55 protein-coding genes and 2 other annotated features (1 of these 57 running past the window's edge) are annotated in these 57,671 nt (G+C 43.5%); of the genes, 4 read left to right on the top strand and 51 right to left on the bottom strand.

The window, feature by feature from the left end; translation table 11 throughout:
- The 4 genes from safA to nadB all read right to left on the bottom strand — a co-directional run.
- Positions 1-1,422: SafA/ExsA family spore coat assembly protein (safA, locus tag J7E32_RS08360; RefSeq protein ID WP_214906342.1), on the bottom strand; the 1,422-nt coding region annotated here is incomplete at its 3' end.
- Positions 1,423-1,589: 167 nt separating this feature from the next.
- Positions 1,590-2,696, bottom strand: a complete 1,107-nt coding sequence (nadA, locus tag J7E32_RS08365) for a quinolinate synthase NadA (RefSeq protein WP_214906345.1) — start codon at positions 2,694-2,696, stop codon at positions 1,590-1,592.
- Positions 2,668-3,549 carry a carboxylating nicotinate-nucleotide diphosphorylase gene (gene nadC, locus J7E32_RS08370; RefSeq protein WP_214906347.1) on the bottom strand — a complete coding sequence of 294 codons (882 nt, stop codon included), beginning with the start codon at positions 3,547-3,549 and terminating at the stop codon, positions 2,668-2,670. Before nadC ends, nadA begins: the two co-directional genes overlap by 29 nt.
- Positions 3,518-5,134, bottom strand: coding sequence for an L-aspartate oxidase (gene nadB, locus J7E32_RS08375; RefSeq protein ID WP_214906350.1), 1,617 nt, complete (start codon positions 5,132-5,134; stop codon positions 3,518-3,520). Before nadB ends, nadC begins: the two co-directional genes overlap by 32 nt.
- Before the next feature lie 609 nt (positions 5,135-5,743).
- On the opposite strand from nadB, the gene J7E32_RS08380 reads away from it, so the two are divergent.
- Both J7E32_RS08380 and J7E32_RS08385 read left to right on the top strand, forming a co-directional pair.
- On the top strand, positions 5,744-6,883 hold the full coding sequence (locus tag J7E32_RS08380) for an IscS subfamily cysteine desulfurase (RefSeq protein ID WP_214906353.1): 1,140 nt from the start codon (positions 5,744-5,746) through the stop codon (positions 6,881-6,883).
- Between the two features lie 59 nt (positions 6,884-6,942).
- Positions 6,943-7,482 (top strand): transcription repressor NadR, encoded by a 540-nt coding sequence (locus J7E32_RS08385; protein WP_214906356.1) that lies wholly within the window; start codon positions 6,943-6,945, stop codon positions 7,480-7,482.
- A gap of 36 nt (positions 7,483-7,518) precedes the next feature.
- Here J7E32_RS08385 and pheA read toward each other — a convergent pair whose 3' ends face one another.
- The 34 genes from pheA to J7E32_RS08555 form a co-directional block, all read right to left on the bottom strand.
- Entirely contained in the window at positions 7,519-8,361 is an 843-nt protein-coding gene (gene pheA / locus J7E32_RS08390; protein ID WP_214906359.1) for a prephenate dehydratase, read from the bottom strand.
- Positions 8,362-8,393: 32 nt separating this feature from the next.
- Positions 8,394-8,846, bottom strand: coding sequence for an ACT domain-containing protein (locus tag J7E32_RS08395; protein WP_214906362.1), 453 nt, complete (start codon positions 8,844-8,846; stop codon positions 8,394-8,396).
- Positions 8,847-8,981: 135 nt separating this feature from the next.
- Positions 8,982-10,274 (bottom strand): GTPase ObgE, encoded by a 1,293-nt coding sequence (gene obgE / locus J7E32_RS08400; protein ID WP_214906365.1) that lies wholly within the window; start codon positions 10,272-10,274, stop codon positions 8,982-8,984.
- A gap of 47 nt (positions 10,275-10,321) precedes the next feature.
- On the bottom strand, positions 10,322-10,861 hold the full coding sequence (locus J7E32_RS08405; RefSeq protein ID WP_214906368.1) for a sporulation initiation phosphotransferase B: 540 nt from the start codon (positions 10,859-10,861) through the stop codon (positions 10,322-10,324).
- A gap of 170 nt (positions 10,862-11,031) precedes the next feature.
- Positions 11,032-11,322 carry a 50S ribosomal protein L27 gene (gene rpmA / locus J7E32_RS08410; protein ID WP_023627149.1) on the bottom strand — a complete coding sequence of 97 codons (291 nt, stop codon included), beginning with the start codon at positions 11,320-11,322 and terminating at the stop codon, positions 11,032-11,034.
- Between the two features lie 13 nt (positions 11,323-11,335).
- Complete coding sequence (locus tag J7E32_RS08415; RefSeq protein WP_214906371.1) at positions 11,336-11,668, bottom strand: ribosomal-processing cysteine protease Prp; 333 nt, start codon at positions 11,666-11,668, stop codon at positions 11,336-11,338.
- Positions 11,669-11,683: 15 nt separating this feature from the next.
- Positions 11,684-11,992 carry a 50S ribosomal protein L21 gene (gene rplU / locus J7E32_RS08420; RefSeq protein ID WP_023627147.1) on the bottom strand — a complete coding sequence of 103 codons (309 nt, stop codon included), beginning with the start codon at positions 11,990-11,992 and terminating at the stop codon, positions 11,684-11,686.
- 15 nt (positions 11,993-12,007) lie between these two features.
- Positions 12,008-12,088 (bottom strand) — a sequence feature (ribosomal protein L21 leader region).
- An 89-nt stretch (positions 12,089-12,177) separates the two neighbouring features.
- Positions 12,178-13,632 carry an Rne/Rng family ribonuclease gene (locus J7E32_RS08425; protein ID WP_214906374.1) on the bottom strand — a complete coding sequence of 485 codons (1,455 nt, stop codon included), beginning with the start codon at positions 13,630-13,632 and terminating at the stop codon, positions 12,178-12,180.
- A 229-nt stretch (positions 13,633-13,861) separates the two neighbouring features.
- Positions 13,862-14,728 (bottom strand): M50 family metallopeptidase, encoded by an 867-nt coding sequence (locus tag J7E32_RS08430; RefSeq protein WP_214906377.1) that lies wholly within the window; start codon positions 14,726-14,728, stop codon positions 13,862-13,864.
- Positions 14,721-15,500 carry a M23 family metallopeptidase gene (locus J7E32_RS08435; RefSeq protein WP_214906380.1) on the bottom strand — a complete coding sequence of 260 codons (780 nt, stop codon included), beginning with the start codon at positions 15,498-15,500 and terminating at the stop codon, positions 14,721-14,723. Before J7E32_RS08435 ends, J7E32_RS08430 begins: the two co-directional genes overlap by 8 nt.
- A 147-nt stretch (positions 15,501-15,647) precedes the next feature.
- A complete protein-coding gene (gene minD / locus J7E32_RS08440; RefSeq protein ID WP_214906383.1) occupies positions 15,648-16,451 on the bottom strand; it encodes a septum site-determining protein MinD in 804 nt (267 codons plus the stop codon).
- Position 16,452: 1 nt separating this feature from the next.
- The gene (gene minC / locus J7E32_RS08445; protein ID WP_214906385.1) at positions 16,453-17,133 is read right to left on the bottom strand and encodes a septum site-determining protein MinC; all 681 of its coding nucleotides are present in this window, start codon (positions 17,131-17,133) and stop codon (positions 16,453-16,455) included.
- Positions 17,134-17,536: 403 nt separating this feature from the next.
- Complete coding sequence (mreD, locus tag J7E32_RS08450) at positions 17,537-18,052, bottom strand: rod shape-determining protein MreD (protein WP_214906388.1); 516 nt, start codon at positions 18,050-18,052, stop codon at positions 17,537-17,539.
- Positions 18,049-18,939 carry a rod shape-determining protein MreC gene (gene mreC / locus J7E32_RS08455; RefSeq protein WP_041964020.1) on the bottom strand — a complete coding sequence of 297 codons (891 nt, stop codon included), beginning with the start codon at positions 18,937-18,939 and terminating at the stop codon, positions 18,049-18,051. The genes mreD and mreC overlap by 4 nt, the downstream gene beginning before the upstream one ends.
- Before the next feature lie 74 nt (positions 18,940-19,013).
- Entirely contained in the window at positions 19,014-20,036 is a 1,023-nt protein-coding gene (locus J7E32_RS08460; RefSeq protein ID WP_214906391.1) for a rod shape-determining protein, read from the bottom strand.
- A 160-nt stretch (positions 20,037-20,196) separates the two neighbouring features.
- Complete coding sequence (gene radC, locus J7E32_RS08465) at positions 20,197-20,868, bottom strand: RadC family protein (protein ID WP_214906513.1); 672 nt, start codon at positions 20,866-20,868, stop codon at positions 20,197-20,199.
- A gap of 83 nt (positions 20,869-20,951) precedes the next feature.
- Entirely contained in the window at positions 20,952-21,524 is a 573-nt protein-coding gene (locus J7E32_RS08470) for a Maf family protein (protein WP_214906394.1), read from the bottom strand.
- A gap of 188 nt (positions 21,525-21,712) precedes the next feature.
- Positions 21,713-22,834 (bottom strand): SPOR domain-containing protein, encoded by a 1,122-nt coding sequence (locus J7E32_RS08475; protein ID WP_214906397.1) that lies wholly within the window; start codon positions 22,832-22,834, stop codon positions 21,713-21,715.
- A gap of 118 nt (positions 22,835-22,952) precedes the next feature.
- The gene (locus J7E32_RS08480) at positions 22,953-23,744 is read right to left on the bottom strand and encodes a hypothetical protein (RefSeq protein WP_214906399.1); all 792 of its coding nucleotides are present in this window, start codon (positions 23,742-23,744) and stop codon (positions 22,953-22,955) included.
- Complete coding sequence (locus tag J7E32_RS08485; protein ID WP_214906402.1) at positions 23,741-24,361, bottom strand: PilN domain-containing protein; 621 nt, start codon at positions 24,359-24,361, stop codon at positions 23,741-23,743. Before J7E32_RS08485 ends, J7E32_RS08480 begins: the two co-directional genes overlap by 4 nt.
- A 2-nt stretch (positions 24,362-24,363) precedes the next feature.
- Positions 24,364-25,347, bottom strand: coding sequence for a type IV pilus biogenesis protein PilM (gene pilM, locus J7E32_RS08490; RefSeq protein WP_214906406.1), 984 nt, complete (start codon positions 25,345-25,347; stop codon positions 24,364-24,366).
- 17 nt (positions 25,348-25,364) lie between these two features.
- The gene (locus J7E32_RS08495) at positions 25,365-26,114 is read right to left on the bottom strand and encodes a prepilin peptidase (RefSeq protein WP_214906409.1); all 750 of its coding nucleotides are present in this window, start codon (positions 26,112-26,114) and stop codon (positions 25,365-25,367) included.
- Entirely contained in the window at positions 26,115-26,549 is a 435-nt protein-coding gene (locus tag J7E32_RS08500; RefSeq protein WP_214906412.1) for a prepilin-type N-terminal cleavage/methylation domain-containing protein, read from the bottom strand.
- A gap of 123 nt (positions 26,550-26,672) precedes the next feature.
- Complete coding sequence (locus J7E32_RS08505; RefSeq protein ID WP_214906415.1) at positions 26,673-27,878, bottom strand: type II secretion system F family protein; 1,206 nt, start codon at positions 27,876-27,878, stop codon at positions 26,673-26,675.
- 3 nt (positions 27,879-27,881) lie between these two features.
- Positions 27,882-28,922, bottom strand: coding sequence for a type IV pilus twitching motility protein PilT (locus J7E32_RS08510; RefSeq protein ID WP_214906418.1), 1,041 nt, complete (start codon positions 28,920-28,922; stop codon positions 27,882-27,884).
- A 13-nt stretch (positions 28,923-28,935) separates the two neighbouring features.
- On the bottom strand, positions 28,936-30,597 hold the full coding sequence (locus J7E32_RS08515) for a GspE/PulE family protein (RefSeq protein WP_214906420.1): 1,662 nt from the start codon (positions 30,595-30,597) through the stop codon (positions 28,936-28,938).
- A 15-nt stretch (positions 30,598-30,612) separates the two neighbouring features.
- On the bottom strand, positions 30,613-31,983 hold the full coding sequence (locus J7E32_RS08520; protein WP_214906422.1) for a G5 domain-containing protein: 1,371 nt from the start codon (positions 31,981-31,983) through the stop codon (positions 30,613-30,615).
- A gap of 15 nt (positions 31,984-31,998) precedes the next feature.
- Complete coding sequence (locus J7E32_RS08525) at positions 31,999-32,550, bottom strand: hypothetical protein (RefSeq protein ID WP_214906424.1); 552 nt, start codon at positions 32,548-32,550, stop codon at positions 31,999-32,001.
- 19 nt (positions 32,551-32,569) lie between these two features.
- Positions 32,570-33,538, bottom strand: a complete 969-nt coding sequence (locus J7E32_RS08530) for a hypothetical protein (protein WP_214906425.1) — start codon at positions 33,536-33,538, stop codon at positions 32,570-32,572.
- Positions 33,531-33,947: a PulJ/GspJ family protein gene (locus J7E32_RS08535; protein ID WP_214906426.1), complete on the bottom strand. Its 417-nt coding sequence runs from the start codon at positions 33,945-33,947 to the stop codon at positions 33,531-33,533. The genes J7E32_RS08530 and J7E32_RS08535 overlap by 8 nt, the downstream gene beginning before the upstream one ends.
- 7 nt (positions 33,948-33,954) lie before the next feature.
- Complete coding sequence (locus J7E32_RS08540; protein WP_214906427.1) at positions 33,955-34,386, bottom strand: type IV pilus modification PilV family protein; 432 nt, start codon at positions 34,384-34,386, stop codon at positions 33,955-33,957.
- 148 nt (positions 34,387-34,534) lie between these two features.
- Entirely contained in the window at positions 34,535-36,250 is a 1,716-nt protein-coding gene (locus J7E32_RS08545; RefSeq protein ID WP_214906428.1) for a sensor domain-containing diguanylate cyclase, read from the bottom strand.
- An 81-nt stretch (positions 36,251-36,331) separates the two neighbouring features.
- Positions 36,332-37,645 (bottom strand): bifunctional folylpolyglutamate synthase/dihydrofolate synthase, encoded by a 1,314-nt coding sequence (locus tag J7E32_RS08550; RefSeq protein ID WP_214906430.1) that lies wholly within the window; start codon positions 37,643-37,645, stop codon positions 36,332-36,334.
- Positions 37,646-37,712: 67 nt separating this feature from the next.
- Positions 37,713-40,352 (bottom strand): valine--tRNA ligase, encoded by a 2,640-nt coding sequence (locus tag J7E32_RS08555; RefSeq protein WP_214906433.1) that lies wholly within the window; start codon positions 40,350-40,352, stop codon positions 37,713-37,715.
- Between the two features lie 211 nt (positions 40,353-40,563).
- Positions 40,564-40,808 (bottom strand) — a binding site (T-box leader).
- Positions 40,809-40,986: 178 nt separating this feature from the next.
- Here J7E32_RS08555 and J7E32_RS08560 point away from each other — a divergent pair.
- Positions 40,987-41,181, top strand: a complete 195-nt coding sequence (locus J7E32_RS08560; RefSeq protein WP_214906435.1) for a hypothetical protein — start codon at positions 40,987-40,989, stop codon at positions 41,179-41,181.
- 18 nt (positions 41,182-41,199) lie between these two features.
- Here the strand turns inward: J7E32_RS08560 and ysxE are convergent, their stop codons facing one another.
- The 8 genes from ysxE to hemA all read right to left on the bottom strand — a co-directional run bounded on the left by ysxE (position 41,200) and on the right by hemA (position 50,695).
- Positions 41,200-42,237: a spore coat protein YsxE gene (ysxE, locus tag J7E32_RS08565; RefSeq protein ID WP_214906437.1), complete on the bottom strand. Its 1,038-nt coding sequence runs from the start codon at positions 42,235-42,237 to the stop codon at positions 41,200-41,202.
- A 154-nt stretch (positions 42,238-42,391) separates the two neighbouring features.
- Positions 42,392-43,576 carry a stage VI sporulation protein D gene (gene spoVID / locus J7E32_RS08570; protein ID WP_214906439.1) on the bottom strand — a complete coding sequence of 395 codons (1,185 nt, stop codon included), beginning with the start codon at positions 43,574-43,576 and terminating at the stop codon, positions 42,392-42,394.
- A gap of 872 nt (positions 43,577-44,448) precedes the next feature.
- Positions 44,449-45,738: a glutamate-1-semialdehyde 2,1-aminomutase gene (hemL, locus tag J7E32_RS08575; protein WP_214906514.1), complete on the bottom strand. Its 1,290-nt coding sequence runs from the start codon at positions 45,736-45,738 to the stop codon at positions 44,449-44,451.
- Positions 45,739-45,795: 57 nt separating this feature from the next.
- On the bottom strand, positions 45,796-46,776 hold the full coding sequence (hemB, locus tag J7E32_RS08580) for a porphobilinogen synthase (protein ID WP_214906441.1): 981 nt from the start codon (positions 46,774-46,776) through the stop codon (positions 45,796-45,798).
- A 3-nt stretch (positions 46,777-46,779) separates the two neighbouring features.
- The gene (locus tag J7E32_RS08585; protein WP_214906443.1) at positions 46,780-47,556 is read right to left on the bottom strand and encodes a uroporphyrinogen-III synthase; all 777 of its coding nucleotides are present in this window, start codon (positions 47,554-47,556) and stop codon (positions 46,780-46,782) included.
- A complete protein-coding gene (gene hemC / locus J7E32_RS08590; protein WP_214906445.1) occupies positions 47,553-48,488 on the bottom strand; it encodes a hydroxymethylbilane synthase in 936 nt (311 codons plus the stop codon). Before hemC ends, J7E32_RS08585 begins: the two co-directional genes overlap by 4 nt.
- 12 nt (positions 48,489-48,500) lie before the next feature.
- Positions 48,501-49,334, bottom strand: coding sequence for a cytochrome C assembly family protein (locus J7E32_RS08595; RefSeq protein ID WP_214906447.1), 834 nt, complete (start codon positions 49,332-49,334; stop codon positions 48,501-48,503).
- 14 nt (positions 49,335-49,348) lie between these two features.
- Positions 49,349-50,695 (bottom strand): glutamyl-tRNA reductase, encoded by a 1,347-nt coding sequence (gene hemA / locus J7E32_RS08600; protein WP_214906449.1) that lies wholly within the window; start codon positions 50,693-50,695, stop codon positions 49,349-49,351.
- 258 nt (positions 50,696-50,953) lie between these two features.
- Between hemA and J7E32_RS08605 the strand changes: the two genes are divergently transcribed.
- Positions 50,954-51,439, top strand: coding sequence for a LiaI-LiaF-like domain-containing protein (locus J7E32_RS08605; RefSeq protein WP_214906450.1), 486 nt, complete (start codon positions 50,954-50,956; stop codon positions 51,437-51,439).
- Between the two features lie 117 nt (positions 51,440-51,556).
- Here J7E32_RS08605 and yihA read toward each other — a convergent pair whose 3' ends face one another.
- From yihA to clpX, 5 genes are all read right to left on the bottom strand, one after another.
- A complete protein-coding gene (gene yihA, locus J7E32_RS08610) occupies positions 51,557-52,141 on the bottom strand; it encodes a ribosome biogenesis GTP-binding protein YihA/YsxC (RefSeq protein WP_214906451.1) in 585 nt (194 codons plus the stop codon).
- A complete protein-coding gene (gene lon, locus J7E32_RS08615) occupies positions 52,138-54,465 on the bottom strand; it encodes an endopeptidase La (RefSeq protein WP_214906452.1) in 2,328 nt (775 codons plus the stop codon). The genes yihA and lon overlap by 4 nt, the downstream gene beginning before the upstream one ends.
- A gap of 358 nt (positions 54,466-54,823) precedes the next feature.
- Complete coding sequence (gene lonB, locus J7E32_RS08620) at positions 54,824-56,491, bottom strand: ATP-dependent protease LonB (RefSeq protein WP_214906453.1); 1,668 nt, start codon at positions 56,489-56,491, stop codon at positions 54,824-54,826.
- A 41-nt stretch (positions 56,492-56,532) separates the two neighbouring features.
- Positions 56,533-56,790 (bottom strand): hypothetical protein, encoded by a 258-nt coding sequence (locus J7E32_RS08625; RefSeq protein ID WP_214906454.1) that lies wholly within the window; start codon positions 56,788-56,790, stop codon positions 56,533-56,535.
- A gap of 205 nt (positions 56,791-56,995) precedes the next feature.
- A protein-coding gene (gene clpX, locus J7E32_RS08630; RefSeq protein WP_102263765.1) for an ATP-dependent protease ATP-binding subunit ClpX crosses the window boundary here: on the bottom strand, positions 56,996-57,671 show its 3' portion. It continues 587 nt past the right edge of the window; only the last 676 of its 1,263 coding nucleotides appear in the window; its start codon lies off the right edge, out of view — the gene reads right to left on this strand; it ends in the stop codon at positions 56,996-56,998.

Here is a 57,671-nt window from a genome sequence, read left to right on the forward strand (position 1 = left end):
ATCCATCATTCCACCGACCTGTGGCATCATCGGCATCTGACCCTGCATCATTCCTCCGACCTGAGGCATTTGATGCGGCATCTGGCCCTGCATCATTCCGCCCACCTGTGGCATCTGGTTATTCATCATCCCGCCAACTTGCGGCATCTGAGGCATTGGCATTTCAGAAGATTCATCATCCATCATACCTCCGACCTGAGGCATTTGCTGATTATCCATCATACCTCCGACTTGTGGCATTTGGTTATCCATCATTCCGCCAACCTGCGGCTGCATTGGCATCTGATCCATCGCACCAGCTACCTGAGGCATGTATGGCATCTGCTGCGGATATCCCTGCTCATACGGCGGGCAGTAGCCTGGTCCAGGCATGACCGGCGAAATCGGCATACCGTGGAAGACTGGACCTGTCATTTGCGGAGCTGCATGATGAGGCATATTTTCCATAGCCGGGCTCAACGGCATTTGCATATTCGCAAAAGATGAAGATTCCATATCTTCTGCCGGCATTGCCATGTTAGGCATCATTCCTGGATATTGTGAAACTCCCTGTACTTGTGGATAAGGCATTTGCTGGGTTCCTGGATAGCCATAAGCAGGGCCTGACATGGAAGGCGCCCCTGGATAACAGTTATAAGGGTAAGGGATCATTGGCTGCTGGTAACCTCCTTGAATGAACGGCATCATGGATGGCGATTCATCCATAAAATTATTCTTTTCAATTTTTATCTCGGGCTTAATTTCATGCTTCACATTTGGTTTCATCTCAGTTTTCGGCAGCTGAGGTTTTACCTCTTGCTTAACTTGTGGTTTGACCTGTTGCTTGACTGGAGCCTTTGCCTCTGGCTTCACTTCAGGCTTTACCTCTGGTTTTACTTCCGGGAAGATATTGTCTGGTTTAGGCGGCAACTTCGGCTGTGGTTTTGGCTGTGGTTTTGGCTGTGGTTTTGGCTGCGGTTTTGGCTGCGGCTGCGGCGGCATCTGCATATTAGCCATATTCATCATATAGTAATTGTTGATGTCAATCTCAGGCTTGATTTGTACCGGCATCTTCGGTTTATATGGTTTAACTGGCTCTTCCTTTGGAACAGGTTTAGGCATTTCCACCTTCGGCTGTTCCTTAACTGGAGCCTCTTTTGGAACTTCTTTCTTCACTTCTGGCATTGGCATTGGTTTCTCTTTGGCAATCGGCATTTCCTTTTTGCCACCCATATTGATTTTTGCTTGAGGCGTTCCACCTGCGATTGGAGCTTCTTTCTTTACTGTTCCTCCAGCGGTTGGAACTTTTATTTTCATACCGGGCATAATCATATCAGGGTTGCTGAGCTGCGCGTTCATCTTTTTCAGCTCTTCAAAGTTCACGCCGTACTTCTTGGCGATCTTCCAAAGAGTATCCCCTTTCTGTACGATATGGATTTTCACTCTGATTCCCTCCTATGGCATAAGTCCATATATTCTATGTTGGTGTGGGCAAATTGCTAACAATCTTCAGAAAAACTTATGCTTCTATGTAAATAAATATGTTTTTCAGCATAAGATTAAGCTTTTCCCATAAAAAAAATCCTCCCCGGCCCGGGAAGGATTCCATTTTATGATTGTTCAAGCATGCGGTTTAGGGCCAGCTTCGCATTAAATGCTGTTTCTTCATCCACTTTTATAAGATTAATTTCCTGCCCCTGGACAACCGAATCGAGACTCCAGGCAAGATGCTGCAAATCGATTCTATTCATTGTCAGGCACGGGCACATATGCGGGTTCAAAGAAATGATCTGCTTATCAGGGTGTTGAGAAATCAGGCGGTTCACCAGATTCATTTCTGTTCCGACCGCCCATGATGAGCCTGCAGGGGAAGCTTCTATTGCTTCAATAATGTAATTCGTCGATCCTGCCATGTCAGCTAGTGCCACAACCTCGTGGCGGCATTCTGGATGGACAATGACTTTCATATCAGGATATGTTGACCTGACATCCGCGATATTCTCCACTGTAAAATTCTCATGAACAGAGCAATGTCCCTTCCAGAGGATGACCTTTACTTTTTCGAGCGGGCCATCGTACTCGAGAATATTTTCAATCGGATTATAAACGGCCATTTCGTCCAGGCCGATTCCAATGTTAAAAGCTGTATTCCTCCCTAAATGCTGATCTGGAAGGAAAAGCAGGCGTTCTTTTTTTGAAAATGCCCAGCGCACCATCTTCTCGGCGTTAGAGGAAGTCACAGTCGCACCCCCATTGGCTCCGACAAAGGATTTAATCGCTGCTGTCGAATTCACGTACGTCAACGGCAAAATGGTGTCGCCAAACAACACCTGAAGGAACTCCCACGCTCTTTCGGTCTGGTATATATCAGCCATATCCGCCATGGAGCAGCCAGCCCTCATATCCGGCAAATGGACCTTCTGGCTTTCAGTTGTTAAAATATCTGCCGTCTCAGCCATGAAATGGACGCCGCAGAACACGATATGCTCCGCTTTCCTGTTATCTGCAGAAAGCTGCGCGAGCTTCAAAGAATCACCTGTCGCATCGGCAAATTGGATGACTTCATCTTTTTGATAGTGATGCCCCGGGATAAAGAGCTTCTCGCCCATCTTCTCCTTAATGCTTTTGATCATGTCTTCAAGTTCCTGGACAGACATGTTTTTGTACTTTTCAGGAAGCATCCTGGACTTAGCTTCGAGCGTCTCCAATATATTCATATTGTAAATCCCCTTTCTTATCTGCCATCACTTTTGCGCTGATATCCAAAGATTTTACGGAATGGGTAAGAAACCCAAGCGAAATATAGTCCACACCACAATCACTGTAGCTATGGAGGTTATCTAGTGTGATGCCTCCAGATGCCTCTGTTAAAATTCCTGCAGGCACATTATTAATCCAATCCTTGATCTGGTCAGGGTGCCTGTTGTCGAACATGATGCAGTCAACCTTTGAAGCAATTGCTTCCAGAAGCTGGTCCTTCGTTTCAATCTCAACCTCGACCTTCACCATATGCCCAAGATTTGACCTTACTGCTTCAACGGCATTGCTGATTGAGCCCGCGAATGAGATGTGGTTATCCTTGATCATCACAGCGTCATACAACCCATAACGATGGTTGAAGCCGCCGCCGCAACGGACTGCATATTTCTCAAGCATCCTGAGACCCGGGGTAGTTTTACGCGTATCACAGATTCTCGTTTTCGCGCTGTCTAATACTTTGACAGCCTCATTCGTTTTCGTCGCAATCCCGCTCATCCGCTGAACAAGGTTAAGGACGACTCTTTCTGCTTTTAGCAAACCGGAAACCCTGCCGTGGATCAAGGCAAGTTCCTGGCCCTTCACAACTTTCTCTCCATCTTTCACTTTCAGGGTAATCTGACTGCTCTCATCAAGCAGCCGGAAGCCTGTATGGATGATTTGCTCGCCACAGAAAATCCCTTCATCCTTAGCGATCAAAACGAGGTTTCCTCTATTTTTATTTCCGAAAATCAGTTCACTGGTGACATCTCGTTCACCAATATCTTCAATAAAAAATTGTTCAAGTAGCAAGCGCAGTTTGATTGAATTCATGCTTACCATCCTTTACGTGTTTTCGTTGATGGATGATTTGTTTCTTCATCCAATTGGCGTTATCTTCATGGGGAAAATCTTTCCGATAGTGCCCTCCCCTGCTCTCTGTTCTTTCCAAAGCTGACTGGGTGATTAAAGAGGCGGTGATATACATGAACAGCCTATTTAACTCAGATGGCTGCAAATGGTCCAGGCTAGACTTCAGCCATTGGTCCAGGTTGAACTGATCAAGCCATTCATTCTGTAAAGTCAGCAACTCCTTAGTACGGACAATTCCTGTCCGGTCCATCATTGTTTGTTTTAGTGAGTCGATGTCAGGAAGATCGCCTCCGGATACATTTTGATTCATGTTGACTTCTCTTTTGGCAGCTTGGTAATGAATTTCCGTAATTCTTCCTGCTTCTCTGCTGGCAGCTTGATGGCTGTTGATCCAATCAGCAAGATTGCCGCCAACAAACATACCTTCCAATAAGGAATTGCTGGCCAGTCTATTTGCTCCGTGGATTCCTGTACATGCCGCTTCACCAATCGCATACAGTCCGGGAATACTGGTTCGGCCCTGCAAATCGGTCTTTATCCCGCCCATGATAAAATGGCTGCCAGGCACAACAGGAATTAAGCCTTTACGAATATCTATCCCACGCTCAGAACAAAGCTTGCTGATCGTTGGGAAGCGGCTGCTGAAATCAGGGAGGTTTGTGATATCTAAATAAATTTGAATTCCTCTTCGCGAGTAGTCATAAATAGTTTGGGAGACAATATGCCGCGGTGCCAGATCCTTCAAAGGATGAACACCCTCCATGATCCGCTTGCCTTCAACAGTCACCAATACGGCCCCTTCACCCCTAACCGCTTCAGATATTAGGCCTCTCGTCTTTCCATTTACATAAAGAAGTGTGGGGTGAAACTGGACAAATTCCATATCGGCCAGCTCAGCACCTGCCATGTAAGCCAGTGCCATTCCATCACCGGTTGCTGTTTCAGCATTGGAAGTGAAGGCAAAGACTTGCCCACAGCCCCCCGTAGCAAGGACTACATGTGGAGCAAGATATACCTCATTCGTTCCATCAGGGAGTTTCGCTTTCACACCTATACAACGAGTTGCATCGCTTTCTATCAATAGCTCATACACAAATGCGGACTGTTCAATTGAAATATTGCCATCCAGGTTCGAGAGCAAAAAGTCGACCATATGCTTACCAGTCGCATCGCCTCCGCTATGGACAATCCTCTTTTCACTATGAGCTCCTTCCATCCCCAGCATCAATTTTCCATCTGCATCTTCATCAAAACGGCAGCCTGATTTCCATAATCCTTTAATCAACTCCGGTGCTTTTTTGGTGATTTCAAGTACAGCCTCAGAGTTATTATGGTGAGCTCCTGCTTCCATTGTGTCGAGATAATGAAAGTAAGGGTCATCGCCTGGTGCAACCGCCGCTGCAACCCCGCCTTGCGCAAGATAAGAATTTCCTGCTGTCAGTTCCTTTTTTGTGAGAATAATCACATTTAAACTCTTTGCTAATTGATTGGCCAATTGAAGTGCAGCAATCCCGCTGCCAACAATGATTACATCTGATTGTTTCATATAATGATAGCCTCCTGGATTAACAGGTGTCTTGACATATATATTTACACACATTTACACTATTGACAAGAACTTTTATTTTGCCAGAGGAGAAAGCAAGCACTGCACAGAGTGTATGCTTGTGACCGTGATAGGAGTGAGAGACAGTTTTCGGGCACAAGTTGTCTCTTCTTGTGACCGTGATTCGATAGAAAGGCAGATTTAGGGCACAAGTTGCCTCTTCTTGTGACCGTAATCCGATAGAAAGGCAGATTTGGGGCACAAGTTGCCTCTTCTTGTGACCGTAATCCGATAGAAAGACAGATTTCGGGCACAAGTTGCTTCATCTTGTGACCGTGAATTGATAGAAACGCAGATTTGGGGCACAAGTTTTCTCTTCTTGTGACCGTGAATTGATAGAAAGGAAGATTTGGGGCACAAGTTTTCTCTTCTTGTGACCGTGAATCGATAGAAAGGCAGTTTTCGGGCACAAGTTGCCTCTTCTTGTGACCGTGAATCGATAGAAAGACAGTTTTCGGGCACAAGTTGAAACTTCTTGTGATTGTAAGCCAAGAACAATTCAAATCTTCGAGTACAAGCAAGATATAAAAGTTGAACAGGAGCGAACCTATGAAATATTTCGATTACGCGGCGACATGCCCGCTTGACCGGGAAGCGGCAGATATTTATATCCAGGCATCCACAAAGTACTTTGGGAATAGTCAAAGTCTCCATGAAGCTGGCAGTGCTTCTGCTAATCTTTTGGAGAGCTGCAGACAGGAATTTTCGCGCTTGCTTGGTGTTGATCAGGCGGGGATTTATTTTACAGGCGGAGGATCTGAAGCGAATTATCTTGGGATTATGGCGCTCCTCTCTGCCAAAAGAAAACAAGGCAATCATATTATTACTGGGGGTGCTGAACATTCCTCCGTCTATAATTTGATGAAAAAGCTTGAAGGAGAAGGATGGGATATCACATACCTCCCATTGAACGCAAATGGCAAAATTGAGCTTGCGAATTTCATCGAAGCTGTCCGACCTGAAACTGTGCTCGTTTCGATTCAGCATGGCAACCCAGAAGTCGGAACAATCCAGCCAATCATCAAAATGGCTGATTATTGCCGCTCTAAAGATATACTGATTCACACGGACTGCGTGCAGACCTTCGGAAAAATTCCAGTTGCCCCGCTGGCCAGCTGTGTAGATGCCCTTTCGATTTCAGGGCATAAGTTTTACGGACCTAAAGGAACTGGAGCGGCATATGTAAATCCCAAGCTTGCCTGGAAACCTTATATTGATGGAACTGTACATGAAAAAGGATTCAGGCCTGGCACGGTCAATGTCCCGGGAATCGCAGCGATGACCGCAGCAGCGCAAAAAGCACATTCTCTCATGGATACAGAAACGAAAAGAGTTAATAAACTGAGAGAGGCTCTTATCGATTCCCTTTCAGAAGTCAGGGAGTCAATCGGGATTTTTGGAACAGAGGGGGATGAACAGCTTCCAGGTATTTTGGGAATGGCGATAAAAGGACTCGAGGGACAATATGTCCTGCTTGAATGCAATCGCAATGGATTTGCGATTTCAACCGGCACAGCTTGTCATACCGGCATGCTTTCACCTGCGAAGACCATGTCTGCAATGGGTATTAACGGCAAACCAGCAAAGGAATTTTTCAGAATTTCTTTCGGGAGGGAAACGCAGCAGGAAGATGCTGTCAATCTAGGGAAAATGCTTGCAGCAATCATCAAACAGGTCCCGGTCGTTTAACTTCAAGCTGATTTTATGGTAAAATTCTCGAATGAAGAAGTCGAAGGAGAGATCGGAATATGAAGGAACCCACGAAAATTCTCGGAGATGAACGGCGGGCCTACATCCTGAAACGTCTGCAGGAAAGCAGTGAGCCTATAACCGGAGGCGAGCTTTCGGCGATAACGAATGTAAGCCGACAGGTCATTGTTGGCGATATTACCTTGCTTAAAGCCAAAAACGAACCAATCATTGCTACCAGCCAGGGATATCTATATATGCATGCATCACGTCCTTCAGCAGCGGAAAGAACCATTGCCGTCTCCCATGGCCCTGAAAGGACAGAAGAAGAACTCCTGCTTCTTGTCGATCACGGAGTAACCGTAAAAGACGTAAAGATTGAGCATCCTGTGTATGGGGATTTAACAGCTTCCATCATGGTGTCCAATCGAAACGAAGTAAAACAATTCATGGAAAAAATCAGAGCCACCAAAGCTTCCTATTTATCAGAGTTAACGGACGGAATCCACTTGCACACAATTTCTGCTCCGACGGAAAAAGCGCTGGATGCAGCAGAAGAAACGCTAAGAAAAGAAAAATTACTTATTGATTTAGAATAGAAATCAAAAAAAATCCATCACATATGATGGATTTTTTTATATCTTATAGCTCGAATAGCTTCCAAGCATTTTAACAGTGCAGCCTAATGCCTCCAGTTCAGCAATGGATCCTGGAATCAAAACATCATCCATTTTCAAATTAATATCGATAATGAAAAAGTATTTTCCCAACCCTGTTTTCATTGGGCGCGATTCAATTTTGGACAGATTGAGCTTCCGCCATGAGAAAGCAGATAAAACCTGGTGCAGTGCTCCTGCCCGATCCGAAGGCAGTGTAATCATCAAACTTGTCTTGGTCTCTTCGGTTGGAGCCATGTAAATGTCATGCCCTTCCTTCGCCAGCACAGCAAATACGGTATGGTTATAGCTGTAATCATGGACATTTTGCTCAGCCAGAGCTAAACCGTACTCCTCAGCTGCAAGGCTATTAGCGATTGCGGCGATGTTCCGGTCAGGATGGCTCTGTACATACCTAGCCGCTGCTGCTGTGGATGACATATGTTCAAGAGGAATTCCCTTGTATTCTTTATGTAAAAATTTATGGCACTGTGCTAGTGCATGTGGATGGCTGCAAATCAATTCAGCTTCCTTCCACTGTTCGATATGATTCCGATGAACCAGCAGATGCTGCCTGATTGGCACCACCGCTTCCCCTACAATCTGGAGGTCTGTTTCATGGACTAAATAATCGATTGTGACATTTACTGAACCCTCGATGGAGTTTTCCAGCGGTACGATGGCTGCATCGATTTCTCCTGCTGAAGCAGCATCCATGCATTCTGGTATACTCACAAACGGAATTCTCTTAGCCTCTTTAAACAATTGCCGGGCAGCATAGTCTGTAAATGTTGCTTCCGGTCCAAGATAACCAATATTCAAGCTCATCTCCCCCTGCTACAAAACACTCTGTTTTAAGCACCAGATCCAAGTACTTCAACTTTTTCTACGAATTCCAGTCTTTTCAGCCTTGCGAGCATCTCATCCATTTCGACTCTCATTTCGGTGACATTCAAGCTTAGCGTTACATTCGCCCTGCTTTGCAGAGGAATGGTCTGATGGATGGTCAGAACATTGCAGCCAGTAGCAGCAACCGTACTCAGCAGCTCAGAAAGCGTACCAGACCGATCTTCAAGCTGGAAAAACAGCGTAATGATCCTTTCCTTCACGATTGTATGGAAAGGAAAGACCGTATCACGGTACTTATAAAATGCACTCCGGCTCAAGTCAACCCTTTGCACTGCATCCCAGACCGACTCTGCTTTACCACGTTCGATCAATTCCTTTGCCTCGAGCGTTTTCTTCATCGCCTCAGGCAGGACATCCTCACGAACAAGGTAAAACTTACTATCTTGATTTTGCTTCATCTCCACCACCCCATCCGAATGCCAGCCTTTTTTTATTTTTACTTTTAAAAAGAACCATTTCGTAAAACAACCATTTTTAAAGATGAAAGCCGATTAACCTGTGCTGGCTAATCGACCTTCTAAAATCATTTAAGCCTATTCCACGAATTCAAATTCATATTCAAGCAGCTTGACTGTATCTCCATCCTTCGCGCCTCTTTCACGTAGAGCATCATCAATACCCATGCCGCGCATCTGGCGGGCGAACCTTTGGACAGATTCATCCCTTGAGAAGTCAGTCATCTTGAACAGCCTTTCAATACTGTCACCCGAAATGACAAATGTTCCATCCGATTCGCGGGTAATCTGGAATTCCTGTTCTGCTTTTTCATGCTTGTACATCACGCGGTTTTCATCTTTTTCTAATTCCTCTTCTTCAATGAGAGGGAACTCCGGAGTCTTTTCAATCAGGTCAGCTACAGCGAACAATAATTCACGCAGACCTTCTCTAGTAACAGCTGAGATAGGGAAAACAGGGTGTTCGTCCCCGAGCTTTTCCTTGAACATTTTCAGATTTTCTTCCGCCTCTGGCATGTCCATTTTATTGGCTACAATTACTTGCGGCCTCTCCGTCAGCCTCAAGTTATATTCTTTCAATTCATTGTTGATTGTTAAATAATCCTCATAAGGATCGCGGCCTTCTGTGGCGGCCATGTCGATTACATGGATGATGACGCGTGTACGTTCGATATGGCGCAGGAATTGATGCCCAAGTCCTACACCTGAATGCGCACCTTCGATAAGACCTGGCAAGTCCGCAAGAACAAAGCTTCTGCCATCTTCTGTTTCAACCATACCGAGATTAGGAGCAATCGTCGTGAAGTGGTATTCCGCAATTTTCGGTCTGGCTGCTGAAACAACAGACAACAACGTAGATTTTCCTACGCTTGGGAAGCCTACCAGCCCTACATCCGCAAGAAGTTTCAATTCCATGATGATTTCTTTTTCTTGTCCTGGTTCACCTTTTTCAGAAAGCTCTGGTGCCGGGTTCGCCGGTGTTGCGAATCGTGAGTTGCCGCGTCCGCCGCGTCCGCCCTTCGCGATGACAGCCTTCTGGCCATGCTCTACCAGGTCAGCAATGATCGCGCCAGTCTCGGCATCGGAAACAATTGTCCCTGGTGGAACCTTTACGATCATATCCTTCGAATTTTTGCCATGCTGGTTTTTAGACATTCCGTGCTCGCCGCGCGGTGCCTTGAAGTGGCGCTGGTATCTGAAATCCATCAGCGTGCGCAGTCCCTCTTCCACCTGGAAGACTACATTTGCACCGTTACCGCCGTCGCCGCCAGCCGGACCACCCTTCGGAACATACTTTTCACGTCGGAACGCGACCATTCCATCGCCGCCGTCCCCGCCTTTTACATAAATCTTAACCTGATCGACAAACATTATGTCATTACCACCTGTCTGAAATTTGTTATCGCTTCTATGTTTCCCTAGAGTGTTTCCAAGAAAACTTCTATCGTCCATTCCCCATCGACCACGCCATCCGACATTACTTTCATATTGTAACCCGGCTGCTCGTCTAGGAAACTTTTCAAGCGATTTTTATCATTTATTATTCCGCTAAAATCAAAAAAGAACCCGATTCCTTTCTCCTGCGGTTCAATTGTAACGGAGAGATGATTTTCCTGATATGGTTCAATCGAAGAATTCAATGCATCAAAAAGCTGCTCTGTCCAGCGAGTCAACAACTGGTCATCTAATCTGTGGAAGTTTTGGGAGTCCATTACTTCATATTCCAATTGGAAATGATGATTCTCCCAATTGCAGGTTAACAATGTAGAGGCAAACTGAGGAAGATGTAAGTTAGATAGCTTTGCATCCTGCCTGGCTTCCATGATAATTTCTTCAATGATCTCTTTAGCCCGGTCCACTTTATTCAGCGATAAATTCCCTTTAATTAGTTGAAGCTGATTCATCCAATCATGGCGTGCATGGCGCAAAACCTCGATTGTATCCCACTCTTTTTTCATACACACATACTCCTACTCATAAGACTACTTGGTGTAAGTATAACAAAAAAGCCATTCTGCGTAAGCTAATTATGTATTTAAGTTAGTTGGATTTTTTTATCATGTCCATGAGACTAAAGCCATAAAATACAAGAAAACCCTAACCGCAGTGGTTAGGGCTTCTCTTTGGCTTACGCTTCTTGAGCTGCAGGATAAACACTTACTTGCTTGCGGTCACGGCCAAGACGTTCGAATTTAACGACGCCGTCAACCTTAGCGAATAGAGTGTCATCTCCACCTTTACCCACGTTTACACCTGGGTAGATTTTTGTTCCGCGCTGACGATAAAGGATAGAACCACCAGTTACGAATTGACCGTCTGCACGCTTAGCGCCAAGACGCTTAGAGATTGAGTCACGTCCGTTCTTAGTAGAACCTACACCCTTCTTAGAAGCGAAGAATTGAAGATCTAATCTTAACATTTTGTTCCACCTCCTACTGTTTGAAGGTTAATTTTATGTGCTTTCCGTACTCTTTTTCCATCGATTGCAATGTAATGACCATGCTTTCTAAGAGCAACTGGATTTTCTCCTGTGTATCCTCAGGCAAATTGTCCGGGATCTCACAGCGGAGAAAACCATCTGCGCCTTGTTCAATGTCCGGTGTGACACCTGTCAATCCAATGATGGAATTGACTGTCCCGATTGAGATGGTCGAAACACCTGCACAGACAATGTCGCTGCCATGGGCAGCGAATCCAGCGTGGCCGCTGATCGTAAACGATTGGATGCTTCCGGATTTTGTACGATTAATCGTTGCACGAATCATGGTAATCCGCCTTAATTAAGCGTTGATCTTTTCGATAACAACTTTAGTGTAAGGCTGACGATGACCTTGCTTCTTACGATTGTTCTTTTTCGCTTTGTACTTGAAAACGATGATTTTCTTTTGACGGCCATTCTTTTCAACTTTAGCTGTTACAGTTGCGCCTTCAACTACTGGGCTACCAACTTTAACGTTATCGCCACCTACAAAAAGAACCTTGTCAAAAGTTACAGTTTCGCCTTCAGCCGCGTTTAGCTTTTCAATGTAGATTGCTTGTCCTTCTTCTACCTTTACTTGCTTGCCGCCAGTTTCGATAATTGCGTACATTCCATTGCACCTCCTCATTAGACTCAGACTCGCCAACCGCAGGCGTTTGCGTATTTGCAAAGCTTAGATACCTGAAGTGTGCGGTTGTAGCACGGGTGCTACAAACAATAACATTAAAATACTACCATATGTTTAACGAAAGTGTCAACATAATAATCGATGTTCTTTTAATGGCCAGCTTTGGTTCAACTCAATTCTGTCGAAGCACCAACCTTAAGAATTTCATAAAAAGGTTTCCCCGCGTCTGACACTGAGAATTGTATCTTAAAGCCTAACGCTTTTTCAAGCCTCAATTTATGGATATCAGCCTCACCGGAAAAAGTGATTATGACCTCCTTCGTCGCGGTTACATGAATTTCTTCATAATCGGAGTTTTTGTACTCCCACAGAGCACGCTCGAGTCTGTATGCGACGGATTCCGCGCTCAGCACCTCTCCTGTACCTCCGCATGTCCAGCATTTCTGAGTCAGAGTCTCGGCCAGCGACTGCTTCGTCTTCTTTCTTGTCAACTGAAGGATGCCAAGCTCGGTAAAGCCGATGATCCGTGTCCTGCGCTCATCCTGGTGCAGTTCTTTTTGTATCGTTTCCAGCACATTGTTCCGTTCACTATCAGTCTTCATATCAATAAAGTCGATCAGTATGATGCCGGCAAGATCCCTGAGTCTGATCTGCCTTGCCGCTTCAACTGCCGCATTCATGTTCGTTTTCATGACAGTGTCACGCAAGTTAGTTTTACCGGAAAACTTGCCTGTGTTCACATCAATCATCGTAAGTGCCTCTCCCTGGTCAATGACCATATAAGCTCCTTTTTCCAGCCAAACGATCCTTTTAAGCAGCCGCTCGATTTCCGTTTCGATTTTATAAAAGGAAAAAATTTGATCTTTCCCATTATAAAACTCTATCTCTATACCTTCTGTGATATGATGCTGCATTCTTTTCTTAAAATCGAGGCAATCCGTAATCACTTCTCCCTTTGTAAAAGAAGAAAGTGCTGCCACAGCCTGCTCAAAAAAATAATCGCGGCTGTGAACAATTCCAGGCTTCTTCATTCCCGACATGGTCTTTTTCAATTGAGTGTATTGAAGGCGCTGCTGCTCAAGCTCACGCATGATTGCTTCCTCGGTCTGGCTCAGACTTTCGGTTCTGAAAATGAGACCTTCCTCGGGCGTTTTGACCTCGCTGGCGAATTCTCTCCACTTATTTCTGACCTCTGGTGATTCTGCCTTTTTAGAAACAGCTATGTATTTTCCCTGGGGCATATAGACAAGATTCTCACCCTGTAATTCAATGACTCCCGTCAGCCTCGCTCCTTTTGTACCAGCGGCATCCTTTTCAACCTGGACCAGCAGCTTTTCTCCTTGATGGACATACGAAGAGATCGAGCGATTTGCTTTATTTTCGTCGTCAGACTGGACATAGGATGCCAGCTTATCTTTTTGGAGAAAACCGCTTAATTCTTCGCCGAAATTGATGAACGCTGCGTTCATCCCTGGAATCACTTTTTCAACGGTGCCAAGATAAATATTCCCGACCAGTGATTGTTGGCCAGGCTGTTCAATATATATTTTTTCGACTTCGCCATTTTTGACCAAAGCGAAGCGTTTCTCTCTTGAATTTGCATTGATAATTAACTGGTTCATTATTTCTCCTTAACCTCTAGAAATGCGCAAGCGCCTTGATCAGCCCCGACAAGCGCTGGAGGGCCGACCAGTGAAGTCGCTCTTTGACTTCATTGGGCGGACCGAAGCGACCTCGAGGGGCTAGGCGCTGGAGCTAGACACTAATCTTAGTGCAAAAAGATTAATACTTATAAAGTAATAAAAAAAAATGCAGCGCAAAGAGTGTCTGCGCTGCTTTTATTATCCTATTTTAGAAAGTGTAAAGCAAATCACCAATTTTCGCAGATAATAACTTCTCACTGAAAAAAGCATGGAGCAATTCATTCTCATCCATGACCATTTCCTTGCCGTTCTTCTGCTTGACGATGATTGGATGCTTACAGCCACGCTGGAACTTTTCAAGGACCTGGCCAACCATTTCATTCTCTGCTGCATTGATTGGCTTGAGTTCCCGCAAATCGACCTGTTTCCCATAATGCCTTTCCATCAAAAAACGCATGAAGATAAACCGCCGCTGCCTCCATTCATAGTAAAGCGAAAACGCCAGGAAACCAATGATGACCCAGACATTCAATGTCAACGGGGCGATGATGATAAGGACCGCCGAAAATATCATCAATGTTCCGGCTGAAACATATAGCGTCCTCAGGTGAGCTTCCTGAAAGGACTTTTTCATTGATAACAAAATGAACACCAGCTTGCCTCCATCCAAAGGCCAGATCGGGATAAGGTTGAACAGAAGAATCATTGTATTATATTGAATGAACAGCAGATGCCATTTTTCCGGAAAAATCCCTGTAACAAACAGGATATAGGACAGTGCCATCAACCAAACATGCTGCAGGGGGCCTGCCAGAACAACAATCAGCTCTTCTTTTAACGGCCTGTTCCCGTGCTCATCCATTTCAGCTACCCCGCCAAAAGGGAGCAGGGCGATTTTCTTGATTCTCCACGAAAAAAAAGAAGCTGCAGCACCATGTCCCATTTCATGAACAAAAATAATCAGCAGCACCATCATCAGCTCTATAAAATGCGCGGTCGCAACAGCAAGGGCGATGATCACCCACAACAAAGGATGGATGTGTATTTTTCGCAATAACGCAATGGCTTTATTCAAACTTGATCACCTGGACGGGATCTACGAAGTCATCCCCTTTTTTAATGGCGAAATAAAATGAACCTTTGATTCCATCCGTACTATCCATTGCCGTACCTACCTTCGCTCCTTTAGAGATATACTCATAGAGGCTCACATCGATATTATCGAGATTTCCGTACCATGTTTCACTCTTGTCCGCATGCTGGACAATGACCGTTTTACCGAACCCCTCTTTCATGCCGACAAAGTGGACAAGCCCTTCATCCATGGCTTCCACGCCAGCACCTTTGCCAGTTTCAATCTGAATTCTCTGGCCATTGTCGCCAAAATCTTCAAGGATCTTTCCGGAAGCAGGGAGTGCATACTGGTTGTCTGGAGTTAAATCCTGTTTGTTTTCTTCATCACCACTTTTTTTGGCAGGAAGCAAGGCCAGCGGTTTGCCAAATTGGTCTTCATACCAGTCTGAAACGGCAGCAAACTGGAATTCCTGATCCATCGTGTGCTTCACATATTGCTGGATTGTTTCTGCTTTTTCAGATGGACTCCGAAAAATAATGGCAACAATCAAAACAAGGCAAGCGGAAGCAAGTACCTTGAAGAGAAACACTTCCTTTTTGAATAGAGGGTGTCCGCCTTCACCTGGACCCGTGTCATAAGATGGAATCCTGTCAAAACCATGCCGTTCTTCCTCCGTCGAGAAAAAGCGGTTATGGCTCATCTTCTCCATTCTTTCCCGCTCTCTTTTCCTTTTCATCATCCTTCTGCGTATATCGTCAGCTCTCGAGTTCATCCAATCCCCACCATTCCCCATGTACTCTAAGTTAGTACAAGTCTATGACCTGTCCAACAATAGTATGACAATTTCACTTATAAGAAACTGAGGATTAAATAGAAAAGGCATCTGTCCTCGTATAAACGAGAAGCAGATGCCTTGTAATTAGCGGACTCCGAAGAACTTCTTAATCTTTGAAAATACGCCTTGATGATCGTTGTCTAATTGCTGCAATGGAACCGACTCGCCGAGAATCCTCCTTGCGATGTTCCTGTATGCGATTGATGCTTTGCTATTTGGATTCAGTGCGATTGGCTCACCGTGGTTTGATGCTTTGATGACTTCATCATCATCGGCGACAATCCCGATTAAATCTATCGAAAGATGTGTCGTGATTTCATCCACATCAAGCATGTCGCCATTTTTCATCATATGGGTACGGATCCGGTTGATGACAAGTTTTGGTGATTCAACATTTTCTTCCTTTTCTAGCAGGCCGATAATCCTGTCAGCATCCCTGACCGCGGATACTTCTGGTGTCGTCACGACAATCGCCTTGTCAGCACCGGCAACGGCATTTTTATAGCCTTGCTCAATCCCAGCCGGGCAATCGATGACGATATAATCATAATCCTGCTTCAGTTCGTTCACCAATTTTCTCATTTGTTCAGGCTGAACCGCAGTTTTATCGCTCGTCTGGGCAGCTGGGAGCAAATAAAGGTGGTCATCGAAGCGCTTATCTTTTACTAGTGCCTGATGAATCTTGCATCTTCCTTCGATTACATCAACAAGATCATATATAATGCGGTTTTCAAGCCCCATGACAACGTCTAAATTGCGCAAGCCGATATCTGTATCGACAAGGCAGACTCTTTTGCCTTGAAGTGCCAAAGCTGTACCAATATTAGCAGAAGTTGTCGTTTTGCCAACCCCGCCTTTTCCGGATGTAACTACTATCGCTTCTCCCACTTTAGAGGCCTCCTTCAAATCTAGTTAAACTAGGTCTTTTCTTCATTAAAACTTGCAATCTATCAACAACAATCTGTTGACTTTCAGATATGTAAGCACACTCCATCACTCGGCCTTCGTCCTCAGGGACATGGTCTGGAGCCCGGTTGATGCAATCACTGATCCTGAGCTGCGAGGGCTTCATGACAGAGGCAGCAATGACCGCTTCGTTATACCCTTCCGTACCAGCATGTGCAACCCCTTTCAAGGAACCCATGATAAAAATATTCCCTGTTGCCTTTACCGTTCCTCCAGGGTTGACATCTCCAATAAGCAGCAAATCCCCTGTTATCTCAAGAACCTGGCCTGAACGGATGACTTTGGCAACAGGTACGATTTCTGTTTCCTGACGAAGCCTCTCAGCTTCCTGCCTGGTGATTACATTCGTCTCAAGATCCTCAACGATTAAGTTTCTCTTCTGACGGATCAGGTCTTTCAGCTCTTCCTCTTGAGCCTTCGTAAGGTACCTATTTCCTACCTTCACCTTAACCGAAAGCAGCTGCTGCTCCTCCTGAACACGAGTTGAATTCGAAAGCTTCCGATCGAGTTCCTTCTTCAATTCATCATAGGAGCAAGTATCGTCCAAATGGAGCGTAAGTCCATCTTTTGTTCCTTTTATTGTCACATTTTGTGTTTTCTTCATACTGGATGTTCACCTCATACGAAAAGCACAAGCGCCTTGGTCAGCCCCGACCAGCTTTGGATGGCCAACCTGTGAAGTCGTTCTTTGACTTCCTTGGCTGGACCGAAACGTCTCGAGCTGCTCAAAGCTAACGCTTATCACAAGATACTCGAGGAAGCATTATCGGGGATGAAAACTGGCTAGGCGCTGGAGCTAGACACTAATCTAAGTGTAAAAGTTTAAACTTTCTATATCAGAACAAAAAGCGCAAGACAATTGTCTGTTTTAAGTAATTTCTCATACTCTGAAAGAAATTCGACAAGTGTCCGCAGAATTCCTTTATTTGAGTAGCCTTCATCAATATTTTCTCTTCATTGCTCTTCGATAGATTTTTCGAGATGCCTCCCAAAATACAACCGGATCATCAGTCTTTGATTCTGTCTGCAGCATTCTCGAACTGTTTCTTAAATGGATAGGCAGCCAAGATGATAAAAGCAAGATTTAATATCAAAGTCGGGACTAGTCTTATTTTAACATAGGTCGAAAAGTCCAGATCAGTAATTTTTATCAACAGCATCAACTCGTAGACTCCTGCCTCCAGAAGCGCGATGCCAAGAAGCGATAGGATTGAAACGATCAATATATTGGTCTGTAGGATCCTCATCATGTTTGCGATCAAATAGGCGATGAACGGGAACATAAATAGATAGATCCCGATGATTTCTGTGTAGATAACATCAAAAAGCAGTCCAAAGATAACGCCATAAAGAATTCCATGTTTCGGGCTCAGGTATGCCGTCAAAAATAAAATTCCTGCCATGAGGAAATGCGGAACAAGAATCCGGTCACTGTTGAATAATTCTGCAGGCAGAAGTTCGACAAACAAACTTTCCAGGATGAATAACAAAGCGAAGAGTGCCGGGAGCAGGAAACGGATCAATTGCCTTCCTCCTCACCTTCACTATCTTCCAAGCTTTCTTCAAGGTCTACTGAGACCATTGATTTCTTGACAACCATGACATGTTCCAAATCATAAAGATTTGCTTCCGGCTTAATATATGCCGTTTGATTCAGGCCAAATTGATCCGGGACAACCTTGACAACTTTCCCGATTGGAAGGTCTTTCGGAAAGATTCCACCCATGCCAGTGGTAACGACATTCTGCCCTTTTTCAATTTCCGCATCATACGGAAGCCCTTTTAACAAAAGAAGTTCTTTCTTCTTGTCATACCCTTCAATTGTGCCGTAAAGCGGCTTTTCTGCCTGGAGAATCGCAGAAATCCTGTTGGTCGGGTCAATGGAACTGATCAGCTGCACGGTTGCCGAAAATGGTGTGGTGCTCTTTACCTTGCCAATCAATCCTTTTGCAGTGATAACAGCCATGTTTTTTTCAACACCGTTAGAAGCACCTTTATTGATGATGATCAGTTCATTCCAGCGTTCAGGACTTCTTGCAATCCTGACTGCCTGAATTGGTTCATAGTCTGCAAGTGATTCTTTCTTATCTAAAATTTCCTGAAGCTCCTCGTTTTCTTTTTCAAGGGAGTATACTTTCGCTTCAAGGCGGGCCATATCATCAACGCGTTTCTTCAACTCTTTGTTTTCCTGATATGTATTTTGCAAGTCTTGAAGGTTTTCGATTAAACCGGCAATATAATTCGCAGGTCTTGAGACAACGGATTGAACCCAGCTTGTAGAGTCTTTGACAAACTGCTCGGGCCATGTCAATTCTTCTCTTTCCCTTAAAGAAAATCCAATCAATGCCACGAGGACTATAATGCTCACAAGCAGCATTATCAGGCGTTTATTAAAGAAGAACTGTGGCATGATTTACACCTCTAATCTAAAAAAATGGATTACAGAAGAGGAGGGAAGTGGATTTCCCGCTTCCCTTCTTCTTATTACCTTGATTCTTTTGCTTTACTTTTAAATAAATCGATATGATCCAATGCCTTACCTGTACCAATTGCAACGCAGTCAAGCGGGTCTTCGGCAATCAAGACCGGCATCTTTGTTTCTTCACTGATGACCTTGTCCAAATTACGCAGCAATGCGCCTCCGCCAGTAAGGACAATTCCACGGTCCATGATATCTGAAGCAAGTTCTGGCGGTGTTTTTTCAAGCGTAAGTTTAACAGCATCAACAATGGCGTATACTGTGTCACGCAGTGCTTTAGCAATTTCTTCTGCCGTAATTTCAATCGTCTTAGGCAATCCTGTCAGCAAGTCACGGCCGCGGATTTCCATATTTTCAATCCCATCGGCGTCTCCTGCTGAACCAACTTCCATTTTAATCGCTTCAGCTGTTCTCTCACCGATCATCAGGTTGTAAGTTTTACGGATATAATTGATAATTGCAGCATCCATCTCATCACCAGCAATTCGGACAGATTGAGATGTCACGATTCCGCCAAGCGAAATGATCGCGACTTCTGTCGTACCGCCACCAATGTCGACAACCATGCTGCCAGTTGGCTCCCACACAGGAAGGTTTGCTCCGATTGCTGCTGCAAACGGTTCCTCAATCGTAAAGGCATCTCTTGCGCCTGCCTGGCGAGTTGCGTCAATAACCGCACGTTCCTCTACAGCTGTTATTCCAGAAGGAACACATACCATTACATACGGCTTGCCGGCAAACCAGCCTTTGTTCTTCGTTGCCTGTTTAATATAGTATTTCATCATTGACGCTGTTGTCTCGTAATCAGCAATGACTCCATCCTTCATCGGCCTTAATGCGACGACATTACCTGGTGTACGGCCGATCATATTTTTCGCATCATTACCGACAGCAACGATATTTTTTGTATCCGTCTGAAGCGCCACAACGGACGGCTCTCTTAAAACAATTCCTTTTCCTTTTACATAAACAAGTGTATTAGCAGTACCAAGGTCGATTCCGAGGTCTCTTGTTCCAATCCCAAACATGTTTGTATCTCCCTTTCTTAACAAAAAATGCAATAAAAGAACAGGCAATCTATAACAAAATTAGTTGATTGTTCATAGGCAGATTTCCCGACAAAATTTTAACTTTGTCCGCAAAAATCATAAATTATATTATATCGCAACGTCAATCAAAATCCTAGTATCATACATACCCTTTTTCCTTCAAACTAACATATTTATTTTCCCCAATGATCAAATGATCTAACAATTCGATTCCGACAATTTTCCCGGACTCGGCAAGTCTTTTTGTCACTTCAATATCTTCCTTGCTTGGAGTCGGATCACCAGAAGGATGATTGTGGACGCAAATGACGGAGGCTGCCGATCTGCGGACCGCTTCTTTGAACACCTCTCGCGGGTGAACAATCGAAGCGTTAAGGCTGCCGATAAATATCGTCTGCCTGTGCATCACCTGGTTTTTCGTATTCAAGTACAGGCATACAAAATGCTCCTGTGTCAAAAAGCGCATATCATTCATTAAATATTTCGCACCGTCTTCCGGTGAGCGAATCACATAGCGTTCATCAAGGGTATGGTTGGCGATGCGCCTGCCGATTTCAACTGCCGCGAGGACATGGATCGCTTTTGCCTTTCCGATCCCTTTAATTTGAGTGAGCTCTTCCAGTGTAGCATCTTTCAGAAGACGCAGGCCCTCAAACTGGGCAAGCATTCGGTTTGCAAGCTGGAGGACTGATTCCTCCCGCGATCCAGTACCTAACAGCAGGGCAAGCAATTCATGATTGGAGAGGCTTTGGGGGCCATTCTGGACAAATCGCTCCCGCGGCCGCTCATTTTGCGGATAATCTCTGATCATTAATGAATTTGTAGACAATAGATTTTCCTCCCGGTCATTGATTATGACGAGGGAAGTGTAGAAGAAGTTTCTGTGGCATTCTTTTAATAAGGAAGGTTGTAACCGATTTTTCTTAACTCCCTGATCAACTTGGATACAGGCAGTCCTACAACTGTGTAATAATCCCCACTGATCTCTTTAACAAGCATGCTGCCGAATCCCTGGATTCCATAGCCGCCCGCCTTATCGAATGGTTCACCGCTCTTTATATAGATGTCGATTTCTTCATCTGACAAATCCCAGAACGTCACATCTGTTTTTTCATAGAATCGCGTTTCCTTCTCAGGGGAGATGATCGATACTCCTGTGTAGACTGAATGGGTGTTCCCAGACAGCTTTTTGAGCATCTGTAAGGCTTCTTGTCCGCTTTCAGGCTTTCCAAGGATTGTTCCATCGTGGACCACGACAGTATCTGAGCCAATCACGAAACAACCTGGATAATCTTGAGCCACAGTTCCCGACTTTCTGGAAGCAAGCTCCATAACCACTTCAGCAGGGCTGAGGGACTCACTGAAACTTTCGTCTGCATCACTGCTCGAGATTTCGAATTCCAAGCGGAGGTTTTCAAGAAGTTCTTTTCGCCGTGGAGAAGAAGAGGCTAAAATGAGGCGTTGCATAAAATCACCTTTCTTTTCTTTTTGCATCAAAGGGAGATACAAGCTAATACTATCAAAGTTCACCAATTCAAACAATCTAAAGTCCTTATTCTGGCAAAAAAAATCAGAGCTTGGCGCATTTTGCCGAAGGCTCTGTTATTTTGTACAATTTTCCGAGAAATATTCTATCTGTCATGTCTGTTGCTTTGTTACTTTCCAATCATTTGATATGCAGAAAGGAATGCCAGGAGGCTTTTCTCCATTTCCGCCAGCTGATTGGCATCCTTACTTTTCTGGTAGCTGATAAAAGCAACACCCGCCCTCTCCATGCTCGCCTTAGCCTTCAGGACGGTTGGGTCTTTTATACTCTTGTCTTCAATCTTGCTTATCATGTTCTGGGACTTTTCTACTTTCTGGACTTCCTCCGGCGCAGCTGCTGATCCGCTCATCAAGATAGGATAGATTTCCGGTGCCTGCTTGAGGAATTCCGATTCAGCTGCTGTTAAGCCGTCTGCCGTTCCACCTGAAATTTCAAATGGTTTAGCGAACACCTCAACCCCTTTGGCTTTTAGTGCCTCCGCCTGTTGCTTGGCAGCCTCAATGCTCCCGGCAGTTCCTAAATAGACGGCGAACTGGCCATTCACAGGAAATACTTCAGCTGGGACTCCCTGGCCTGCCAGAAGATTCACCCTTTCCTTGGCAGCAGCCTCTGTAGTGAAAATGCCATTCTGGACGACAAAGGTCGGGATTGAGGTTAACTCAATCGACTCCTTCCCGGCTGCCGGTTTCTCTGCTGGTTGGCCGGCTTTCGGCGTAGTGACGGCTGGTGCAGCTGTATCTGGTTCTGATGGCAGGAATTTAAGGAATGTTACTCCAAACGCCGTTCCGAGCAAAACGGCAAAAAGTACATTCATAATAATAGTCGTATAAAGGCGATTGTTTTTTTTAGACTTCGTATTCCAAACCGAAATGCCAATCCCTTTCTTTTTTGGTTTTTTTTCTTGCTTCGGAGCGATTTTGTATTCTTTGATGATTTCCTCTTCGACAGGATCAGGCAAGATCCAGTCAAAGCTTTCCTCGGTCTGTTCCTGGGCAGCCGCTGTTTCATTCAACGCAGCATCATTGTCCAGCGGATACACCCTGCTTCGGCTTTCTTGGCTCTCATTGATCTGGTAACTGCTGCTTTTTTCTTTATTATACCTTGGCTTTTCAAAGGAATCTTCTTGTACAGGTTTCTTGATGGTTCCATTATCCTTAACTTTTTTGTCTGCCTGAACCGGACGGTCCTTGCCATTAATCTTGATCGTGATCGTCTTTCCATGCTTGTCCAATGCTTGTACCTCCCCCTGCCCGTTCCTATTTTGCTCCATCCTATCATAATGGCAAAAAAAAATAACAAGACTTTTGTCGTCTTGTTATAGAATGCTTTCGTCAATTTTTTTACTAGATTTAGTTTTCGTCCGCACTCTCGGTATCATCCGCTTCCGACTGCTGTGATTCTACTAGATTATCCTCTGAATAATCGCCGAAAGTCGGGAACGGGTTGCGTTTGTTGGCTGGGGCTGGGGTTTCGATCTGCATTTTGTCACCTTTGTCATTCTCCAGTGGGAAATAAAAAGCAGAAAGATTAAGAGTGAACGATATGATTTCCTTTTGTTCTACATCATAATCAATACGATCAGGTCCTTCAAAGTCAATGGACTCAATGATGACTTCTCTTTTCGATTCTTCGAGTGATTGGATGAATTTCTCCAAACCTTCATATCCCTTAGTTTTGACAGAAAGTGTTACTGAGGTTTTTTGCAGGCCCTCCGGCATACTGTCTGACATTTCAACATTTTTGTCATTTGTTTTAGAATCATTTGATTCCTGATCAGAATCTGCTGCAGTTTCCTTCTGATCCGCAGAATCTTTTTCTCCAAACTCCATTAACGTAATGGTACTGTCAGAAACTATTTCTGCTTTTTCGAAATTCAGGATCAACTGCTCCGTGAATGGTTCTTTCGGAATGATTTTATATAATTCTGAAGCACTCTTTATTTCCCCAGAAGGAACTGAAGTCATCCTTTTTTCGTAGGCAGCCTGTAGTTGTTTTTCCGTTTTAAGCTGCTGTTCTTTCTGTATAACATTTTCCTTCAGCGGACTTAAGTATGCGATTGAAATAATGAAGTACAAAATCAGCATGATGAGCAGGCTGGATATAAGAATAAAGATATCTTTTTTTGAGAATTGGAGGTTCATGATTCTTTCCCTCCAGTATTTTGATATTCCTTTGTGAAGAATTCCCTATTAAAATGAATTTCAAATTCTGAATAATAAGTTGGCATAAGAACCTCTGTGGCTTCCGTATTCGAACTACTGCCAGATTCCTTTCCCTCTTCTTTCACAGCTTCAAGAGTCAAAATGGAGGCATTATTAACCCATTTAGAGTGTTTAAGTGAACTTAAGAAATAGGCAGCATCTCTTGAGGATTCGAATTGAACTTTAACACCGACGATCCCTTCACCATTATAGCTTAATGATTGTATGAACCCTTGTTCAGGGAGCAACGCAATAAGGATTCTGAGCAATTTTACCGTTTCTGGAGTATAACTTTCAGCCCATGTAACAGCTCTCTGCAGATTTCCCGTGGAATCACTGCTTTCTTGGTCTGAAATTTTGGTTTGTAAGGCGGTATTTAATTTTTGCATCGATTCAATCTCTTGATCCACTTTTTTCAATGAAGTTTCATTCATTCTTGCCTGAACAAAAACCCCAATGGAAACCAGAACGAAGATGAACAGTAAAATAAGTGCGATGGAAAGTGAAGAAGATGTTTTATGTTCTTTTTTGGGAAGTAAATTAATTTCTACAAGCATCTTCATACCTCTTTCAACCCAAGTCCTAAAGCCAAATAATGGGCTCGTGAAATTCCGCTTGCTGCTTCAGGCAGTTTTTTTTCCAGAGTAACTACCTGGATTTCAAAGCGTTCACTCATTTCGTTAATGATTTTTGTCATCATAGGATGATCGCCATTTAATAAGATTTTCGTGATGGAGTTTTTGCCGTGGGTAAGAGAATATCGATAAAAGTCGAGCAATTTGTTGATTTCCTTATAAATATCTTCGAATTGAAACACAAATTCATTTGCATCCCCTTCAAAGGACAACTCCTGGGTACCAGATATCCCTAACTTCACTTGCCAATCAGATTGCATTTCAACCGGAATATGTCTCATAAATATCGGTATTGTCCCCTCGAAGATACACATACTGACCACCCCTAAATCAAATTGAATGGTCATTAGATTTTCATTTTCTTCTGAAAGACCAAGAAAGTGATAGAGTCTATAGGCAGCAAGTGGAGAAATATCGGCAGCCACTGGTTTAAGTCTTGCTTCTTTTAAGAGGTTAGCATATTCCAAAACATACTCTTCTGGAGCAGCAAACAAAAGGATTTCCCTTTTATTATTTTCTACACTTACTGGAAAGGTATCAAAAACGGGTTCATCAAAAGGCAAATGAATGCTTGAACCCAACTCGAGATAAAGGTATCCTTGAATCTCATCATCTTTAACATCAACAGGGATCGCGACTTTACGAATGATCACCAGCGAATCAGGCACAAGGAATCTAACTTCTCTATTCTTGATTCCCCAATCTGCTATACACTCATCAAGGATGAAAGATAGCGTTTCGACATCCTGAATCTTACCATCAGAAATAATTCCAGCAGGAAGAAAACGTTCTCCCGTGGCTGATACAACAATCGGGTTTCTTTGTTTTAGTTCAACATACCGAATGGAGTGGTCATTCAATACAAGATTAATCATCTTTTTTCGTCCGGTAAAGATGGATATAGCCATGATCAAAACTCCTTCAATCAAAATCCTGATGTTAATAGACTCATATATTCTGCGATCAAATAATCCCCGAAAAAGTATGCAACAAGTGTACCCAACGCAATAAATGGACCGAATGGAATAGTTTGTCTGCGTTTTATGGCTCCAAGAAGAAGGCCAATGACACCAAAGAACGCTCCAAACAATGTGGATAAGAAGAAGGAAAGCAGCAGCATTTTCACTCCAAGCACGAAGCCCACCACTGCAAAAAGCTTGATGTCTCCCCCGCCCATGCCGCCCTTACTGACAACAGCAATCAATAACAGGAGAAAAAAGCCTACTGCAGCACCAGCGAGGGAATCCCACCATGGAATAAGAGGAATAAAAACTCGTTCAATAAGGAACAGACCTGCAAAGAACATCAACACTTTGTCAGGAATGATCATATACGCTAAATCTGAGACCGTAATGATAACCAACATAGAAATGAGAGTTAACGCAATCACTAACTCTCCACTCCAGCCAACAATCAATGGTGCGATCGCAAAAAGCGCACCAGTCAATAACTCAAAAAAAGGATAAACGGGCGAAATGCGCGCCTTGCATTGGCGGCATTTCCCCCTCTGTATAAAATATGATAGTATCGGTATTAATTCCCAGGCAGTCAATTGATGGCCACACTTCGTACAAGAAGAACGCGGTGCCACGATTGATTTCCCTTCTGGCACACGCAGAGCTACTACGTTGTAGAAGGAGCCTAGAACTATACCAAATATAATAAGAAAAGCCATTTATTCAGTGAATTCAGCTAGTTGGTCTTCTGTAACACTAGCATTAGCTGAAGTATTAGGAAGTACCTCCGAGGCATCATGATTCGAGATGGAATATACATTTGTAACTGGATTAAAAGTCACAGTATAATCATCATCCTTCACTTTCGATACATATTTTCCTAAACCCGCATATCCTGCTGCACCTTCTGCCCCTTCTTCAGCATCATGTTTCCACTGATTAAAGCTATCATCCTCTGCATGAGCTAATTTTGCGGCATTGATTATAGATAATGCTTCAACCACCTTTGCATTATCTTTGGATTTTTGTATAACATTACCAATACTTGGAACCGCAATAGCAGCAATAATCCCTATAATCACAATTACAGCCAAAAGTTCTACCAAAGTAAAACCTCTCTGGCTTTTCAATTTCTTTTTCATGTTTTTCAACATAATATCCCTCTCCTTTTAGGTATTTTCACCTATGACATATGCTATATGTATCTATCAAACAGTATAACGGATTGATAGAAAAAATAGAATGATAAATATTGTTTTTTGTAAGTTTTTGTCGTGTCAGCCTACGTGGTTGAAAATCTCGAACATTGGGACCATGATAGCGATGACAATCGTGCCCACCAATCCTGCCAGCAGGACGATCATGAGGGGCTCAATCAGTGACTTTAATTGGTCTGTGCTGTGTTCGACTTCTTTTTCGTAGAAGTCTGCTACTTTACTGAGCATGGCATCCAATGACCCGGTTTCTTCTCCAATTGCAATCATCTGAGTTACAAGGGGTGGAAATGCCCAGTGATTTCTCATCGGCCCTGTTAATGACTGGCCTTTTTCCAATGAGTCTCTTGACTCTCTTACCACTTTGGCTAGTACTTCATTTTCTACTACTCTTTCGACAATGGAAAGTGCTTGCAGAATGGGAACAGAGCTTGCAAACAATGAGCTTAATGTCCTCGAAAATCTGGCAATCGCTCCTTTTTGGAGCAACTTTCCGAAAACCGGAATTCTTAACAGTGCGTAATCAAGATAGTATTTTGTCTGTCTATTATTCTTCAATACCATGATGAGCAGTGTGATTGCCAAAGCCAATAATATGATGAGCCACCAAAACGATTGCATGAATTCACTCGCATTTAGCACGAATTTTGTGATTCCTGGAAGCTCTCCTCCAAAGTCTGAGAACATGTCAACGAATGTAGGGACTACTGCCACCAGCAGAAAAATGACGACAATGATTGCCAATGCACCTATGACAGCCGGGTAACTTAAGGCTGCGACGATTTTCTTTCTTGTATTATGTTGTTTTTCGTAATGCTCCGCTAATCTTTCCAATGTTTCATCCATATTCCCGCCAGCTTCTCCTGCTTTGATCATATTGATAAACATCGGCGAGAAGATTTTACTATGCTTTGCCGCAGCATGGGATAGCGGATTTCCTTCACGCAGCTCTTGTTCAATATCAAAGAGTGCCTTCTTTAGCGCTTTACTTTCTGTTTGGGCAGCAAGAATCTTTGTCGAATCAACAACAGATACACCTGCTTTGAGAAGAGTAGCAAATTGTCTTAGGTAAATGACAAGATGTTGCAGTTTAACTGGATTACCAATGGTTATTTCTTTTGTCAACAGTGATTCCTGGATCTCTAAGATCTCAGTCGTCCTGATTCCCTCTGTGCGAAGCTTTTCAAGGGCTTCCCTTTTGGTAGAAGCGGTAATCGTCCCCGAGCGCTTTCCTGAACGGTCTCTTCCGGTATATTTAAATCTAGCCATGAATTACACCATTGTTTCCTGAAGATAAGGTTCTGCAGAATCCCTGGAAATCATCCCTTTTTGGACAAGCTCCTTCACATCCATTTCAAGGGTGTGCATGCCATAGGAACGGGAAGTTTGCATGATGCTGATGATTTGATGGATTTTTTCATTCCGGATCAAGTTTGCTACTGCCGAGTTATTAATAAGGATTTCTGTTGCTCCGATCCTTCCTTGCTTTTCTATCGTTGGGAATAATCGTTGCGAAATCACAGAAACGAGCACTGAAGCAAGCTGAATACGTATTTGTGCCTGCTGCGATGGCGGAAAGACATCGATAATCCGATTGATTGTTGCTGGAGCACTTGAAGTATGCAATGTACCGAAAACAAGATGTCCAGTTTCAGCCGCCGTAATTGCTGTCTGAATGGTTTCCAAGTCTCGCATTTCACCGACCAGAATCACATCCGGGTCCTGTCGCAGGGCGGCTCTCAATCCGTTGGCAAAGTTATTCGTGTCAAACCCCACTTCACGCTGATCAATAATCGAGCTTCCATGCTTGTGTAAATATTCAATTGGATCTTCTAGTGTGATGACGTGCTTCCTCATTGTTTCATTCATATACTGTATCATCGCTGCTAGAGTAGTAGATTTTCCGCTCCCTGTAGGACCCGTTACAAGTACCAATCCTTGTGGCTTCTCCGATATTTTTTTCAGTATTTCCGGAAGTTTAAGATCTTCAATGGTCGGAATACTTGTAGGAACAATACGAATGGCCATGGATACACAGCCTCTTTGATGATAAGTATTAATCCGAAAACGTGACACACCAGGGATTCCATAAGAAAAGTCCAGCTCGCCTTGTTCCTTAAATCGTGCCCACATTTTTTCAGGGATAATCGCCTTTGCCATTCCCTCTGTTTCTTCAGGAAGAAGCGACTCTTTGCCATACTTTCTAAGATCCCCATTAATCCTCATTACAGGAGGCACACCTACTGTTATATGGATATCTGACGCTTTTAGCTCAAAACCTGCTTGAAGCAGTCGTTCAATTTTATCTTTCATCTACTCTCCCCCGCTATTCTGCAATGGCTACTCGGAGGACTTCCTCTGTGGTAGTCAATCCTTGTTTTACTTTCAATAGTCCATCATCAATCAGGAAAATCGTTTTATTTTTCACGGCAATTTCACGAAGTTTATTTACGTTTTCTTCATTCATAATCGCTCGCCGGAGTTCCTCATTTACCGAAAGAACCTCATGGACTGCCAACCTGCCGCGGTATCCTGTCATATTGCAGGAAGCACATCCTCTTCCTCTCCATACGGTGGAAATTTCAATTCCTCTTTTAGAGAAAATATCAAGTTCTCGTTTGGTTGGAGAATGGGATTCAGCACAATCTCGGCAAACTTTCCGAACGAGGCGCTGAGATACAACTCCGCTTAATGAAGATGCAACCAGGAATGGTTCAACCCCCATATCAATCAACCTTGATACTGATGTCAAAGCATCGTTTGTGTGCAAGGTACTCAGCACCAAATGACCGGTTAACGAAGCTCTTACTGCTACCTCTGCTGTTTCCTTATCTCTAATTTCACCAACCATGATTATATTTGGGTCCTGGCGAAGAATCGACCTCAAACCGGCTGCAAACGTCATCCCAACATTCGGATTAACCTGAATTTGATTGATTCCTTCAATTTGATATTCTACTGGGTCCTCTACCGTGATGATATTGACTTCTTCACTGTTCAATTTATTTAAAGCAGCATATAGAGTCGAAGATTTACCTGATCCTGTAGGGCCTGTAATCAAAACGATCCCATTTGGTCTGGATATCATACTGTTGAATCTCTTTAAATTTAAAGCATTAAACCCTAATTTGTTAATATCATTCAAAGTGCTGCCCATATCAAGCAGGCGGAGCACAATTTTTTCTCCATAAACTGTTGGTATTGTTGATACCCTCAAATCAACTGGGTGGAAGTCAAGATTGACTTTAAACCGGCCATCCTGTGGCACCCGGTTTTCTGTTATATCCAGATTCGCCATTATTTTAATTCTCGCTGTCAGCACATTCTGCATATGTTTAGGAAGGACTCTTTCAACCCGCAGCATGCCATCGATCCTATATCGAACAACTACTTTGGTTTCCTGGGGATCGATATGGATATCGCTCGCTTTACTTGCGCCTGCATTTGATAACAATTGATTGACGAGCCTGACAATGGGGGAATCTGCATCTGTTACCTTCTCTTCTATCACCGGTTCAATCGCATATTCCTGCCCGATTAATTCTTCAAAATCATCTTCGATATCATAGTATTTATTTATGGCCCGTATGATATCATCCTTAGTCGCAATAGCAGTCTCAATATGAAACCCCGTGGATAGGCGCAAATCATCAATGGTAAAAAAGTCCATCGGATCTGACATCGCTACATAAAGTTTGTCTCCCTCTTTTTTTAGAGGGATTACTAAATTACGTTTAGCTGTCTCCTTTGTGATCAGGTTAAATAAACTTGTATCAAAAGGATATCGATATAAGCTAATATGCGGAATCCCCAGCTGGAACTCCAGCACTTCAATTAACTGCTGCTCTGTTATATAACCTCTATGCAGCAGGGCATCACCGAGCTTTTGTTCAGCTGGTTTATCGTTTAGAGTGGTTTGGAGTTGATCTTCAGTCAGCAGTCCAGATTCAATCAATAAGTCTCCAAGTCTTCTGCGAGTCTGTTTCATCTGTACGCCTCCTGATTATTTGGGTTCTTCATTCGGTTTACCCCACAATCTGTCTTCCCCACTGTCATCTGTTTCTGCATTAGAATTATTTTCCTGATTTTGCTCAGTTGTTGCAGGTAACTGATTCTCTGTGTTAACCGCCGGCGTTTCATTCATGGGATTACCATTACTGCCATCACTTTCCGAATTAGCCAATGATTCCGTCCCCTGTTCTGCCTGCTGTTCTGATATTTGATTACTATTCGGATCGATTCCATGGACTTCTACTCGATGGATTGGCTGATAAAAATCTTCAGAGATCAATTCGGATTCAATTAATTCACCCGTAGATGCTATAGTCTCTCGATAGACTATCCTCATTAATCCCGGTTTCCCTTCGGTTTCAACCGATTTTTGACCAGGCTCCAAAAGAGGTGTATAACGCTTGATTGTCCTTGGCTTAAATTCTAGTGTTTCTGTAAGATTCATCTGATATTTTGAAGAAAAGGGGATGCCTATAACAGTGATCTCTAATTTCCCCTTATCAATTGATAATCTAATGTCGTACCGATTCTCATTAGGATTGTAGAATGAAAAATCAATGTTCTTGCTAAAATCAATTTTCGCTTCAAGGCCAAGTTGAATGTTTTCAGGCAGTTCTCTTCCAATGTTTCTTTCAGTTATTGTGAAGTTTGTTGACATCAATGCCTCAAATAGGGCTGATGAAACTATGCTCATTTGGTGAGATGATAACTGATTCAACTTTTTTCCTTCTACTAATTTCATCAATGAAACATTAGTATGCGGCTCGATCGGTATCTGAGAAAATTCTTGTACGAATGTTTCAATGTCAGCAGAATCTTTACCTAACTCTCTGGATGAAGTAGCAACAACTAAGGGCTCTTCTTTTGGCAAGTAATCCTCTACTCTTAGAGCAAGTGACGGAACAAGTTCGGAGGCTGCTGATGATAAGTCGTTGAGCAATTCAGCCATATCCATTGCTTGAAAGTTTATTTTAGGAGTTAGCAGTTGCAAAGTATTTTCAATGTTTTGTTGTTTGACTTCTATAACCAAGTCATTTGCTTGTCCATCTATTCCTGATTCAATTGATTCGTTCACTAAAAACTTGAAACTGTTAGTATCCACCTTCTGGCTAGTTCCTTTATATTTCAGCTCAAAAGATGCATTCTCTTGCCAATTTTTTATTTGCTCTTTTAACAACGATGTTGCCTGGTCTCTCGATTTTCCTGAAACGCTGATTGGTCCAATTGTTGTTTGTTCTTGAAATGTATCCCTTTCTACAAATGAGCTAAAAACAACAGTAGAAAACTGGGAGAAACCTAATATAAATAGAGAGGCAATGGTCAAAACCATTGTGACTTTAAAACGCTTAAAATTGCTACCCATTGTCATACCTCCCGTTTATTTGGCTTCTATGTAATCCCACGATTCCTCTTCTGCATCATTGGATTTCTGTTGAAAGTCCAACATCTTTTCAATATCACTAAGATATCCTTGTTTAGAGTCAGATGATTCTCCCATTGCATCTTCTTGCTGATGAGCTAGTAAGTCACTTTCTTCATTTTCCAATTTCAGTTTAATTCCACTTATTGGTTCCTCATCTTTCATATCGTCAGAAGCTGTAAAACTATTAACTAATTTAGGTCTTGTTTCAACTGGAGCAGGATTCACGGTAATCATTTCTTGGTTGTTTAGGATTTTTATAGCTTCAGGACTTTTATAAATTCCTTTTTTTCTTTCGGTAATCAATCCAACTATGATAGAAAAAAGGATGATAAGCAGAATGGCTTGCCATTGCACAAGCAATGCAGTTAATCCAGTGCCAATCAAACCTATTAGTAATGTACCAACAGCGACATACCATTTCCCCCGTTTGGTTAATCCAAGCGGAATGTATACTATGAGTGGGATGACAATTGCTGCTGCTAAAATCGAGAAGAAAAATTCTATCATTTCCACACCTCATTTATGATTATTGATACGATGCCTCAAGGTCTATGGTATTAACATTCCATTCAGACATTTGGGATTCCTTGGGTGAATAAATGACTTTCTTCGCGTATATTCCACTATAATGATTCGCCGATGTGATTGTTCCGCAACTTTGGGAGGTAGTAGTAACCTGCCCTTCGACACTTCCATAAATTCTCAAAGTACCTTCTATACAAAGAAGCCCCTGGTTTCCGTTTCCCGGGTTATTCTGTTTTACATCAATGTTTTCTATATATGCATCTCCGTAGACGACAACATCGCTATTACTTTCAATAAACGAATCACCTTTTAGATAAAGGTTACTCTTAAATTCCAATTCTGTGTTTGAGCTCGCTGTTAATCCCTGCTTGAAATAAGTTTTCTCTTTAAATACAGGATCATTGTTGGACGGTATCGTCACATGAAAAGTAAACAACATAGGAGTAACAAAAGGACCATTGGTAGTAATCTTGTCTTCATGCTTTACCTCCATTCCCTTGAGAGGATCAGGGAATTTGTCATTAAGTTCTCCTCGTGCAATATTCAACTCCGCGTTAATCCTGCTTTCTTGCTTGTCTTCCGCCACTCCTATTGAAGTAAAAATAATCTTTATTTCCTCTTGGTCCTCTATGTGAGAAGAGGTAATTTTAACATCTTCGATTTTGTATAATGGGTAGGATTTATCTTTTTTTATTTGGAAAGCCGTCTCAAACGGCAGTTTAGTTTGAAGCAACTTTTCAGTATCCAATAAGGATGCTTGTTTATTTTCACCTATTATAGAAGCGGCCTCCCGTTTCATATGCGTAACACCCATCTCCGCAAGATTAGTCGCTTTAATCTTACTTCCGGTATGAGCTATCTGCTTGGAGTTATTAGCTGCCATTCCAACAATCGTAATTCCGATTATGGAAAAGATGGTCATCATCAACAACACGACTAGCAACACGGATCCCTGTTCGTTTTTACTCATCCGAAATTCCCCTTGCGAATAAAGTTCTTAATGTATAGGAGTGGTCTCCCTTTTTTATCTTCAATGTCATTTCAAGAGGCAGTTTTGTATCAATTTGTAATGGCTCATCTGAATAAGTATGATTTTCATAGACTACTTTAGCCATATAGCTATAATTACTTGATATGGACTTTCCATCAAGTAATACTTCATCGGATTTTATTTCTAATTTATAAGCAGGATCTTTCAAATGTTTATTCCGAATCGTTTCGGCTATTAGCTGTGCTTCCTGCTGAAGAAATGCTTCCTCTTTGCTGGATTCTCCCTGTTTGATCCCGGTATGAAAAACAGAGAATGCAAGAACGATAATGATGCCCGTTATTGTAAGTGCGGCTAATAACTCTACAAGGGTAAAACCGTTTCTTTTCATCCAGGGTTCACTCCTTGTAACCAAAAGTTTCATAAACATTCTTATATGTGTCGTTACTTTTCTCTTGAATCGAAACTACTATTAAATTCAGGTCCATTGGTAAATTAGTATTAAATGAGTCAGCGTGCATAATTTGGACAACTGGATAATACTTTTTTTCTCCAACTTCAAGGAAGAAACGTTCGTTAGAAGCGAAATCTGTACCATATAATTGATTCCATTCTTCAACTGTTAAATCGGCAGTATAAGGGGATTTTTTAATAATATGTAAAATTTCCTGGCTTAGCTGAACAGCAGAACTTCTGCTTTCATTATCCGAATTAAAAATCTTCGCCTGTAAAAAAAAGCCTGCAAAAGAAAGGAGTACGATCGAAAGCAACGCAACTCCAAGGGTAACTTCAAATAAATGATAACCTTGTTGGTTTAATCTTTTAGACATTGGCCGCTCCTTCTTTCGCAGGATCCTCATACTTTCTTCCTATTATACTAGCAAACGACACTATTTGACACCATGAATCTGCAGCAATAACTGACAATTAAACTTAAATTTAATAGAAAAAATACCACCTGAAAAAGTGGTATTCCAATCATTTCACATATTCCGCAACCCGGTTCCTACCGGATCGCTTCGCACCAACATATAAAGCCCGGTCTGCATGTCTAATCAATGCGAGTGAATCTTCGGCATCTTGCGGGGCAGTGGCTACGCCAATTGACGCGGTGATATTTACCTCAAGCTGCTTTCCTTCGGCATCCATTGATTGCAGTAGTGTGAAAGGATTATCTGCAATCAATAGCCTTATTTGTTCTGCCAGTTTCAGGGCATCGCCTTTCATCATGTCTGGGAGCAGGATGACGAACTCTTCCCCGCCATAGCGGGCAACAGTGCCGATATCTCCGATTTTTTTCCTAAGCCGTTCACCAAGCTCGATTAAAATCTCATTACCACTTTGGTGTCCGTAAGTATCATTGACGGATTTGAAGTGGTCGATGTCGAGCAGAATGAGGGATAAACGATTTCTATGTCCGAATTGCATTTTTTCATATTCCAGGGTCAGCATGTTTTCAAAATAGCGATAATTGTATAGTCCCGTCAGTGCGCAGCGTTCGCTATTTTCCTTTGTTTTCTCATGGTGCCTTGCATTTTCGACCGCCACCGCAAAATGGGAACATAGGATGTCGATAATCATCAGCTGTGATTTTTCGAATGCCCTTTTTTTATTTGCGGCCAGGACGAGGACACCGATCACCTGGTTGTTCCTGACGATTGGTACACCGAGGATACTTTCTGCACCTGCCGGAATATAGCCTGAATTAATATGCTTCCATTGTTTTTTCGAATGGAAAAGAACAGGTTTTTTCTCTGCCCATACAAGCCCGCTTATTCCTTTCCCTTTTCCAAGAGGCTCAGCAACCGGATCCAGGACTTCCCCGAATTCCACTTTATGAATGAGTTTTAATTCTTTATCTTTTTCTACATCCAAAATGTAGGCATAGTCAACTGGCAGCATCTCAATCAGCTTTTGAACAAAGAGATCAAGTACATCCTCTGATTTAAGCCTTTCTGCCAGCTGATGGCCTATTTCAGCCGCACTCTGCAAAAATTGATTTACCTTATCACTTGAATAATAGAGACTGAGGATAATAGACAAACTTGCAAAAGGAATCCCGACGAATAACAGCGCGACTGCGCCCATGTCCTTGCTTAGTTCGTAAAGAACAAAGCCAATTGGAAAAGTGATTAGGGTTGTTACGGTTTCCCAAATAAAGTCTTTTCCAAAGTATGGACCTTCCAGCTTAAAAAGCAGTGCCTGGATTGAAACCAGAATGATCGTATTGATGCCAAAGTTGCTGATCCCGTACACAACTCCAAGAAATAAATAGTACGGATCAGATGACAGATGCTCACCATGTGTTCCCCCAAGGGCATAAAACAACAGACCGCTGCATAACGAAACAATGAAAAACATCAACGAATTTAAAGGGAACTTGTAGATATCAGACTTTGGAACTCTGAGCCTGATTAAAAGCGTCAGTACAGAAACTTGCATTAACATCATTTCTATGAAAATACCATATTTAAGGAAAACTGCGAGTGATACCCACTGGATTAAGAAAATAGGGGTATTGTTGACAACGAGCGGCATTGCAGCCACAACGCTCATCAGGATGAGAAATGGGATAACTTCCCATATACTCACTTGTACAGGTGGATAGACTTGATAGGTAATCCAAATCCCGACTGGAACCATCAACAGCCAGGCAAACCAAATAGATTTTTTGATCACAGGGCTAATCTTCATCTATCCACCTCCTCTTCATCTAGGTAAAAAGTCTTACTCATTTAAATATTAGCAAATCTTTTGTCGAATGTCATAATTTTCTTATTTATTTTTCAAAACGTTCACGATAATAGGTTTTGCTTCTGATAAAAAGTAAAGAGAGCCTGTAACAATTAAAATTTCATCTTTGTTCAATTCACTTATTTTCTTATCGAGAAAATCCATATAATTAATCGCAATATTTTTATTCCCGCTGTTGCTTCCAACTTCCATTAGTTCTTCTGCAGAAGCTGCCCGCGGAAAGTCGAATGTTGTGAACGTCAGTTGGTCGGCAACACCTTCAAGAGTCGCGATCATCTTGTCCAATTTCTTGTCTTTTAGTGCTGCAAAAAGAATGCTAATCTTTTTATCGGCATATCGAGAATTAATTTCACTTGCGAGCGCATTTATTCCTTCTTCATTATGCGCTCCATCAATCAGGACTAAAGGATTTTCACTTAAAATCTCAAGCCTGCCGGGCCAGTATGCTTGAGATAGACCTTCTCTAATATGCTCTTCCTCGATCATAAACGAATAGTAGTTTGCAAGCACCTGACTAGCCATTACTGCACAGGCAGCATTTTCTACCTGATGAGAACCGATCATCGATGTTTCCAGCTTCTGAATCTCACCGAACATGCTGGAAAATGAAAATTGTTCTCCCCGTTCTAAAGACTCTCTTGAACTTGTTGAGAACTCATCCCCAAGTTGGTACAGAGGAGACTTGCTTTCAAATGCTTTTTTTCTAATGACATCCAGTGCTTCAGGCTGTTTCACTCCGGTAATGATGCCTACGCCGTTCTTGATGATACCTGCCTTTTCAAAAGCTATTTGTTCATATGTATCACCGAGTATCGCTGTGTGATCCAGACCAATGCTGGTGATGATGGAAAGCAGCGGATGAATGACATTAGTTGAATCGAATCGGCCGCCGAGACCTACCTCGTAAATGGCTACATCCACAGGGGACATCTTCGCAAAGTAGTATAGAGACATTGCCGTGATAACTTCAAATTCGGTCGGTCCACCCAGTTCAGTTTGGTCCAATTCATCTGCCAGGGGCTTGATCACATTTGTCAGCTCAATTAGTTCCTGATCATTAATAGGCTGGCCATTGATGCTGATTCTTTCATTGAATTGCTCAAAGTATGGTGAGGTAAAAGTTCCAACTCTATACCCTGCACCTTGCAAAATCGAGCGAAGAAAGGTGACGGTGGAGCCTTTTCCATTCGTACCGCCGATATGGATCGTTTTAATCCTTCTTTCAGGATGGTCCAGTCTTTCTAGCATCCATTCCATTCTTGTAAGTCCTGGTTTGATCCCAAGTCTCAATCTTGCATGGATCCAATCAATTGCCTGCTCATATGTATCAAACATGTAACACACCTCAATTCAAGATGAAGACGAACCAATATTGGTTCGCCTTCAAATTTTTGATATTTAATTAGTTCCTCAGTTCGTTTATGCGTGCTTCGACTGCTGCACGTTTTTCAACATAGTCTTTTTCCTTCGCGCGCTCTTCTTCAATGACTTTCTCAGGTGCTTTCTTGACAAAGCCTTCGTTGGAAAGCTTCTTCTGGACACGTTCGACTTCTTTATCCAGCTTTTCTTTTTCCTTCTGAAGACGGGCGATCTCCTCGTCGATGTTGATCAGGCCTTCAAGCGGCATGATGATTTCGAGACCTGTAGCGACAGCTGTCATTGCTTTTTCAGGAGCGTTGACTTCAAGTCCGATTTCCAGGTTCTCTGGATTACAGAAGCGGACGATGTAACCACGGTTGTTTTCCAGCATGCTTAACGTCTTTTCGTCCTTCGCCTTCAGGAACATATCAACCTTTTTGCTGAGCGGCGTGTTCACTTCAGAACGGATATTCCTTACCGAACGGATGACTTCAACGAGCAGCTTCATATCTTCTGCAGCCTCTTTATCAGTCAGAGCCGGGTCAACCTTCGGCCAGCTTGCAACCGTAATGGACTCCCCTTGATGAGGAAGGTTCTGCCAGATCTCTTCCGTAATGAATGGCATGAATGGGTGAAGCAGGCGCATCGTGTTGTCAAGAACGTATGCAAGGATGGACCTTGTCGTCTTCTTGGCAGCTTCATCTTCGCCATAGAGCGGAAGCTTCGCCATTTCGATATACCAGTCACAGAAATCATCCCAGATGAAGTTGTAAAGCGCTCGGCCAACCTCACCAAACTCATAACGGTCTGAAAGTCTTGTAACAGTCTCAATCGTTTCATTCAGCCTTGTCAAAATCCATTTATCTGCAACTGATTTCTCGCCGCTCAAATCGATTTCTTCATATTTCAGGCCGTTCATGTTCATCAGCGCAAAACGTGATGCGTTCCAGATTTTATTGGCGAAGTTCCAGGTTGCCTCAACCTTTTCGGTGCTATAACGAAGGTCCTGGCCCGGCGAGCTTCCAGTTGTCAGGAAGTAGCGAAGTGAGTCGGCTCCGTACTGGTCGATGACATCCATTGGATCAACACCGTTTCCAAGTGACTTACTCATCTTCCGGCCATCTTCTGCACGAACGAGCCCGTGAATCAATACATCTTTGAATGGACTCTGTTCCGTAAACTCTAGTCCTTGGAAAATCATTCTTGAAACCCAGAAGAAGATAATATCATAGCCGGTTACTAGTGCTGCTGTCGGGTAATAGCGCTTGTAATCAGCTGCTTCTTCATTCGGCCAGCCCATTGTTGAGAATGGCCATAGTGCTGAGCTAAACCATGTATCAAGAACGTCGTTATCCTGTTCCCAGTTCTCAGGATCTGCCGGCGGTTCATGGTCTACGTATACCTCGCCTGTTTCTTTATGGTACCAGGCAGGAATTCGGTGGCCCCACCATAGCTGACGGGAAATACACCAGTCACGGATGTTCTCCATCCAGCGCATATAGGTATTTTCAAAGCGCTCAGGTACAAAATTAACTTTTTCTTCTTTGCTCTGAAGGGCGATTGCTTCATCAGCAAGCGGCTGCATTTTAACGAACCATTGAGTGGATAGATATGGCTCAACTACAGCGCCGCTGCGCTCAGAGTGTCCTACTGAGTGCATGTGCTCTTCAATTTTGAACAATACGCCAGCATCCTGAAGGTCCTTGACGATTTGCTTGCGGCAATCGAAACGATCCATACCTTGGTACTTGCCAGCTTTGGCGTTCATAGAGCCATCTTCGTTCATCACAAGTACTCTTTCAAGATTATGGCGGTTTCCGATTTCAAAATCGTTAGGGTCATGTGCAGGAGTAATTTTAACTGCTCCAGATCCGAATTCCATATCAACATAATCGTCGCCGACAATCGGAATCTCACGGCCGACGATTGGCAGGGTTACCGTTTTGCCGATTAAATGCTTGTAGCGGTCATCTTCTGGATGAACAGCAACCGCAGTATCGCCAAGCATTGTTTCCGGTCTTGTTGTTGCGATTTCGATATGGCCACTGCCGTCTGCGAGAGGATATCTCATGTGGTAGAAAGCACCCTGGACATCTTTGTGAATAACTTCAATATCAGATAATGCTGTTTTCGCTGCCGGGTCCCAGTTGATGATATATTCGCCGCGGTAGATCAAGCCTTTGCGGTATAAAGAAACGAAAACTTCTTTTACAGCTTTTGATAATCCTTCATCCAATGTGAAGCGCTCGCGGCTGTAATCAAGGCCAAGCCCTAGCTTTGACCATTGCTTGCGGATATGCTGGGCGTATTCCTCTTTCCATTTCCATGATTCCTCAAGGAACTTTTCGCGGCCCAATTCATAGCGGTTGATGCCCTGGCTGCGAAGTTTTTCGTCAACCTTTGCCTGTGTCGCGATGCCAGCATGGTCCATTCCCGGAAGCCATAAAACATCGTAGCCCTGCATCCGCTTCATGCGGGTAAGGATATCCTGAAGCGCTGTATCCCACGCATGGCCCAAGTGCAGCTTCCCAGTTACGTTCGGCGGCGGAATCACGATTGTGTAAGGCTCTTTCGTTTCATCATCCTTCGCTTCGAAAAACTTCCCTTTGATCCACCATTCGTAGCGTCCTTGCTCAATCGAAGACGGATCGTATTTAGTCGGCATTGACAAATTCTCTTCCATCAGTTTTTCCTCCATTCAAATGCATTTCCTTGTCAGAAAAGCGTAAGCGCCTTGTTCAGCCCCGACAAGCGCTGGAGGGCCGACCAGTGAAGTCGTTCTTTGACTTCATTGGGCGGACCGAAGCGACTCGAGGGGCTAGGCGCTGAAGCTAGACAATTCTCGAAGTGAAAATTGTACTTTCTTACCTTAAATTAAAAAACTCCATTCGCCATAAAAGGACGAATGGAGTTTGTTCGCGGTACCACCTTTTTTCCCAGCAACGGTAAAAACTGAGTTCTGCTGCTGGCTCAAATACGGATAACGGCTCTTCACCGTCGCCTGTTACTGGGAGTATTCCGTTCCCAGGCGATGCTCAAGGGCGACCTTCCATGGTTCCTGCTTAGAAGTCCTCTCAGCTACTGGACTTCCTCTCTTCAAGCTGGCTGCTCATGTACTCTTCCCTGTCTAAGCTTTGCTTTATAGTGTTTTTGTATATTAGTTATACTACCCAAAAAAGGGGATTGACGTCAATCATCATTTCCTACTTTTTATTATTTTATACTTCTTCCGCCTTCTTGTGCGAACATTTAGCACATTTTGGGCCAATTAGTCATAGAATGAAAACAGGGATACCTGATTGTTTGGAGGGATGGCGATGAAGAGACGAAGGTATAATCCTTATACACTCCCGCGGTGGGCGAGGACGGCGCGTGCAGTATGTGCTCAGCTCATTATTCCTTTTTGCGTGTTCCAGGGAATCCGCACACTTTTCTTTCCGACGACATTTGATGTCTTCCTGTTATCAATATTCATCTTGGTTGCATTGGCAATCAAATTCGAAATTATTTAAGGAGCCAAAGAGCATGATTCAGCTCTGGGCTCCTTCTTGTTTTGCCTGTTCTTTTTGCTTCTCCAGTTCGTCAATCTTGGTTACCACATAACCGGTATTGCTCAAGAGCCAGTACTGGCGCTGCAGCTTTTGGACAAACTTCCTCTCATCCACTTCAGCCTTACGCTGATGGTACAATTCCGCGACACGGATAATCCCCGATGGAAAAGCAAGATAGCTCATGAATAACTGCATTTCATCCTCACGGAACGGAAAATACTTCAGATAGACATAAATCCAGTCGATGATTTCGTCTCCATATTTCGGCTGTGTCTTCAGCGACCTTGCTAAAAACGGCAGCAAGTCCTGAATCGGCGACCCCTGTCGTGCCTTTTCAAAATTGATAAAATAACCATATCCTCTTTCGTCGAACAGGAAGTGCTCAGGAGAAACTTTACCGTGAAGAGTAACAGTCCGCGTTTTCTTTTGCTCCTTCGTTTTTTCATTCCAAGTCTCAAGTTTTTGCTTCGCAAACTGGATTGCCTGACTGATTTGAATGTAATACAGGCAGAATGTCAGTTCAAACGGGGACATATATACTCTGTTCTCACAGCTCTCAAGGAATCCATTTATGAATTCTTCTTCCTTTTCCCATTCTTTTATCGTCTTACCGTAATGCTCTTGCTTAACTTCCGTGCTGATTTCCATTTCCTTTACTGACAAAGTATGCATCCTCGCCAGTTCCCTGAACAACTGCTGGTGTCTTTGTGATTGGTCCTCCCTTGTCTCATTCGGCATCCAAGGCATTAAATAATACAGTGACTTATTATGCAACACTGCATATCTTCCGTCATTTGCCGGATAGACTGGAACAATCCTGTTATATCCTTTTTGATAGAGGTTTTGGATGTATTTGATAAAATCCGTCCCCTCATAAGGGTGGATCTTTTTTAAGGCGAATGTCCCTGTTTTTGTATAGACCTTTTTCACTTTGCCAAAATCCTCTGCAAAGTATGGATCGATAGGGTATTGCCTTAACACTGCAGATTCTTCTTTTAAAAAATTGCGATCATCCATCGGATCTCGCCTACCTTCTGGACATCATATGGTTAAACAGAGATGGGCAGGTGTTAGACACCTGCCCATTCTAAAAGCTATAGCAATCCCAGCCAGCAGCCAAGCCAGCCCTGACAACCAGCCTCTTTCTGGACAAGGCGCTACATGTAAAATGTTAAGAATTATGAACCGCTACTCCAGGAACATATAGCACCTGGCCTTCATGGACTTCATGGTCGATGCTCAGATGGTTCACCCGCAGAAGCTGCTGCACTGGCACATCATAGCGTTCAGAGATTGACTGAAGTGAGTCACCTTGCTGAACGATGCACACTCTGATTTTGGCCACTTCTGTTTCTTCTTCCTTCCTCGCCAAAAATTCGGCGATGGAAATACCTTGCTTCATATTTGGCTTTTTCTTTTTCAATAAAGGAGAAGACGAACTTTCCGGAGATTCCTCCATTTCAGCAGGCTTGTTTTCTGCCTCTGGCTGGCTTTCCATTTCCAGTTCAACTTCAACTTCTTCTTCCTGCTCAACTTCGACCTCTTCAGCAGGCTCCGGCTCGCCTCTGAAGTCACTTAAAGCATATTCCGGAACTGGTTGATGCTCTCTTTGCTCTTGCAGTTCAGGTTCGAATTTTTCTTCGGCGGCTACCTCTTTCTTTGCTTCTGCCCTGAATGGAGCATACACTTCTTCCTCATAGGAATCTTGCTCTTCCTCTTGATTTAATGTTTCATTTTGCTGGACAAAAGAATAGGCCGGAGCTTCCGGGAAGTCTTGTTCCTCTCTGTCTTGCTGGCTCTCACTCTCTGCATCGGCTTCAGTTTCCGCTGCAAATTCAACCTCAACTGCTGAAATCGCATTTTCACGGTAACTTACTTCCAGTTCCTCCACTTCTTCGCTGTCAGTTTCCTGATCAGCTTCATGCTGTTGTTCGCCGTATAAGCCAGTGATGGCCAGATCAGCGTTCAGCTTCAGGCGGTCTTTTTCCGGAAAAACATAATCGAATCCTTCTACCTGAATATCAATGTCATAAATACTTTCAATCCGGTTTTTTGGGATTGTGATATCCACTGGGAAACGATGCAGGAACTCATAGACTCCTTCTTCCCTCTCCATCACAGAATGGACGTACTTAAGAGCTGCGATCTGATCATCAACCTCTTGTTGCTGTTCACGGCATGTATATTCCCCAGTCAACTCCAGCGATCCGCGAATGGATACGTATTGTTCATTTTCCTGGATGGTGATATTCGGATCGAGTGAAATCGAGACAAGCTCCGCGACTTCCTGTCCTCTTTGAAACCACACTGACTCTTCTAATGAAAATCGCAGGCACGATTGATTCCCCTGAGACAAAGCGACTCCTCCTTTCATTCCTTAAACGTAAAATCACTATGTCATTAACACTTTATGAGTCTGTATTTACTTTTATGATAATTTAGAACATAAAAAGGAGCTGGGAAGGATTATTCAAAGTGAATTTGTCTGTACATATAATTAGTTCGGACAAAGTTTAGAGATTTGATTGCCTTTTTGTCCGAACCTAGGGCTACTTCGAACAAAGTTCAGAGATTTCGACGGCCTTTTGTCCGAACCCGGGGCTACTTCGGACAAAGTTCAAGGATTACGGCGGCCTTTTGTCCGAACCTGGGGCTACTTCAGACAAAGTTTAGAGATTTTGATCGCCTTTTGTCCGAACCCAAGGCTACTTTGGACAAAGTTTAGAGATTACAGATGCTTTTTGTCCGAACTTTGGGCTACTTCAGACAAAGTTCAGGGATTTCGACGGTCTTTTGTCCGAACCAAAGGCTACTTCAAACAAAGTTTAGAGATTTCGATCGCCTTTTGTCCGAACCCAGGGCTACTTCAGACAAAGTTCAGGGATTTCGACGGCCTTTTCTCCGAACCGAACCCGGGGGTACTTCAGACATAGTTCAAGGTTTTCGAAGGCCTTTTGTCTTAACCAAGGGCTACTTCAGACAAAGTTTCAGAATTTCGACGGCCTTTTGTCCAAACCCGGGGCTACTTCGGACAAAGTTCAGGGATTTCGACGGCCTTTTGTCCGAACCTGGGGCTACTTCAGACAAAGTTTAGAGATTTCCATCGCCTTTTGTCCGAACCCGGGCTGTTTCAGACAAAGTTAAAAAAAATGACCTTGTTTTGTCTAAATCATAAGCAGCCTATGACAAAAAAACACTCCCCAAATGGAGAGTGTTCATATAACTTATTTATTCAGCAAGCTTTGCAAATGCTTTCTCAGCTGCTTCGATTGTTTTTTGCAGGTCTTCGTCTGTGTGTGCTGTCGATAGGAATAATCCTTCGAACTGTGATGGCGGGAGGAATACTCCTTCGTTCGCCATTTCACGGTAGTAGGCTGCAAAGAATTCAAGATTCGATTGTTTGGCGACTTCATAGTTGATGACATTTTCATTTGTAAAGAAGATGCCAATCATTGATCCTGCGCGGTTGATTGTGTGCGGTATTCCGTATTTCTCAGCCGCTGCTTTCAGACCTTTTTCAAGAATGTCAGCTTTGCGCTCAAACTCTTTGTAGGAATCTGGCGTCAACTGCTTCAATGTTTCCAGGCCAGCTGTCATCGCCAGAGGGTTTCCGGATAGCGTTCCTGCCTGGTAAATTGGACCGCTTGGAGCGATTTGCTCCATGATCTCTCTTTTACCGCCGTAAGCTCCTACTGGAAGTCCTCCGCCAATTACCTTGCCAAGGCAAGTAATGTCAGGAGTTACATTGTAATATCCCTGGGCACAGTTATATCCTACGCGGAAGCCTGTCATGACCTCATCAAAAATCAAGACGGTGCCATACTGACTTGTGATTTCACGAAGACCCTCAAGGAATCCTTCAACAGGTGGCACTACACCCATATTCCCGGCTACTGGTTCAACGATCACGCCAGCGATATCATCACCATATTGCTCGAATGCGTAACGGACGCTCTCAAGATCGTTATAAGGTACTGTAATCGTGTTCTTGGCAACTCCCTCAGGAACACCAGGGCTATCAGGCAAACCAAGCGTAGCGACGCCTGAGCCGGCCTTGATAAGCAATGAATCTCCGTGGCCGTGATAACAGCCTTCGAATTTCAGAATCATATTCCGGCCTGTATACCCACGAGCAAGGCGCAATGCACTCATCGTCGCCTCAGTACCCGAAGATACCATTCTTACCATCTCAATCGATGGAACACGGTCAATGACCAACTGTGCAAGCTCGTTCTCAACAGTTGTCGGTGCACCGAAGCTTGTACCAAGCTCAGCCACTTTCTTGATTCCCTCAACGACCTTCTCGTTCGTGTGGCCAAGAATCAGCGGTCCCCATGATAAGACATAGTCAATATATTCATTGCCATCGATGTCATAAATCTTTGAACCCTTCCCTTTTTCCATGAAGATAGGATCCATATTGACAGACTTGAATGCGCGGACGGGGCTGTTTACTCCTCCAGGCAAAAGTTCTTTTGCTTCTTTAAAAGCTGCAATCGATTTATCATATGAGCGCATAATATCCCTCATTTCTATTTAATTGGCTCTGTAGAAAAGCAGAGCCTTTTTCAATCCTTACTGTTCCTTCAGCCAGCGTGCTGCATCCTTCGCATGATAAGTGATGATCAGGTCTGATCCTGCGCGCTTCATTCCTGTCAGCATTTCCATGACGATGCTCTTTTCGTCAACCCAGCCGTTTTGTGCTGCTGCTTTGACCATTGAGTACTCACCGCTGACATTATAGATCACAACAGGCAGGTTGAAGTTATTTTTAACGTCACGGACGATATCCAGGTAAGGCATGCCCGGCTTTACGATCAGGAAGTCCGCTCCTTCCACGACATCTGATTCTGCTTCGCGCATCGCTTCGATTCGGTTTGCCGGATCCATCTGGTAGGATTTGCGGTCGCCGAACTGCGGCGTGCTTTCGGCTGCTTCACGGAATGGACCGTAAAACGCAGAAGAATATTTCACAGCGTAAGACATGATCGGCACATCATGGAAACCTGCTTCATCCAAAGCAAAACGAATCGCTGTAACAAATCCGTCCATCATGTTTGATGGAGCAATGATATCAGCGCCGGCTTGTGCCTGACTGACAGCTGTCTTTCCTAACAGCTCAAGAGAAGGATCGTTAAGCACCTTGCCATCCTCAATTACGCCGCAGTGACCATGGCTTGTGTATTCACAAAGGCAAGTATCGGCGATGACAACCATATCAGGAAAATCCTTTTTAATGACTCGGATTGCTTCCTGCAAAATTCCGTGGTCATGATACGCCTGACATCCAACTTCATCTTTTTCGTTCGGAACGCCGAAAAGCAGCACTGACTTAATGCCTAATGAATCCACTTCAGTGATTTCTTCTTTCAGATTATCAAGGGATAATTGATAGACTCCCGGCATTGAAGAAACTTCGTTTTTTACATTTTCTCCTTCAACGACAAAAAGCGGGTAGATTAAGTCTTCAGTGCGAAGATAGTTTTCACGGACAAGCGCACGCATATTCGCTGTCTGACGAAGACGGCGGTGGCGGCTGAATTCAAGGTGTTTCATAGATTACCCTCCAATATTTATATACTTGGCAATGCTGTTCAGCATCTCTTCAACGGTGTATTTTTCCGGCATGGCATGGACCTTCAATCCCCGCTGCTCTGCCTTCCTCTTGGATACAGGACCAATACAGGCAACGATGCAGTGCTCCAGCTTACCATCTAAATTATGATCTTCTACGATTTTCATAAAATGATCGATCGTAGAAGGGCTTGTAAATGTAAGTATATCAAGACTTTCTTCCTTTAACATCTTAACGAGCTTGTCTCTGCTTTCTTCTGGCAGGTAAGTTTCATAGATGATGACTTCATTAACGATTGCGCCTTTTTCCTTCAAAGCGGCCGAAATATAATCACGGGCCAGATTCCCTTTTGGAATCAGGATCCGCTCGCCTTGCTTGACATGTGGTAAAAACTCATCGACAAATCCTTCGGCAACATATTCTTCTGGTACAAAATCGACCGTTTCACCCATGTCCACGAGGACTTCTTTTGTTTTTTCGCCGATCACGGCTATTTTAGGCAAAAGAGCCTGCCCCTTTTTCAAGAAAGAATAAAAGGTTTCCACAGTCACATTACTAGTAAAAATGATCCAATCGTAGGTATGTAAATTCGCAAGTGTTTTAAGTAGTTTTTCAGATGCTTTAACGGGCTTAAAGGCAATAAGAGGGATTTCCACGGGAATCCCTCCATTTCTTTTAACCAAATCGGAGAAAGACTTCGCGTGAGCCTTCCCCCTAGGAATCATGACTGTTTTATTTTGCAGCGGGGACGCTGGAATCATTCACGATCAAGCTCCTGTTTTACCTTGTCAATCAAGTCTTTCGCTCCCTGGCTGATCAACTTGTCAGCAGCTAGCTCTCCCAGCTCCTCAGGATTTGTGCCTGTAACCTGTTCCTTGAAGATTGTCTTTCCATCTGGAGAACCGACTAGAGCTGTCAGGACGATTTCTTCGTTGTCATTGAGATAGGCATAGCCTGCAATCGGCACCTGGCAGCCGCCTTCCATCTTGTGAAGGAATGCTCTTTCGGCTCTTACTGTCGCACTTGTTTCAGCACAAGTGAATTTTTCAAGCAATTGAAGAAGCTCTTCGTCATCGCCGCGGCACTCGATTGAAAGCGCTCCCTGGCCGACTGCAGGTACACAAATATCCTCATCGATGAACTCAGTTACTGTATCACTGGCCCATCCCATGCGCTTCAAACCAGCTGCAGCAAGGATAATACCATCATAGTCTTCCGTTTCAAGTTTAGAGATCCGTGTATCAATGTTTCCGCGAATCCACTTCATTTCAAGGTCAGGGCGCTGAGCCAATAGCTGCGCGCTCCTGCGCAGGCTGCTTGTTCCGATGACGGAACCTGGTTTCAAATCTTTAAAAGCAACATGATCGTTGGAAATAAGCACATCACGGTGATCTTCCCTCTCTGGGATCGCCCCGATGACAAGCCCCTCTGGAAGTACTGCAGGCATGTCCTTCATGCTGTGGACAGCCATATCAATTTCTTTGTCGAGCATAGCCTGTTCGATTTCTTTTACGAAAAGGCCTTTTCCTCCGACCTTTGATAAAGTCACATCAAGAATTTTGTCCCCTTTTGTGACGATTTCTTTCACTTCGAACTCAAAGGGAGCACCTAGTTTTTTCAGCTGCTCGATTACCCAATTTGTTTGTGTCAATGCTAGCTTACTCCGTCTGGAGCCAACGATAATTTTTCTCATGACAGCCTCCTATTATTGGTACCAAAAATGGAAAGATGATAATTTTCCGAAAAGGAAAAAGTTGATTAATACAATCAGGAACGATGCGACATTCCAAAGGGCGAGCGATTTCCCATACATTTCTTTTCCAACCCTTAAGTAAAGGTACATGCTATATACCGCGAGTACGATGAATGAACCGATCAGCTTGGCATCATACCAGGCAAGGTCAGGTACTTTAATCCATGCCCATTGAAGACCGAGGATAAGGCTCAGGATCAGCATCGGCACTCCGATGACATTCAATATGTATGACCAATAATCAAGTTTCGTTAAATCGGTGATCCTCCATAACAGCTTACCCCACTTTTTCCGCTTTAAAAGGTCATATTGAATGAGATATAGAAGCGAAAAGACGACTGAGATAGAGAATGCCCCATATGACAGGATCGCCATCGTGATATGGATGAGCAAAAGCTCTGATACAAGCTGTTCGGACATCACATTTGAATCATATTGCACGGGTGCGAATGTATGGATCGCCATAATGATGAATCCAAGGATATTGGTAAAAAAAACAATAAAATCTACTTTTAATAGTTTGTTAATCGCCAGCGACAGCGTTACCAGTACCCACGCATAAAAATATAGCCCTTCAAAGAGGGTCAGGACTGGGAAACGGCCTTTGTCGACCATGTAATATAACAGGAAAATTGTCTGGAATCCCCAAACAAATGCAAGTAACCAGAAAGCAACTTTGTTTGCCCTCCGGTTACTGTTAAGAAAATCGATAAAGTATAAGAGCACGCTTGCCGCATAAATCACAATGGTTATTTCATGGAGACGTGTAATATAAAGATCACCCATGGACACTACCTCTCTTACGGCTGAAAAGAAGCCTGAGGCGAAGGAACTTTTACCTGCTTGGTTTCAGCCATTTTCATTCCTTCTTCTTCAGCGACGAGCTGTTCAATATTGAAAATCTTCACGAATAGATTCAATGCTTCATCTGCATCAGGGCCAGCCGCAAGCTCCTTCGCCTGCAAAATTGGATCTTTCAGGAGCTGGTTGATGATGCTCTTTGTATGTTTGTTAAGAACTTTAATATCACGATCAGATAGATGAGGCAGTTTCCGTTCAATACTGTTCATCGTTTCCTGCTGGATAGAAAGGGCCTTGACCCTCAAAGCAGAAATGACCGGAACAACGCCAAGCGTATTCAGCCACTGTTTGAATTGGACAATTTCACTTTCAATCATGATAAGAATCTTCTCAGCTGCCTTCTGTCGTTCCTGCAGATTTGCTTCAACAATGCCCTCTAGATCATCGATATCATATAGGAATACATTTTCAAGCGTCGCAATCTCCGGATCAAGATCACGGGGAACAGCGATATCCACCATGAATAATGGTTTTCCTTTTCGCTTTTGCTCGACCTTTGCCATCATATCCTTTGTGACGACAAAGTCCTTCGCACCGGTTGAACTGATCAGGATATCTGCATCCACAAGCGCAGTCTGGAGCTCATCCAAAGTTTTGGCCATGCCGGAAAAACGATTAGCTAAATCTTCAGCTTTCTGGTAAGTACGGTTGATGACTGTTACTTTCTTTGCTCCATTAGCATGAAGGTTCTGGATGGCCAGCTCGCCCATCTTGCCTGCACCGAGAATCAGCACATGCTTTTGATCAAGAGAGCCGAAAATCTTCTTGGCAAGTTCAACAGCTGCGTAGCTGACAGAGACAGCGTTCGCTCCGATATCTGTTTCGGAATGGCCGCGTTTGGCAATAGTGACTGCCTGCTTGAACAGCTGGTTGAAGACCGTTCCGGTAGTGTTCTTTTCAAGGCCAAGCATGAAGCTTGAACGCACTTGACCAAGGATTTGAGTTTCACCCAGCACCATGGAGTTCAAGCCGCAAGATACCTTGAATAAATGTTCAATTGCCCCATCTTGTTCATAGATGAACAGGAACGGCGTAAATTCTGCCTGAGGGATCCCGAACCATTCAGATAAAAATTCTTTGATATAATATCTGCCTGTGTGAAGCTGGTCCACAACAGCATATATTTCTGTACGGTTGCAAGTTGATACGATGACATTCTCAAGGATGCTCTTCTTTTCCTGAAGGGCACTCATCGCTTCACCAAGGTTTCCCTCGTTGAATGTCAATCTTTCGCGGATTTCGACAGGGGCAGTTTTATAGTTTAGACCGACAACGATAATATGCATTATGAATTGACACCCCCACATAGAAATTGCATAATTGGCTAAGGCAATTATACACGACGTTTTTTACCTTTTGATGTTGTAAATGTGAACAACTGTTGAAAAAACATATATATAATAGCATTGATTAAATTGAACTATTTCGTCTGTCTGTTTGTTATACTTTTATACTATATCAAAAGCAAATAAACATACTCCCTAATGTACCTTATCAAAGTTTGTCCCTTAATTCAAGTGAGCCTTTCTGGAAGTGGTGAAAGAATGAAAAATCAGAGAATTATACCAGGAATGATCTTAATCGGATTTGGAATTTATTTTTATCTTCAGCAGGAAAATGTTTCGTTGTTCAATGAATTTTATACGTGGCCGACACTCTTGATCATTGTCGGGGCTGCCTTTTTATTTCAAGGATACTGGGGCAAGGATTATGAAGCCATCTTTCCAGGTGTGATCCTCGTTGGCTTCGGTTTCCACTTTCATGTGGTCAATAAATTCGACCTCTGGCCCGACCACCTTGGTGCTTTCATCTTAATCATCGCTCTCGGCTTCTTACTGCGATACCAGAAAACAGGCAATGGCTTGTTTCACGGAGTCCTCTTTCTCATTTTAGCAGGGTTGCTTCTGTTTTATGACAGAATCACTGGATGGCTTGGTTTATTGGAAAACGGAGTTTCGGCAGCATGGAGATTTTGGCCGGCAGCATTGATACTCATTGGTGTTTACCTTTTGTTTATTAAAAGGAAGTAGAAAATTGGCCAGGCTCAGGAGCGTGAAATCAATCTTAGACTTTCAAAAGTGAACACACAATAAAGTAAAAAACCCGCACCGTGATCGATCTCGGTGCGGGTTTCTTATTATACACGATTATTTCATGAAACTTCCTAAAACTGACCAGGCTTTGTCTTTCCCTTCTCCTGTTTCTGATGAGAAAAGAATGATCGTATCGTCCGGATCCAAATCAAGGGTTTCTTTTGTAATCTTCAAGTGTTTTTGCCACTTTGACTTTGGAATTTTATCCGCTTTAGTCGCGATAATGATGACTGGAATCTCGTAATGCTTGAGGAAATCATACATCATCACATCGTCTTTTGAAGGCGGGTGCCTCAGGTCAACAATCAGCAGCATTGCTTTCAATTGTTCTCGCGAAGTTATATAGGTTTCAATCATCTTGCCCCAGGCTTCACGTTCGGATTTTGATACTTTAGCGTAGCCGTAACCCGGTACATCTACAAAATGAAGCATTTCATTGATCAGGTAAAAATTCAATGTCTGAGTCTTTCCTGGCTTCGAGGATGTCCTGGCAAGGCTTTTCCGGTTAAGCATTTTATTGATAAAAGAAGATTTACCAACATTCGACCGGCCTGCAAGGGCGAATTCCGGAAGATTAGTTTCCGGATATTGATTCGGCCTTACAGCACTGATCACGATTTCTGCACTATTTACTTTCATTGAGAATCACCGCTGGCGAGAGCGTGCTTCAATACTTCATCTAAATGAGAAACTAACACAAATTCAAGCTCCTTACGTACACTTTCTGGAATATCATCAATATCTTTTTCATTATCCTTTGGACAAATAACCTTTGTTAGACCTGCTCTGTGAGCGCTCAACGATTTTTCCTTGAGACCGCCAATTGGCAGAACCCTTCCTCTTAATGTTATTTCTCCTGTCATTCCTACTTCCCTGCGGATCGGCCTTCCTGATAAAGCCGATACAAGTGCAGTAGCAATCGTAATACCCGCTGAAGGACCATCTTTCGGCACGGCACCTTCTGGAACGTGGATGTGAATATCATTCTTTTCATGGAAGTCCGGATCAATGTCCAGTTCCTTCGCCTTTGAACGCACATAGCTGAAGGCAGCCTGGGCAGATTCCTTCATGACATCCCCAAGCTTACCAGTCAGGACAAGCTTGCCTTTTCCTGGTGACAGGGAAACTTCAATTTGGAGGGTATCGCCACCGACGGTTGTATAAGCGAGTCCAGTGGCAACGCCTATCTGGTCTTCCAACTCAGCCTGCCCATATCTGAACTTAGTCTTTCCAAGGAAGTCCTCAACGTTCTTCTCACTGACGATCACACGCTTTTTGTCACCGGAAACAACGATTTTCGCTGTTTTCCTGCAGATGGATGCAAGCTGCCTCTCAAGGGATCTCACACCAGATTCCCGAGTATAATAACGAATTACCTTCGTTATCGCTTCATCCTTCATTTGAAGCTGTGATTTTGACAGACCATGGTCCTTGATTTGTCTTGGAAGGAGATGGTCCTTGGCAATGTGCAGCTTTTCCTGTTCTGTATAGCCTGCAATATTGATGATCTCCATCCTGTCGAGCAATGGGCCAGGTACAGTTGAAAGATTATTGGCAGTAGCAATGAACATTACTTTTGAAAGGTCATACGGCTCTTCAATGTAATGGTCGCTGAAATTATGGTTTTGTTCGGGATCAAGTACCTCCAGCATCGCTGAAGAAGGATCTCCGCGGAAATCATTGGACATTTTATCGATTTCATCAAGAAGGAAAACAGGGTTAATCGTTCCTGCCTTTTTCATCCCCTGGATGACCCTTCCTGGCATAGCACCGACATAAGTCCTTCTGTGGCCGCGAATTTCTGACTCATCACGGACACCGCCTAAAGACACCCTTACAAAATTACGGTTGAGGGATTTAGCGATCGACCTGGCCAAGCTCGTTTTACCGACTCCCGGAGGTCCAGCCAGACAAAGGATTGGGCCTTTTAATGAGTTCGTCAGCTTCTGGACAGCAAGATACTCTAGAACCCTTTCCTTTACTTTTTCCAGCCCGTAATGGTCCTTATCAAGAATCTTTTCAGCTTTGCTGATATCAAGATCATCCTCTGTCGACTTTGACCAAGGCAAAGCAACAAGCCATTCAATATAATTGCGGATTACTGCGCTTTCTGCAGAAGTCGTCGGCACCTTCTCGTAGCGGTCAAGTTCCTTCATTGCAGTTTCCTTCACATGTTCAGGCATTCCGGCAAGCTCGATTTTTTCGGTAAGCTCAGCAATTTCTCCTGTCTTCCCTTCCTTTTCACCTAGCTCCTTCTGGATAGCCTTCATCTGTTCACGTAAATAATATTCCTTCTGAGTCCGCTCCATGGAACGCTTTACACGCTGTCCAATCTTTTTCTCAAGACCCAGAACTTCTTTTTCATTATGGATGATTTCTATAACACGATTCATCCGGTCCTTGATATCAATCGTCTCGAGAATCTCCTGCTTCTCTTTGAGTTTTAGCGGAAGATGGGAAGCGATGATATCAGCCATCCTGCCCGGCTCTTCAATATCAGAAACAGATGCATACGTTTCCGCAGAAATTTTCTTGGACATTTTTATGTATTGTTCGAAATACTCAAGCATTGTCCTCATTAAAGCTTCATCTTCGACATCCTTTAATTCCTCATCTTCGAAGGTTCTTACTTTACAGGAATAATGGTCATTTTCATCAAAAAGTTCAATGATTTCAGCTCTGGACAATCCTTCAACCAACACGCGGATCGTTCCGTTAGGGAGCTTCAGCATTTGTTTGACGCGAGTCAATGTACCCATCTGGTACAAATCCTCCTCGCCTGGTTCATCTATGGATATATCCTTTTGGGTTGTAAGATAGATTAAATGGTCATCCACCATTGCCTTCTCCAATGCCTGTACCGATTTTTCCCGTCCTACATCCAAATGCAGAACCATTGTCGGGTACACAAGCAAACCGCGCAGCGGCAGAAGTGGGACAGTGTGCTCATTCTTATTCGCCATGACATTGCACCTCCAACATGCATTGTATCAAACCATAAGTATAATTATACTTTGTTGTTCAATTCTATCGTATTTATTTTCAAGTGTCTAATAACAAGAGCAGTTAGCACCGTTTTGCCTCATTGATTAGTATCCTGATATTCATGTAAAAATATGTCCATATCTGAAGTTACTTTGAAAACCAAACATAAGCTTATTTTTTTTAGAAAACAGCAATTTCAGTCCGGGTATCTTCATTACACCCTATTTCCTTTTTTATGGAAAAATAAACCCGTTTTTACTGTTTGGTTAACCTCTAGGCGAAACAGCAGCAAAACAGCGTAAAAAAAGAACGCCGGAAAGCGTTCTTTTTATCATTCTAGCTCGTCTCTTTTGCCGTTAAGTCACTGGCAGCCTTGATGATTTGCTCCCTCGGATGGTCTTTTTCAAGAGCTATTTCAAACACTTCATTCAGGTGTGTGACTGGAATGATTTCTATATCTGTGATTTCATTAAGGATGGTCTGCACATTTTCCTGCGGAATGATTACCTTTTTGGCACCTGCTTTTTTCGCTGCCTTTACTTTTGGATAAACACCGCCAATCGGCTTTACATTTCCATGGATGCTGATTTCTCCAGTCATTGCGACAGTATGGTCCATCGGGATTTTATAGATTGCTGAATAAATCCCCGTCGCCATTGCGATTCCGGCAGATGGCCCATCGATTGGAGTACCGCCAGGGAAATTGACATGGATGTCGAATTCATCAGCTGGAACACCCATCGATCTTAGAACAGTGATGACATTTTCAATTGAACCTCTTGCCATACTCTTTCTCCGTATGGATTTTCCCTGTCCGCCGATGCTTTCTTCATCGACGATGCCAGTGATATTGATCGAGCCTTTATCCTTCGCTTTAATTACAGTCACTTCGATTTCAAGAAGCGCACCCGTATTTGGACCATACACAGCCAGTCCATTGACAAGACCGACCGTTGACTTTTCATTGATCCTTCTTTCCATCCTTGGTGTCAGCTGGCTCGAATGGACGACCCATTCAATTTCCTCTTCTTTAATGTAGGTTCGTTCGTCAGTAATCGCCAGTCCAGCTGCAATCTGGACCATATTAACGGCTTCGCGGCCATTTCGTGCATAATTTGACAGGATTCTAATTGCCTTTTCACTCATAGTCAGTTCTACTTTTTCAGCTGCATTCCTTGCTACTTCTGAAATTTCCTCCTGAGTTAACTCGCGGAAAAATACTTCCATGCACCTCGACCTGATTGCTGGAGGGATTTCGCTTGGAGTTCTTGTCGTCGCGCCAACAAGGCGGAAGTCTGCCGGGAGCCCATTTTTGAAGATGTCGTGGATATGGCTCGGGATTTGCGTGTTTTCCTCGTTATAATACGCACTCTCTAAAAATACTTTCCTGTCTTCCAGTACTTTTAAAAGCTTGTTCATTTGGATTGGGTGAAGCTCACCAATTTCATCAATGAATAAAACCCCACCATGGGCATTGGTAACGGCACCTTGTTTCGGCTGAGGAATGCCAGCCTGGCCCATAGCACCAGCCCCTTGATAAATCGGATCATGAACAGAACCGATCAACGGATCAGCAATTCCTCTCTCATCAAACCTGGCAGTTGTAGCATCCAGCTCAACAAATACTGAAGACTTTTTGAAGGGGGATTTTTGGTTTTGCTTCGCTTCTTCCAACACAAGTCTGGCCGCAGCAGTTTTTCCTACTCCCGGTGGCCCATAAATGATGACATGCTGTGGATTGGGTCCACATAACGCTGCTTTAAGAGCCTTGATTCCATCTTCCTGTCCGACGATGTCCTTGAAGCTCGATGGCCTGACTTTTTCGGCAAGCGGTTCACTAAGGGAGACTGATCTCATCTTTCTTAACTGTTCCATTTCCTTTCGGGATTCCCGATCAATTGATACTTTTTGCGTGCGCTGATTCCTGAGTAAATTCCAGAAATACAGCCCGATGATGATTCCGAAAAACAGCTGTATAAACAAGGCGATTCCGGTCCAACTCAATTTACATTCCCTCCCGTAAGTTGATACTATTTGGCTTTAACCTAGTATCCCCCTGAGACTGTTGGAATAAACAATATTTTCAAGTGAATTTTTCCACCCGGAGAGACCTTAGTATGGCAGGATATTACGAGTTTTTCGTCAAGAATGAATAAAGGATTTTCTGGTTCCGACAGCTTTTCCTCTTTTACCGCTGAACCCTGTCTGAAGTTTGATCTTGTTCTGACAGCTTTTCCTCTTCCACCACCAAACCTGTCTGAAGTTGACCCTAGTTCGGACAGCTTTTTCTCTTCCAATACCAAACCTGTCTGAAGTTGCCCTTACTTCTGACAGCTTTCCTCCTACAACACCAAACCTGTCCGAAGTTGGACCTAGTTCGGACAGCTTTTCCTTTTCCAACATCAAACCTGTCCGAAGTTTGCTCTGCTTCTACATAAATTCCTAATTTCAGAGAGGGAGCCTTAAAACGAAAAAAATCCCGGTGAATAACCACCGGGATTTTGTGTATTATGCTGAATTTCTTTCGTCTTTAAGGACTGTTCCATCCTCTAATACTAGCTTAGGCGGCATGTTGTTTTCGACTGTTTCCTTTGTGATGATACATTTTACGATATCTTCACGGGATGGAAGGTCGAACATGACGTCCAGCATGATGCCTTCGATGATTGAACGAAGTCCGCGGGCACCTGTCTTGCGTTCAATTGCCTTTTTGGCAATTTCAATGAGTGCATCGTCTTCGAATTCAAGTTCGACATCATCTAGGTTTAGCATTTTTTGATACTGTTTTACAAGAGCGTTCTTCGGTTTTGTCAGGATCTCGACTAGCGCTTCTTCATCAAGCGGAGTCAGGCTGGCAATTACCGGAAGACGGCCGATGAATTCAGGGATTAACCCGAATTTAAGTAAATCTTCAGGCAGGACTTTTGACAACAATTCCTTCTTGTCTAAGTCTTCCTCTTTCTTTTCAGAGCCAAAGCCGATTACTTTCTGGCCGAGGCGACGCTTAATGATTTGCTCGATACCGTCGAATGCTCCTCCGCAAATGAACAGGATATTCGTTGTATCGATCTGGATGAATTCTTGGTGCGGATGCTTTCGTCCACCTTGTGGCGGTACACTTGCAACTGTTCCTTCAAGAATTTTCAGGAGCGCCTGCTGCACACCTTCACCGGAAACATCTCTA

Source organism: Bacillus sp. ISL-55 (assembly GCF_018613155.1).
Taxonomy (GTDB): domain Bacteria; phylum Bacillota; class Bacilli; order Bacillales; family Cytobacillaceae; genus Mesobacillus.

What these genes read in the sequence shown, in the direction of transcription:
- nadA (WP_214906345.1), bottom strand. Translation starts at nt 2,696, where the DNA reads ATGAATATATTGGAGACGCTCGAAGCTAAGTCCAGGATGCTTCCTGAA.
- nadC (WP_214906347.1), bottom strand. Translation starts at nt 3,549, where the DNA reads ATGAATTCAATCAAACTGCGCTTGCTACTTGAACAATTTTTTATTGAA.
- nadB (WP_214906350.1), bottom strand. Translation starts at nt 5,134, where the DNA reads ATGAAACAATCAGATGTAATCATTGTTGGCAGCGGGATTGCTGCACTT.
- J7E32_RS08380 (WP_214906353.1), top strand. Translation starts at nt 5,744, where the DNA reads ATGAAATATTTCGATTACGCGGCGACATGCCCGCTTGACCGGGAAGCG.
- J7E32_RS08385 (WP_214906356.1), top strand. Translation starts at nt 6,943, where the DNA reads ATGAAGGAACCCACGAAAATTCTCGGAGATGAACGGCGGGCCTACATC.
- J7E32_RS08395 (WP_214906362.1), bottom strand. Translation starts at nt 8,846, where the DNA reads ATGAAGCAAAATCAAGATAGTAAGTTTTACCTTGTTCGTGAGGATGTC.
- obgE (WP_214906365.1), bottom strand. Translation starts at nt 10,274, where the DNA reads ATGTTTGTCGATCAGGTTAAGATTTATGTAAAAGGCGGGGACGGCGGC.
- J7E32_RS08405 (WP_214906368.1), bottom strand. Translation starts at nt 10,861, where the DNA reads ATGAAAAAAGAGTGGGATACAATCGAGGTTTTGCGCCATGCACGCCAT.
- rpmA (WP_023627149.1), bottom strand. Translation starts at nt 11,322, where the DNA reads ATGTTAAGATTAGATCTTCAATTCTTCGCTTCTAAGAAGGGTGTAGGT.
- J7E32_RS08415 (WP_214906371.1), bottom strand. Translation starts at nt 11,668, where the DNA reads ATGATTCGTGCAACGATTAATCGTACAAAATCCGGAAGCATCCAATCG.
- rplU (WP_023627147.1), bottom strand. Translation starts at nt 11,992, where the DNA reads ATGTACGCAATTATCGAAACTGGCGGCAAGCAAGTAAAGGTAGAAGAA.
- J7E32_RS08425 (WP_214906374.1), bottom strand. Translation starts at nt 13,632, where the DNA reads ATGAACCAGTTAATTATCAATGCAAATTCAAGAGAGAAACGCTTCGCT.
- J7E32_RS08435 (WP_214906380.1), bottom strand. Translation starts at nt 15,500, where the DNA reads ATGAACTCGAGAGCTGACGATATACGCAGAAGGATGATGAAAAGGAAA.
- minC (WP_214906385.1), bottom strand. Translation starts at nt 17,133, where the DNA reads ATGAAGAAAACACAAAATGTGACAATAAAAGGAACAAAAGATGGACTT.
- mreC (WP_041964020.1), bottom strand. Translation starts at nt 18,939, where the DNA reads ATGCCACAGTTCTTCTTTAATAAACGCCTGATAATGCTGCTTGTGAGC.
- J7E32_RS08460 (WP_214906391.1), bottom strand. Translation starts at nt 20,036, where the DNA reads ATGTTTGGGATTGGAACAAGAGACCTCGGAATCGACCTTGGTACTGCT.
- radC (WP_214906513.1), bottom strand. Translation starts at nt 20,868, where the DNA reads ATGATCAGAGATTATCCGCAAAATGAGCGGCCGCGGGAGCGATTTGTC.
- J7E32_RS08470 (WP_214906394.1), bottom strand. Translation starts at nt 21,524, where the DNA reads ATGCAACGCCTCATTTTAGCCTCTTCTTCTCCACGGCGAAAAGAACTT.
- J7E32_RS08480 (WP_214906399.1), bottom strand. Translation starts at nt 23,744, where the DNA reads ATGAACCTCCAATTCTCAAAAAAAGATATCTTTATTCTTATATCCAGC.
- J7E32_RS08485 (WP_214906402.1), bottom strand. Translation starts at nt 24,361, where the DNA reads ATGCTTGTAGAAATTAATTTACTTCCCAAAAAAGAACATAAAACATCT.
- pilM (WP_214906406.1), bottom strand. Translation starts at nt 25,347, where the DNA reads ATGGCTATATCCATCTTTACCGGACGAAAAAAGATGATTAATCTTGTA.
- J7E32_RS08495 (WP_214906409.1), bottom strand. Translation starts at nt 26,114, where the DNA reads ATGGCTTTTCTTATTATATTTGGTATAGTTCTAGGCTCCTTCTACAAC.
- J7E32_RS08500 (WP_214906412.1), bottom strand. Translation starts at nt 26,549, where the DNA reads ATGTTGAAAAACATGAAAAAGAAATTGAAAAGCCAGAGAGGTTTTACT.
- J7E32_RS08505 (WP_214906415.1), bottom strand. Translation starts at nt 27,878, where the DNA reads ATGGCTAGATTTAAATATACCGGAAGAGACCGTTCAGGAAAGCGCTCG.
- J7E32_RS08510 (WP_214906418.1), bottom strand. Translation starts at nt 28,922, where the DNA reads ATGAAAGATAAAATTGAACGACTGCTTCAAGCAGGTTTTGAGCTAAAA.
- J7E32_RS08515 (WP_214906420.1), bottom strand. Translation starts at nt 30,597, where the DNA reads ATGAAACAGACTCGCAGAAGACTTGGAGACTTATTGATTGAATCTGGA.
- J7E32_RS08520 (WP_214906422.1), bottom strand. Translation starts at nt 31,983, where the DNA reads ATGGGTAGCAATTTTAAGCGTTTTAAAGTCACAATGGTTTTGACCATT.
- J7E32_RS08525 (WP_214906424.1), bottom strand. Translation starts at nt 32,550, where the DNA reads ATGATAGAATTTTTCTTCTCGATTTTAGCAGCAGCAATTGTCATCCCA.
- J7E32_RS08530 (WP_214906425.1), bottom strand. Translation starts at nt 33,538, where the DNA reads ATGAGTAAAAACGAACAGGGATCCGTGTTGCTAGTCGTGTTGTTGATG.
- J7E32_RS08535 (WP_214906426.1), bottom strand. Translation starts at nt 33,947, where the DNA reads ATGAAAAGAAACGGTTTTACCCTTGTAGAGTTATTAGCCGCACTTACA.
- J7E32_RS08540 (WP_214906427.1), bottom strand. Translation starts at nt 34,386, where the DNA reads ATGTCTAAAAGATTAAACCAACAAGGTTATCATTTATTTGAAGTTACC.
- J7E32_RS08545 (WP_214906428.1), bottom strand. Translation starts at nt 36,250, where the DNA reads ATGAAGATTAGCCCTGTGATCAAAAAATCTATTTGGTTTGCCTGGCTG.
- J7E32_RS08550 (WP_214906430.1), bottom strand. Translation starts at nt 37,645, where the DNA reads ATGTTTGATACATATGAGCAGGCAATTGATTGGATCCATGCAAGATTG.
- J7E32_RS08555 (WP_214906433.1), bottom strand. Translation starts at nt 40,352, where the DNA reads ATGGAAGAGAATTTGTCAATGCCGACTAAATACGATCCGTCTTCGATT.
- J7E32_RS08560 (WP_214906435.1), top strand. Translation starts at nt 40,987, where the DNA reads ATGAAGAGACGAAGGTATAATCCTTATACACTCCCGCGGTGGGCGAGG.
- ysxE (WP_214906437.1), bottom strand. Translation starts at nt 42,237, where the DNA reads ATGGATGATCGCAATTTTTTAAAAGAAGAATCTGCAGTGTTAAGGCAA.
- hemL (WP_214906514.1), bottom strand. Translation starts at nt 45,738, where the DNA reads ATGCGCTCATATGATAAATCGATTGCAGCTTTTAAAGAAGCAAAAGAA.
- hemB (WP_214906441.1), bottom strand. Translation starts at nt 46,776, where the DNA reads ATGAAACACCTTGAATTCAGCCGCCACCGCCGTCTTCGTCAGACAGCG.
- J7E32_RS08585 (WP_214906443.1), bottom strand. Translation starts at nt 47,556, where the DNA reads ATGATTCCAGCGTCCCCGCTGCAAAATAAAACAGTCATGATTCCTAGG.
- hemC (WP_214906445.1), bottom strand. Translation starts at nt 48,488, where the DNA reads ATGAGAAAAATTATCGTTGGCTCCAGACGGAGTAAGCTAGCATTGACA.
- J7E32_RS08595 (WP_214906447.1), bottom strand. Translation starts at nt 49,334, where the DNA reads ATGGGTGATCTTTATATTACACGTCTCCATGAAATAACCATTGTGATT.
- hemA (WP_214906449.1), bottom strand. Translation starts at nt 50,695, where the DNA reads ATGCATATTATCGTTGTCGGTCTAAACTATAAAACTGCCCCTGTCGAA.
- J7E32_RS08605 (WP_214906450.1), top strand. Translation starts at nt 50,954, where the DNA reads ATGAAAAATCAGAGAATTATACCAGGAATGATCTTAATCGGATTTGGA.
- yihA (WP_214906451.1), bottom strand. Translation starts at nt 52,141, where the DNA reads ATGAAAGTAAATAGTGCAGAAATCGTGATCAGTGCTGTAAGGCCGAAT.
- lon (WP_214906452.1), bottom strand. Translation starts at nt 54,465, where the DNA reads ATGGCGAATAAGAATGAGCACACTGTCCCACTTCTGCCGCTGCGCGGT.